Raw genomic sequence first — 57,671 nt, 5'->3', positions numbered from 1 at the left:
GGCATTTTGGCGAAAACAAGGGGAAACGACGTGTTATTGTAGGGGGGAATATTGGAAAAAATAAGGATACCCCTAACGAAGACGCGCTGACTGATTACCTGATCAGTTTCCGCGAATTGTTTACTACTGTCGATTATTTTGTGGTCAATGTTAGTTCACCTAATACGCCCGGTCTGCGCGATTTGCAGGAACGGGAACCACTCACAAAAATCCTGACGGCGCTACAGCAGGAAAATCGTCAGCAATCTCCACCCAAACCGATACTGCTGAAAATTGCACCTGATCTGACCAACGGACAGTTGGACGATATTGTGGGCATTGTGACCGAAACCGGGATTGCGGGTGTGGTGGCCACAAACACAACCATTAGCCGCGACCAACTCCTGACCGATTCGGATACAGTATCTCAACTGGGAGCGGGTGGCGTAAGCGGTCGCCCGTTACGTGATCGGTCAACCGAAGTGATCCGCTATTTACATCAACAATCCGGGGGCGCATTCCCCATTATTGGCGTGGGCGGCATTTCCTCACCCGAAGATGCTCAGGAGAAGTTACGTGCCGGGGCTAGTTTGGTGCAGGTATACACGAGCTTCATCTACGAGGGACCTGGATTGGCCAAACGCATCAATCAGGCACTACTCCGGGATTTGTAAAACTAAGCCTCTTTCTGTGTGTTGTACTGTCACTAAAAAGCAGTGTGTAAAATTCCCGTTGGGTAAAAAGGCGCAATATTTTTCAATTCATCACGCTTATTCATCAAAAAGTGGGAAATTTACCTACCGCTATAGCCTATAACCCTACGCATGGCCCAACCAACCACTTCTCCGCGACAAAATACACTCCGACGTCCGGCTGACCGTAATGAGCCTCGCCCCCGCGTATCGAATGGCAAAACTGCCAGCCCTCCCCGCAGGGATTCGTATAATTGGGGGGCGGCACTCGACCGCTGGTTTACCGACCAACGCTCAACGCTTACATTTGGCGTTTTGCTAATGGGCCTTGCCATAGGGCTACTAGTCGCTTTTGTATCCTACCTGCTCAATGGCTCCGCCGACCAAAGTGTAGTAGGTGCCGCTTTTTCGGCACCATTAGTTGAATCAGCCAGCGAAACCCGTAACTGGGTTGGTCTGGTTGGTGCCTACATTGCCCACGCGTTTGTGTTTCGCTGGTTTGGGGTAGGTGCCCTCGCGTTACCCTTTATTGTTTTTCTGGCTGGTTATAAATTAACCTTCGGAGTCGAGTTGCTACCCCTCAGCCGCACTACCACAGCGTTGTTGTTTATGGCTGTTTGGCTAAGCCTGTTTCTGGGATATATAGTGCTGGTTACCGATTCTGCCGCCACTGCCAGTGTATGGTGCGGGGGTATTGGCTATGAAATCAATGTGACGTTATATAGCCTGTTTGGCTGGGGTAATTTAGCGTTCATTACTTTTTTGCTTTTCTTCTTCATCGTTTACTTTTTCAATATACGGCAGATAAAAATGCCGGACTTATCGCTCCCTACTCGTCCACGGCCCCGCAGTTACAGTGGCAATCCGCTTCAAACGTACGAAGAAAGCGAACTTGAGCCGGATGAGGATAGCGATGAAGATTTGCAGGAGACATCGCCGGAAGCTCATAGCCACGCAGTCGCCAGAACGGCTCCACCTTATCCCGACGATACCATTCCGCCTGATGCGGTGGAGCAGGAGTCCCGGCAGCCTGAAGCAGCAATCAAACCTACTGGCGTTACGCTAACCATCAAAAACAGAGACGCCGTAGCGGATGACCCAATCGATACCGACGAACTTAGTGCCGTACCAGCCCCTACCTTCGAGCCTGACCCATTTGAGGACGACGACCTGGTTTCGGTTCATGGCTTGTACGACCCTACGCTCGACTTACCGCAGTACCAATACCCAACCAATGAGCTGCTGACCGAGTACCAGAACAGCCGTAAGGCGCAGGTGTCTGACGATGAGCTGACAGTCAATAAAGAGCGTATAGAAAGTACACTTCGTAATTTCGGTATTGAAATAGATTCCATTCAGGCATCTATCGGCCCCACAGTTACTCTATATGAGATTGTTCCGGCAAAGGGAGTCCGGATTTCCAAAATAAAGAGCCTGGAAGACGATATTGCCTTAAGTCTGTCGGCCCTTGGTATCCGCATTATTGCCCCCATGCCGGGTATGGGAACCATTGGTATCGAAGTGCCGAATAAGAATCGGGAAATGGTTTCTATGCGGTCAATGATTACGAGCGACATTTTCAGCAACAGCAAATTTGATCTGCCTATTGTACTGGGCAAGACTATCTCGAACGAAATTTACGTAGCCGACCTGGCCAAAATGCCCCACCTGCTTATGGCGGGTGCCACGGGACAGGGTAAATCTGTTGGGTTGAATGTGCTGCTTACTTCGTTGATTTATAAAAAGCACCCTTCGCAACTAAAACTGGTCCTGGTTGACCCGAAAAAGGTTGAATTGACCCTGTTCAATAAACTGGAACGCCATTTTCTGGCTAAACTTCCTGATTCCGAAGAACCGATTATTACGGATACCAAGAAAGTGGTCAATACGCTCAATTCGCTTTGCATTGAGATGGATAACCGCTACAACCTGCTCAAGGACGGGGGATGCCGCAACCTGAAAGAATACAATGCGAAGTTCGTAAAACGCCGGCTCAACCCTGAAAAAGGCCACCGGTTCCTGCCCTACATCGTTCTCATTATCGACGAATTGGCCGACCTGATGATGACGGCCGGAAAGGAAGTAGAACAGCCCATTGCCCGGTTAGCTCAGTTGGCACGAGCTATTGGCATTCATCTGGTTGTGGCTACACAGCGACCTTCGGTAAACGTTATCACCGGTCTGATCAAAGCCAACTTCCCGGCCCGTCTGTCGTTTAAAGTGACATCCAAGATTGACTCACGTACCATCCTTGATACGGGTGGGGCTGAGCAACTAGTGGGCATGGGCGATATGCTGCTGTCCTCAAACTCCGACATCATCCGGCTGCAATGTCCGTTTGTCGATACGAATGAAATCGAAGACCTGTGCGAATTTGTCGGTAACCAGCGCGGATACGACGATGCCTACGCGCTGCCCGAGTTTGTTGGCGATGACGGTGGTCAGAGCGACGACAAAGATGTGGACCTGGACAACCGCGATCCTATGTTTGACGAAGCCGCCCGGCTCATTGTTATTCACCAACAGGGTAGCACTTCGCTTATTCAGCGTAAACTCAAACTCGGTTACAATCGTGCCGGGCGACTAATCGACCAGTTGGAAGCGGCTAAAATCGTCGGTCCGTTTGAAGGGAGTAAAGCCCGGGAAGTACTAGTCCAGGATTTACAGCATCTGGAAGAAATCCTGAAACGATTGAAGGGCGAGTAACCTCTAAGATTCATATCAACCAAAACAATTCAGGCCCGAAACGGATTAAACGTTTCGGGCCTGAATGCTGTCTAATACATATACAAGAGCCTACATTGATCAGTAAAAAAGACAAGAAATGAGAAAATTAGCATGGATACTGGGCCTGACTTTATTTGCTGTACTACCAGCCATGGCGCAAAAAGACAAACGGGCGCAGAATATTTTGGATGCGATGAGCAGTCGCTATAAATCGCTCAACTCCTATCAGGCTGCCTTTACGTACACCAGCGGAGGAGTCGGTGCGAAGGAGTCTTACAAAGGTGATTTAACCGTAAAGGGACAGAAATTTCGGTTAGCAGTAGGTGGTCAGGAAGTATTTACGGACGGCAAGACAACGTCGACCTACCTGAAAGAATCGAACGAGGTCAATATTCAGGATTATGATGCCAGCAGTAACGATGAATTAAATCCTACGCAGATCTACAATATCTACAAGCGTGGCTTCAACTATCGCTTCCTCAAAGAACAGAAACAGGGAGGGCGAACGCTGGAAGTGATTGAATTAACGCCTACTCAAGCGAAAAACTCCATTTCCAAGGTACAGATTTCAGTTGACAAAGCTGACAAATCTATTCGCAACTGGCTGATAACAAATAAGGATGGCAAGAAAACGTCGTACACCATCACCAAATTTACGCCGAATGTAACCATCCCAGATTCTTACTTCGTTTTTGATAATTCGAAGCATCCGGGCGTTGAAGTCGTGGACTTACGCTAGACTTATAGATAGCATACAAAATGGGTCGGCCTTTCCAGTGGTGGAAAGGCCGACCCATTTTGTATGCTATCTGTCTGTGAGGAATCAGTGATTACTCCCGAATCACTTTCAGGGTGAGCGACTGCTGACCCGTGCTCACCCGCAACAGGTACAGGCCACGACCCGGCTGACTGAACCGAACCGACTCCTGCTGATCATCACTGCTCACATCGACCGACCGATTCAACACCGAATGACCACTCACATCACTCAACTCCAGACGAACGGCCTGTCCCTGTGCACCCTCAAGGCGAATCCGGAACTCCTCCGACACCGGGTTGGGAAGTATCGTAGCCTTCAGTTTACTCGTCAACTCCGAACCAGCACCCACCCGCGCACTCGGGCTACAGGCGGCCAGCCAGCCGTAAGAGAAGCTGGTAGACACCCCACTCTGCACCGCCCGCAGCGTAATGACCGGATTGTCGGTGTACAGATCCAGACTGTAGGGACCCGGAGCAGTCGTGGGTAACAACTCATTGACCACCGAGAAACTCACCGGACTACCGTTCAGACCCGCGTACTGAGGGGTGAAACTTACCCGGCGCTGACCCGCCGACAGTACCTGACAACTAATCGTGGTCACACCCGTGATGCTGAACGTACCCGTTGGTGGAGTACCCCCCGCCGGACTGACGGTGATGTTGAAGCTGGTGCTGGCCGACAGACTGCCCGGATCGGTGGCCACCACCGTTACACTGCTCACCCCACTCAGCGAAGGCGTGCCCGAGATGGTCGAAGGAGCCGAGAAACTCAGCCCTGCTGGTAGACCCGAAACCGATAGCGTCAACTGGTTGGGCGTCTCGGCATCGGTGAACACGTTAGCCAGAGACAGCGTGTAGGCCACCCCCACCGTAGCCGACTGGGGCGACACCGGATTGGCCACCGTAGGGGGCGTGTTGGCCGTCGTGCTGCTGCAAACCGCCAGCCAGTTGTAGGCAAAGCTGCTCGAAATCCCACTCTGCACCGCCTGAAGCGTGATGACCGGGTTGTCGGTGTACAGATTCAGACTGTAAGGGCCCGGAGCAGTCGTGGGTAACAACTCACTGACCACCGAGAAGCTCACCGGGGCTCCGTTCAGACCCGCGTACTGCGGAGTGAACGTCAGTCTGCGCTGACCCACCGAAAGCACTTCGCAATTGATGGTCTGCACGCTGGTGATACTAAACGTACCCGTTGGGGGCGGGGGCGTACCGGCCGCCGGACTCACCGTGATATTGAAACTGGTGCTGGCCGACAGACTGCCCGGATCAGTCGCCGTGACGGTCACATTACTTACTCCACTCATCGACGGGGTACCCGAGATGGTCGATGGTGCCACGAAGTTCAGGCCCGCAGGCAGACCCGAGACTGACAGGGACAGACTACTGGGCGTCTCGGCATCGGTAAATACATTAGCCAACGAGAGCGTGTAGCCCAGGCCCACCGTGGCCGACTGAGGAGAAACCGGGTTAGCCACCGTAGGGGGCGTGTTGGCCGTCGTGCTGCTGCAAACCGCCAGCCAGTTGTAGGCAAAGCTGCTGGGTGCCCCACTCTGCACCGCCTGCAGGGTAATGACCGGGTTGTCGGTGTACAGATTCAGGGTATAAGGACCCGGACTAGTGGTGGGTAGCATCTCACTGACCACCGAGAAGCTGATCGGTGCTCCGTTCACACCCGCGTACTGCGGAGTGAAACTTACCCGGCGCTGACCCGCCGAGAGCACCTGGCAACTGATCGTGGTCACGCTGGTGATGCTGAAGACACCAGTCGGCGGTGGCGTACCCCCCGCCGGACTCACCGTCAGGGTGAAGCTGGTGCTGGCACTCAGACTACCCGGGTCGGTGGCCACCACCGTTACACTGCTCACCCCACTCAGCGAAGGCGTACCCGAGATGGTCGAAGGAGCCGTAAAACTCAGTCCCGCGGGCAGGCCCGAAACCGACAGCGTCAGACTGGAGGGCGTCTCGGCATCGGTGAAGACGTTAGCTAAGGAAAGCGTGTAGGCCACGCCGACCGTAGCTGACTGGGGCGAGACCGGGTTGGCCACCGTCGGAGCAGTGTTGACAGGTGGGGCCATATTCACCGTCACGCTGACCGTTCCTGAAATGCTCTGGCTGGTGGGCGAGGTGGCATCCCGGGCCAGCACCGTGAAGGACTGCACCCCGGCCGGCAGGTTGGACACGCTGGCCGGGGTGCCCGAGGGGGTGATGGTGCCCGGTCCCGAGAAGGTATAGCTGTAGGGGGTAGTACCGCCCGATACCGTTGCCGACAGGGTGGTCGTACCACTGGTCAGAATTGTAGTCGGATTAGCCGAAACAACCAGGGACAGCGAGGTGACTACCACTGGCGCCGGACTCACCGTGATGTTGAAGCTAGTACTGGCACTCAGACTACCCGGATCGGTGGCCTTCACCGTCACACTGCTCACCCCACTCAGCGACGGCGTACCCGAGATAGTAGCAGGGGGGCTGAAGCTGAGGCCCGCGGGCAGACCCATTACCGACAGCGTCAAACTAGAGGGCGTCTCGGCATCGGTGAACACACTGGCCAAAGACAGCGTGTAGGCCACACCCACAGTAGCCGACTGGGGCGAAACCGGGTTAGCCACCGTCGGAGCAGTGTTGACAGGGGCCGCTACGGTAGCGTTGAATGTTTTGGTAAATTGGATCGGGTAGCTTTGACCTGCATCTACCGTAAATCGAATAACAACATTTGACGCACTGGCAGTAGCTATCAGGTTAGCAACATTACCTGATCCACTGCTTACGGAAAAAGAAGCAGCATTTGCCCCGACAATGGACCAGGATGTTATGGACGATGTACCTGTATTGAGCGAAAATGAACCCGTGTTAGTAAAAGCTGCTGGTCCACTAACGGTTGGAACGGCCAGATTAGTTGTATTGCCGCTGATACCCGTTGGATCAAGCCAGTTGCTGAGTCGGTTATTATTTGCCCCTCCCCCCGTCCAGGAAGTGAAAAACCGGCCATATTGGTCAGGGGCAGTTGGCGATGAACAGAATGACGATCCGCCTAGTAGTTGACCAATAACCCGACGCGATGTTCCGTCGAATAGGGCGGAACCAGATGATCCCCCTTCCGTTACGCCATTATTCCAGCTCAATTGTAGAAAAGAAGTACCTGAAACAACATTGTAGTTTCCGCCTGGTAAATAAGATACCCCAACCGTTGAAGTCGCTCCTCCAAATGAAATCTTCTTCAAAGAACCATTGGGGTGGTGAATTCCAAACACAGTGCTGGCCAGATTACTACTGCGATCCCAGCCCACAAAGGAAATACTTTCACTTTGTGGTGCTTGGGCGTTCAATTCGATCAGCGTAAAATCAGAAGCCGCACTACCCGCCCGGTACGTAGCTCCGTTCAGCGTTACATACGTATTGTTGTCTGTAGTGGGAGTACAGGTAGCGCTCTGATATTTAAAATAAAAAGTCCACCCAGCCGTTGAGCTGGCCTCATTGGGGTCATTGATCTGGTTTTCATTAAAGTCAGTACAATGGAAGGCCGTCAGGAAAAAAGAGCGAAAACTCTGCCGGGCATCGTTAACGGTGGTACCGGTGCAAAGATAAAGGCCTCCAGCCCCATCGTTGACCAGAATAAGCGCTACGCCATCCGCTTCTGACTGATAGGTCGGGAAACAAACCTGGTTGTTTTCGCAACTACCAGCGGGGCGTAGCCCCCCGAAAGGGCCTCTGGGTTCGTAAAAGTTAGCCACACCCAATAAGTGTAACTGGCTTTGCCCGACCACACTCAGAGGTTCCTGCAACTCAATAATAAGCCGGTCGCCGGTGACGTGACCGCTAGTAAAAGGGGCGTTCGTCGTATTCTGTTGACTGGTAATCGGCCCAATTAGCACGGTTTGCTCGGCATTGTACAGAAAAACACGGGCATTTTCGGCTAGTTGTAAGCGGTCGAAGATAGCACTTAAGCCGCCCGCTTCCGGAGCCAGTACTTCATACTGGTAAATCCGGTAGCCATTACGTTCCATAGTGGTACCCGCCTTTAAAATATCCAGGCTGATGTTTTGCTGAACCGCTACCCGCAACGGACGACCGGTTTTTCGGTATTGCTCATCTTCAGCTCTTAATTGAGCGACATCCAGCCGTGGCAGTTCCGACCGGGAAATACTAGGCCCCTGGGGGCCATATGCACCAAACTGGTTCAAACCTGCATTACCGCCCGATAATATCCGGGTTGTTACCTGCGCCTGCACCGCAAATGACACTATTAATAATGCCAGTACAACTAGTACCCCGGTACTACACCTTCGTAAATGTTTCATCATGTAGACAGTTATGAGTTATAAAATGAATAGGTGAATAATAAGCGTAACCCTAAACAAAAGTCCCTGATATTCAGGAAAAGCTATACAGATTACCCCGGTAAATATCAATTAAAAAAGAGAGGGTGTAACTATTTCCTGCACTTATTTGTCAGGCTTTTTATTAAGCGTAGTAAATACAGGTAATCTGTCATCTGCCAGGGACTTTTTTATTGTGTCATTCCAAGAACTACACATTCTATACGCTGGCAAACTAGTTCCTGATGGCTTTTACTTTTCCAGCGTTTACTCCTGTTTCAGCTATCTGTTACGTTTAATTTTTGTGGTAGATTACATTAAACGAGGTCGGCCTTTCCATCACTGGAAAGGCCGACCCATTTTGTATGCTATCTGTCTGTGAGGAATCAGTGATTACTCCCGAATCACTTTCAGGGTGAGCGACTGCTGACCCGTGCTCACCCGCAACAGGTACAGGCCACGACCCGGTTGACTGAACCGAACCGATTCCTGATGATCATCACTGCTCACATCGACCGACCGATTCACCAGCGAATGACCACTCACATCGCTCAACTCCAGACGCACTGCCTGTCCCTGTGCACCCTCAAGGCGAATCCGGAACTCCTCCGACACCGGGTTGGGAAGTATCGTAGCCCTTAGTTTACTGGTCAACTCCGAACCAACACCCACCCGCGCACTCGGGCTACAGGCGGCCAGCCAGCCGTAAGAGAAGCTGGTAGACACCCCACTCTGCACCGCCCGCAGCGTAATGACCGGATTGTCGGTGTACAGATCCAGACTGTAGGGACCCGGAGCAGTCGTGGGTAACAACTCATTGACCACCGAGAAACTCACCGGACTGCCGTCCACACCCGCGTACTGAGGAGTGAAACTTACCCGACGCTGACCCGCCGAAAGGACCTGGCAACTGACCGTCGTCACACCCGTGATGCTGAAGGTACCCGTAGGTGTACCCCCCGCCGGACTCACCGTCAGGGTGAAGCTGGTGCTGGCCGACAGACTGCCCGGGTCGGTGGCCGTCACCGTCACACTGCTCACCCCACTCAGCGAAGGCGTGCCCGAAATAGTTGCAGGTGGGCTAAAGCTGAGGCCCGCGGGCAAGCCCATTACCGACAGCGTCAACTGGTTGGGCGTCTCGGCATCGGTGAACACGTTAGCCAGAGAGAGCGTGTAGGCCACACCCACCGTGGCCGACTGGGGCGCCACCGGATTGGCCACCGTAGGGGGCGTGTTGGCCGTCGTGCTGCTGCAAACCGCCAGCCAGTTGTAGGCAAAGCTGCTGCCAATCCCACTCTGCACCGCCTGAAGCGTGATGACCGGATTATCCGTGTACAGATTCAGACTGTAAGGGCCCGGAGCAGTCGTGGGTAACAACTCACTGACCACCGAGAAGCTCACCGGGGCTCCGTTCAGACCCGCATACTGCGGAGTGAACGTCAGCCGGCGCTGACCCACCGAAAGCACTTCGCAGCTGATGGTCTGCACGCTGGTGATACTAAACGTACCCGTTGGGGGCGGGGGCGTACCGGCCGCCGGACTCACCGTGATGCTGAAACTGGTGCTGGCCGACAGACTGCCCGGATCAGTCGCCGTGACGGTCACATTACTTACGCCACTCATCGACGGGGTACCCGAGATGGTCGAAGGAGCCACGAAGTTCAGGCCCGCAGGCAGACCCGAGACTGACAGGGACAGACTGCTGGGCGTCTCGGCATCGGTGAACACATTAGCCAAAGACAGCGTGTAGCCCAGGCCCACCGTGGCCGACTGAGGAGAAACCGGGTTAGCCACCGTAGGGGGCGTGTTGCCCGTCGAGGAGCTACAGGCCGTCAGCCAGTTGTAGGCAAAGCTGCTGGGTGCCCCGCTCTGCACCGCCTGCAGGGTAATGACCGGGTTGTCGGTGTACAGATCCAGACTGTAAGGGCCAGGACTGGTGGTGGGTAACAGCTCACTGACCACCGAGAAGCTCACCGGGCTGCCATCCAGACCGGCGTACTGCGGAGTGAAACTTACCCGGCGCTGACCCGCCGAGAGCACCTGGCAACTGATCGTGGTCACGCTGGTGATGCTGAAGACACCCGTCGGCGGTGGCGTACCGGCCGCCGGACTCACCGTCAGGGTGAAGCTGGTGCTGGCACTCAGACTACCCGGGTCGGTGGCGACCACCGTCACACTGCTCACCCCCGACATAGAAGGCGTACCCGAGATGGTCGAAGGAGCCGTAAAACTCAGTCCCGCGGGCAGGCCCGAAACCGACAGTGTCAGACTGGAGGGCGTCTCGGCATCGGTGAAGACGTTAGCCAAAGACAGCGTGTAGGCCACGCCGACCGTAGCCGACTGGGGCGAGACCGGGTTGGCCACCGTGGGGGGCGTGTTGGCGGGTGGGGCGGGGCTGACGGTGATGGTGAAGCTGGTGCTGGCACTCAGACTACCCGGATCGGTGGCTACCACCGTTATACTGCTCACCCCCGACATCGAAGGCGTACCCGAGATAGTGGAAGGAGCCGAGAAACTCAGTCCCGCTGGTAGACCCGAAACCGACAGCGTCAGACTGGAGGGCGTCTCGGCATCGGTGAAGACGTTAGCTAAGGAAAGCGTGTAGGCCACACCCACCGTAGCCGACTGGGGCGAGACCGGGTTAGCCACCGTGGGGGGCGTGTTGGCGGGTGGGGCCATGTTCACCGTCACGCTGACCGTACCCGAAATACTCTGGCTGGTGGGCGAAGTGGCATCCCGGGCCAGCACCGTGAAAGATTGTACCCCGGCCGGCAGGTTGGACACACTGGCCGTGTTACCCGAGGGCGTAATGGTACCCGGTCCCGAAAAGGTATAGCTGTAGGGGGTAGTGCCGCCCGATACCGTGGCCGACAGGGTGGTGGTGCCCGTCGTCAGAATCGTAGTCGGATTGGCTGAAACAACCAGGGACAGCGAGGTAGGCGAAATGGCCAGTAAGGCGCGGTCGGCCTGAATGAAGCCGAAGCCGGTGCCAAAGTCAAAGCCCGTATCGAAACCCACCGTGGACGGATCATCCATGTCCAGGGCTGTCGACTGTAGTGTCGATAAAATGGTGTTGCGGGTAATAGCCGGTACTTTTTGCTTCATCAGAGCCGCCACTGCCGCGGCATGGGGTGCAGCAGCTGACGTACCAAAAAAGTTTGGTTTACCATTTGGTTCGTAATCGCTCCCAAAAAACGTGTTATCACCACCATCAACGGAGGTAATTTCTGGCTTTTGGCGCACTGTACCAATAATGCCATTGATACGCGTACCATTGGTGTTGAACAGGATGGGCGTACCACCCGCCGACGAAAAACCCTCGATAGTGGCAGTAGCTGCGCTATTGAAAACAGGCGTATCGAAGTACGCGGATGCTCCCACGCCAATGGCCCCAGCTGCGTTAGCATGGCCAAACGAGGTGCTGCTCTTGGTATCGTACTCGGGGACGATGGTACGGCTACCGTAGTTCACCCATTTAACCAGGCCCGGATCAGGTCCTGCATACTTGACAATAACAACATTAACATTAAGCGGAGCACCGGTTGTATTGGTGTAGGTACCCGTAATTTCCCACGGATCACCGCCAGCACTTTGATCTCTGGCACTAGAGGCAAGTATTGTCGTGTTTGTACTATTAAGAATCAGGATATCCAGGTCGGTGGTTGCTCCTGTTCCACCACTGACTGATTGATAGGGGTTATCCCATTGAAAAGCAAGGCGAATCCTACCACCTGCCGGAATCGTTATTTGCTGGTAACTATCACCCGTCCCAAAATCATGAGTGGGATAGGTACCGGGATCATAGGCAGGGATGTTGATTGATGCTCCGCTTTTGTAAGCCGCCTGATAAGAAGACCTTGCCTGATTGGCAGCTGCCGAAAAATAAGTTACGCCATTATTGTTTACTACCTGATTAACAGCCTGCGCAACAAGCCCATCCTGAAACATCGGCGCATTCAGGTACCCTACATCATCAACAATAATCTGACAGCCAGCCGTCGTGGCCAGGTTGATAATACCCTGCGCAAATCCGGCTTCCCCGGTAAAAGCCGTGTTGAAAGCCAAAGCGGCTCCAGGGGCTACGTCATAAACAATTTCGGCCATCGCCCGCCCTTCATCAGTTGGCCCGGTACCTGTGTATTCCTCTAATACCTGCACACCGGCAGCGGGTAGGTCATTCGTAGTAATCCCGGCAGCTTGTCCACCCAGACGATTATACGAATCAGAGAGAATACCTACTTTAACGCCGGCTCCCGTAACCCCATAGGTGGTGCGGGCTATGTCAGCTTTCAGCGCTGCATCGCCCTGCGACGTTACCGAACCCGTGTTTGTTTCGGGTTTATAAAAGGAATCGGCGAAACTCAGGGACGATACATTTTTTAGTTCCCCCAGTTTATCGATAGGCAGGTAACCAAATATCTTCCTCTTGTAGGCTACCCCATCAGTTAAACCCAATGCTTTTAGCTGGTTGAGCAGCCCCTCCCCGTCATCATTATTAGCAACGGCCTCGATAGCTATCTTGTCACCAACAAAAACCTGGTTTGTCTCCACCGTCCCTCCGTTAGTCGATACGATCGGCAGTGGCCCGTTGTTCTGCATCACCCGATACAGGTCAGGTGATATTTTGGCCGCTTTAGCCGCCTGCTTGACTGAGACAGGGTTTTGGGCCTGCACCACAAATGAGGACATGAGTAATGTCAATACAAAGACAGCATAGACACCACAACTTCGTAGATTTTTCATCATGACGCGTTAAATGGGTTGGTTAAAAATTTAAGAAATTAAGTGGACCGGGTTCGCTCATAGGCTATCCTTTGCAGGAAACGCCATAAGTAATGGAGCACCAAATGTGTGGCTAAAGCACTAGATTACAGGCAATATACTTAGTACCCGATTGGGGTTTTTATTTAACGGTATGCTTAACTGTACCGACATTAATACGGATCCTGTTCGAAAGCCTTGCTTGAGTTTGATGGCACTGTGCACCCCTTGCGCCTGTGGGCAACAAAAAAGGTTCTTTCTTGGTAGAAAGAACCTTTTTTGTTGCCCATCAAATACTTGCTTCGGTTTACTCCCGAATCACTTTCAGGGTGACCGCCTGCTGACCCGTACTCACCCGCAACAGGTACAGGCCACGACCCGGCTGACTGAACCGAACCGACTCCTGATGATCATCACTGCTCACTTCGACCGACCGATTCAACAGCGAATGACCACTCACATCGCTCAACTCCAGACGCACTGCCTGTCCCTGTGCACCCTCAAGGCGAATCCGGAACTCCTCCGACACCGGATTGGGCAGTATCGTAGCCTTCAGTTTGCTGGTTAACTCCGAACCAGCGCCTACCCGCGCGCTGCCAGGAGTGCCACCATTACAAGCCACCAGCCAGTTGTAGGAGAAGCTCGCTTCACCAGCGGTTCCACTTTGGATAGCTTTCAGGGTAATAACCGGATTGTCGGTATAGACCCGCAGAGAATACGGACCTGGTGCAGTTGTAGGCAGCATTTCGTTAGCCACCGAGAAACTTACCGGCTGACCACTCAGCCCGCTATATTGGGGATTGAATGTTAGTATCCGTGCCCCAGCCGATGCTGCGGGACAGTTCACCGTGGTGACCCCCGTGATAGAAAATGCGCCCGAAGGTGGTGGTGGAGGTGGGGGCGTACTACCGCCACAGGCCACCAGCCAGTTGTAGGAGAAGCTCGCTTCGTCAGCGGTTCCAGTCTGGATAGCTTTCAGGGTAATAACCGGATTATCGGTGTAGACCCGCAACGAGTAAGGACCGGGAGCGGTAGTAGGCGTCAATTCATTCAATACTGAGAAACTTACTGGTTGCCCATTCAGACCGCCATACTGTGGAGTAAACGAAATCATTCTAGATCCAGCCGAAAGCGTCATGCAACTCACCGTAGTAACGCCCGTAATACTAAAAGTGCTCGTAATAGTTTGTAGCGCCTGCAAAGCCCGGTCGGCCTGAATGAAGCCGTAGCCGGTGCCAAAATCAAAGCCCGTGTCGAAGCCCGTAGTAGACGGATCATCCATATCCAGTGCCGTGTTTTCCAGCGTTGACAAAATGGCTGCGGACGTGATGTTTGGTACTTTCTGTTTCATCAAAGCAGCCACAGCCGCAGCGTGAGGAGCGGCTGCCGATGTGCCGAAAAAGTTCGGGAAGGAATCGGTATCCCTATTGGAATCTGACCCAAAGAATGTTGTATTTCCACCGTCAACGCTGGTGATCTCAGGTTTCTGACGCGTAACAGGTGAGCCAAGACGTGCGCCCGAGGTGGTGAAGTAGATAGGCGTACCACCGGCCGACGAAAAACCCTCAACCGTAGCCGTAGAAGCACCATTATAGGCGGGTGTGTTGTAGAACGCAGCCGCTCCTACACTAATACAACGGGTTGAATTGGTATGCCCTACTGCCGTTGAGCTTTTCGTGTCGTATTCGATGGTCGTTGTGACACCATTACCGAAATAGACCCACTTCAACAGACTCGGATTAGGCCCGGCATATTTTGCCAGTACCAGCTCAATTGTAACGTCCGCACCATTGTTCCTTATGCCGATAATTTCTAAAGGATCCCCTCCCAGGTTATCGGAAGCTCCCGAAAGGCTACCATAAAAAGTTCCTCCAATATAGACCAGTATATCCATATCGGTTTGAGCACCAGCCCCACCACTAACGGAGAAGAACGGATCATCCCACTGGAACGAAATAATTGATGTGCGACCACCGCCACGAAGTAAAAAGGATTGACGGATATCGCCACCGCCAAAGTCATGCGCCGATACATAGCCTGTCGGAAGCGTAAGCGGGGCTACCGGGGTTGTTGTCGGGTTATACGCCTTTTGGTATGATGTTCGGGCGTTATTTCCAGCCGATGAGAAGTAAGTAACTCCGCTGTTATTCACCACATCATCAATGGCCTGGGCAACAGGACCATCCTGAAAAAATGGCTCGGCAAAATAACTCACATCATCAGTAATAATCTTGCAACCAGCCGTTGCCAGTGCCCGAATACCCGCAGCAAAATCGAGTTGACTAACAAACGCCGTATAAAAGGCTAATGGAGAACCAGGGGCTACGTCGTGAATTAATTCAGCCATACCGCGTCCCTCATCACTACCGCCACTCGCTGCATCTTTCAGAACCTGCACACCCGCCGGTAAATCGCCCGAAGCAACACCCGCAGCGGCACCGCCCAGGTTATTGTATGAATCCGACAGGATACCTACTTTAACGCCAGTTCCGTCTACACCATACGTTGTACGAGCGACGTATGAACGCAGCGACGTATCACCTTGCGATGTGACTGCACCCACATTGTGAATCGGCTGGTATGACGGACGGGCAAACTTCAGCGTTGATACGTTCTTCAAATCGTCGAGTTTGTCGATGGGCAGATACCCGGATACCCGTTGCTGGGATGCAATTCCCTGACTGAGGCCCAGTGCCTGTAAGGCTTGCAACAGGGCCGTCCCTTCTCCTTCCGAGTTGGCAAACGCATCAATAGCAATTGCATCACCGGAAGTCATGAACAGATTTACCCGTTCCAGTCCGGCGACAGGGGCTTGCTGTCCGACACCACCATTAGTGATAACTGTCAACAGATCGCTGGAAACTTTGGCTTCCCTTGCCCTTTGCTTCACGGCGTCTACGGTTTGCGCCTTGATCGCAAACGGTGCTACCAGTAGAGCCAGCGCAAGCATTGAACCAACTCTAAACCTTCGTAAATTTTTCATCATGGAAATTGAAATGGATTAGTTTGTGATAAAATAAAGAAATATAGTGGCTTCCTTTGTATACAAAAACAATAATGAAAGATTGCTATGCCGTATATCATGTTACCAGTTATGGCGTAAAAGAAAGAAAAATTCAGTATTCTACTAAATAGCCTACTGAATTTCTCACTGAATAACCAATTTTATTTTGCTAACTTATTGATAACCTTACATCTTATTTTGTTTATACCCGTCAAATTTTTTCACCGAAGGCCAGATCCCCCGAATCGCCCAGGCCGGGAACGATGTAAAAATGCTCATTGAGGTAATCATCAATAGCACCCAGCCAAAGATGGCATTGCGGTAGTTGTTGCTGCACATGCCGGATACCTTCCGGGCTGGCAATGATAGCGGCAATATACGTTTGGGACGGAATACCATACCGGAGCAGGGCATGATACACTTTTTCGAGGGAACGGCCCGTTGCCAGCATGGGATCGCAGAGGATTAGCGTTTTACCACTCAAATCAGGGCAGGTTATGTAGTCCATCGCAATTTCGAACTCCTCACTCCCGGCCGCCGATTGTCCGCGATAAGCACCAGCGAAAGCACTCTCCGCTTGGTCGAAGTAATTGGCAAATCCCTGATGAAACGGCAATCCGGCACGCAATATAGTGGCCAGCACCGGCTGCTGACGAATCACCTGCGAACGGCATACCCCAAGCGGAGTTTGTATGTCAATGGAATGATACGGTAATACTTTCGAGATTTCATATGCCATCAGTTCGCCCAGTCGCTCCAGGTTTCGGCGAAACCGGAGCCTATCCTGCTGGATCGATACATTTCGCAGTTCGGCGATGAACTGATTGGCCAGTGAGGGCTGTTGCGAGAAAACAAACATAGTTTGTAGGGGTCTTTCGCCGTAAATTAGCCGCAAGGTTGGCGTATATCCAAACCAAATAACTAATTTGAGCAGTCAATAGCGACTCAACCGCTATAAATAAGCTCAACAGCCAGTAAGTTACATGCGTAGGACCGTTTACGTTCTCTATTTTTTTTTACTCTCGTTATGCGTCCAGGCCCAAAGCCCATTCGTGCCACTCAACGCTGATTATTACCACCTCATCGACCGGCTCGAAATCCGGCAAAATCACTGGGCCGCAGGATTTCATAGTTCCGTGAAGCCCTATAATCGGGAAAGTATTATTCAGTTAGTTGACAGTATAGAGGCCAATCCTGGCCGTAACCTTTCTGACTCCGACTATTTCAATTTCGATTATCTCCGCAACGACAGTTGGGAGTGGGTACCCAACTACGATTCGTTACAGAAAAACCCATTTACCCGTCGTTCAGAAACCCCCTTATCTATCTGGGATAGTGGGAAGCCAATTCTAAAACATTTCTATCAAAAGAAAGCGGATTTCTATAGTTTACAAACTCCGGATTTGGATTTGCACGTTAATCCGGCTGTCTATTTTGGCGTCGGAGCCGACAATACATCTGGTTCGTCGAATGCATTGACCAGTGATCGTCAGCTTTTGTTTGTGAATAGCCGGGGATTGGAGGTCCGGGGCACCATTGGTCGCAAACTGGGCTTTTACACGTTCTTTTCCGATAATCAGGCTATCTATCCCGAATACATACAACAATATGGCCAAACGTATGGCCAAACCAGCGATCAACTGGTTGCGGCTCCGGGCCAGAGTTTTGTAAAACCATTCCGCAACAACGGGGTCGATTACCTGTCGGCAAGGGGATACATTACGTTCAATGCCCTTAAGATTATCAATGTACAGTTTGGACATGACCGCAATTTTTTCGGAAACGGCTTCCGGTCACTCTTCCTGTCGGATAACAGCCCCCCTTCTTTATTTCTGAAACTCTCCACACGCTTAGGGAGCCGGATTCAATATACCAACCTGTTTACGCAGCTACAAAATACCCAGGCCCCCCTGCCGACGGGAGTCAAACTCATTCCGCCTAAGTTTGCGGCTATGCACCATCTAAGCATTAACGTAACCGATAATATCAATCTGGGTGTGTTTGAAGCGGAAGTGTTTAGTCGCGACCGGCTGGACCTTAGCTACCTGAACCCCATTATTTTGTACCGCTATGTAGAGTCTAGTGTGGGCAGTAGTGATAACGCTTTTATCGGGATTGACCTGAAAGCTAATCTTCTGTCGCAGTTTCTGGTGTACACCCAACTCATGCTGGACGAATTTCGACTAAGACCCCTGCTGGCGGGCAAAGGTGACTGGACCAATAAGTTTGCCTTTCAGCTTGGCGGCAAATACATCGATGCGTTCCAGGTTCCCAATCTCGATCTGCAACTCGAATTCAATCTGGCCCGGCCGTACACCTATTCGCACGAAGCATCGCCAACGGTTAGTGCCGGTCAAACCAACTATGCCCATTTCAGCCAGCCATTGGCTCACCCACTGGGCGGTAATTTTGCCGAAGGGCTGGGTATTGTCCGGTATCAGCGAAAGCGGTTATCGGGTAATCTCATTGCCGGTGTTATGATGTACGGCAGTGATCCGTCGGCTGATATTAATTACGGCGGCAACATCCTGAAAGATTATACGTACCGCTTTCGTAACGAAGGGAATTTTATTGGACAGGGGCGCAAGACCGTCGTGACCTACGCTGATTTTCGGGCTTCTTACATGATACGGCACAATATATTTCTGGAAGGCCGTTTCTTGTATCGGTTTCAGGATAGCCAGTACCGCCCGAACAGTTATACCGAACAAGTCGCTAGCTTTGCGCTGCGTTGGAACATGCCGTACCAGAACTGGGTATTTTAACACGCCATTGCTTACCGATTTTCTACTTTACTACGTCATTGATGCTTGATATTATCCGGCAGGAATTAACCGAAGCACAATCGGTTTTGGATACGTTTCTCAACGATCCTGCTCATTTAACCGCCATTGAACAGGCGGCAACGTTAATGGCTGATGCCCTGCGCAATGGCCGAAAAATCATTTCCTGTGGCAACGGGGGCTCCCATTGCGATGCCATGCATTTTGCGGAAGAACTATCAGGCCGTTATCGCGATGACCGCCGTTCGCTGGCAGCCATTGCCATTTCTGATGTCAGTCACCTTTCCTGCGTTAGTAATGACTACGGCTACGATTACGTTTTTTCCCGGTTCATAGAGGGCCTGGGCAGCGAGGGTGATGTGTTACTGGGTCTGAGCACGAGCGGCAATTCGGCCAACGTGATCAAAGCAGTTGAAGCCGCCAGATACAAGGGGATGAACGTGGTTTTATTGACCGGGAAAGACGGCGGAAAGCTGGCTGGTCAGGCCGATGTCGAGATTCGGGTTCCTCACTTTGGCTATGCCGACCGCATTCAGGAGATTCACATTAAAGTGATTCACCTGTTTATTCTGCTAATTGAGAAACAGCTTGTTTGAGAAACACTTAGTAGTCATTTCTGGTCATCAGATAGTCATTCGTGGTCATTAAGTGGTCATGATGCGGAAACAGCAAATGACACTTGACTGACTACTAAGTGACCATCTAATGACAACGAATGACCATCAGTTAACCACTTAGTAACTCCCCCCGGCACCCCCACCCCCGAAGCTTCCCCCGCCAAAACCACCAAACCCTCCCCCACTTCCACCACCGCCACTCCAGCCGCCACCGCCTGAACCTCCCCAGCCAGAGTAGGTCGAGGTTGGAAAAAAGATGGGGCCCCATCCTCCGCCCCGATTGCGGTTGCTGCCCCCCCCTCCGTTATTGCGCCGGGAGAAGATGAAGATAATAATCATGACCCCAAAAACGATAAAGATAACGGGGAAGCCTCCATCCCCCGTATCCGTGTCAGGCTCGGCTTTGTACTCGCCACTGGCCCGCTGAATAATTTCGGTCGTTGCTTTGTCCAGCCCCTGATAGTATTGCTCCTGTTTAAAGGCCGGAACAATTGTATTCGATATAATTCGCTTGGCAATGGCATCCGGAATGGCTCCCTCCAGTCCGTAACCCGTAGCGATATACACTTTACGGGTTTCGGTAGCCCAGGCAAGCACCAGCCCGTTATTTTTACCCTTTTGCCCAATACCCCACTTCCGACCCACCTGAAAAGCAAAATCGCCAATAGGATAAGGTTCAGTCGTTTTAACAATCACAACAACGATTTGCGTTGAGGTTGAGTCATTATAAACCCGGAGTTTCTGTTCCAGTTGCTCCCGGTCAGAACGGGATAGAATACCCACAAAATCATTGACCAGCCGGGGCGGATTTGGCTTATCAGGAATTACGTTCGATGTTCCAGTATCGGTGGCGGAGTCCTGCGCCCACACACCAACTGGCGCAACCAGCAGTAGTGCTACTAGGGCAAGACGGAGGAAACGGACAATTATATGAGGAAAATTAGGTACAGTCACGGCGGTATCAGTCAAACGAAATATCGTCAGCTAGTTCGTTGGTGTCATCGCTGGCGTAAGGAAAATACTGTTTCAACTGCTGCCCGGCCTGTTCTATTCCCCGGCTTAAGCCATCCGCATAGGCTCCCTTTGCAAAATGACTGCGGAGCAGGTTCTTCGTGCTCTCCCAGAAGTCGGCGGGCACTTTCGCATCAATTCCCTTATCACCAACAACGGCAAATTTACGGTCGGCATGAGCGAGGTAGAACAGGACACCGTTTTGATCCTTGGTCTGATGCATCCCCAGGTGGGCAAATACATCAATAGCCCGTTGTACGGGGTCATCCGTAGTACAATGCGCTTCTACATGTACCCGGATTTCGCCCGATGTAGCCTTTTCGGCTTGCCGAATGGATGCTACAATGCGCTGTTGTTCATCGGCAGTGAAGGGATTCATAGGATAATGTAGAATGGGTAATCGGGGCCGCCCGTGCGGGATAATGTGCAATGAACAATGGCGATTCGAAAGCCACCCATTGTTCATCGTACATTATCCATTATTCATTAAAACTGTACAGTTGGCGCACTTTGGGCGGCCTGCGAAGCCTCGAAGAATCCTTTTACGGGGAATCCAAAAATGCCGGCGAAGATATTATTCGGGAAAGAACGAACCGACTGATTATAGGTTTTTACGGCCCCATTGAAGTCATTTCGGGAGACAGAAATTCGATTTTCTGTCCCTTCAAGCTGCGCCTGAAGTTCGGAGAAATTCTGGGTTGCTTTCAGTTGCGGATAAGCCTCCGCTACCGCCAGCAATCGGGACAGTGACCCACTGAGTTGATCCTGGGCAGCCTGAAATTTCTGAATATTTTCAGGCGTTAGCTGGTCGGCAGTCAGATTAATGCTGGTTGCCTTAGAACGAGCCTGAATAACTGCCGTCAGCGTACTCTTCTCAAAGTTAGCCGCTCCCTGTACGGTACGAACAAGATTCGGAATCAGGTCTGACCGGCGCTGGTATTGCGTTTGCACCTGTGCCCATTTTTCCTGCACGTTGGTGTCTTCCTGGACCAGACCGTTATACGAACTACAGCCAAACACGCCCAGAGCCAGGGCGATAACAACTACGATAATTAATGATTTTGACATGGTATAGTAGAGACCAGTGATTAAGATTAGGGGCAAAGTTGGTCAAAACTACTAATTTGTTAGTGTAAAACTACGCCAACGGCGTTTTTACCAATATTAGCTGGCTTCTGTTTTGATAACTGGTAATCGAACAATGGGTTTATCAATTACCTGCCCCCTTAAAACCCGGTCTACTGGCTCCCCTTACACCATGCTGTTGCCAACCAGATCATTCTTAAACGCGTAGGCTACCATGCCGGCCGTATTTTTGGTACCCGTTTTTTCAAGGATACGTAGCCGGTGCCCTTCGACCGTGCGGGGGCTTAAAAAGATTTTTTCGCTGATTTCATTGGTCGAAAGGCCTTCGCAAATTAGCATCAATACTTCTTTTTCCCGTTCTGATAAGAGTACCTTACTGTTATAGAAAGCATTGATGGGCTTATTGACCGTTGTTTTATTGGTCATTTTGCGGAGCATAGCTTTCGATACGAACTCATTCAGATATACCCCTTCATCCATTACCTTACGAACGGCTTTTTCTACTTCGCCGGCTTCGGCATCCTTGAGCAGATAACCGCTAACGCCTTTCTCCAGTAAATGCAGAACCATTCTGTCTTCGTCGTGCATCGTTAACACAACGATCTTAATGAGTGGGTAGTGTTCCCGTAAGTAATCGGCGGTAGCGGTTCCATCCATAACCGGCATTTGAAGGTCGAGCAGTACCACATCGGGCATCTTGCGGGGAATTTTATCGATCAATTCCTGACCATTGCCTGCTTCCAGAATTAGTTCGAAGTCATGAATCTGGCCAACAATGGTGGCCATGCCAACGCGGAATAGTGTATGATCGTCGCAGATGGCTAGTTTAATTTTTCGCATAGAGAAGGAAGAGTTAGGATCAAAACCATAATCGTTAGTCGCAAGTTGCCATTATCCCGCCAACAAATCAACTCATTATTTTTGCAGGCTGTACTTCGTGCAGATGAACCTGCACATGAATTTGGGACCCCCGGCCGGGTGATGAATCGAACGTTACATGGCCATTAACTACGTTCAGTCGACTCTCAATGTTGCGAAGCCCCAGACCAGTCTGCCTGTTCTCCATAACGGCATCGACATCAAATCCAACGCCATCATCCAGTACAGAAAGCCGGACTTCGCTATCGAAATAAACTAGCTGAATCGTTATGTGCCTGGCACGGGCATGGCGGATGGCATTGTTTACCAACTCCTGCGCAATGCGATAAAACATCAACTCCGTAACGGGGAGCAAATGAATGGCCGATTCGCTGTACACTAGCTGCACTTCCGTTTCGGACGTTGTTGCACGTTCGGCAAGTTCTTCCAGAGCGGCCAGCAAACCAAACCGCTCCAGCGTTGTAGGAACCAGGTTCCGGCTGATACGCCGGACATTGGTCATGGTTTCGTCAATCATGGAACGCGTCTTCTGAAACTGTAACCCCAGTTCCATCGTACTACCCAACTGTTTTTCCAGTTGGTTCAGGCTCATTTTGGTAATGGACAGCATGGTGCCGATACCGTCGTGCATGTCTTCGGCGAGCCGTTTTCGTTCTTCTTCCTGGCCCCGGAAAGTGGCCTCCATCAACTGTTGCCGATGCTGCGCCTGTAGCTCTTTGATAGCGAGTTGCTGTTGGGTTTGTTTTTGCTGATAATAAGCGACGAAGATGATAATGAACACGGCCATTATCAATAATACAGCCGTTCCTACGGCAATTGCAAAACCGGCGTTTGTCGACATTATCTCTATTTACAGCCAATCCATGATTAGTAAAGGTCAAAAATAACGGATTGAATGTCAACTGTTTAAGTGAACCATTGAGTAAACGGTAAAGGCGGTACTACTTCAAATAAAATAGACGTAAGAGCAAAGAGGCTAGCTGTTGATATACAATACCTTATAGCTCTTGTCTTACGTCCTTTCAAGTCGGAATAAATTTTACTTTATCCTGTTTTACTGTTTTTTTGTTAAGACAGGTTATCTATTTCATACCTGCAAACCCATATACCAACGGACGACATCAGGCAGAATATGATGTATAAAATTTGATTTAGTCTCCAGAACGGATCAAATTCTTCATTTGAAATAGTATCGCTATACAGGTACGAGCTAAAAAGTGAAAAGAAAAATGTACCGGCCGAATAAATCAACAACCCCGAACTCAGCCAGAACATACTATGGAACAGTATGTTTTTCACCCGTGCTTCAATCAGTATTTTATTAAAATAGAGTAGTACTGTTATCGTTTCAAACAGGCGTTGTGTCGTAAGGCCAACCGTTGAAATAGTACTTTGCCGATAACTGAAAACAATAATGAATGCACTCAGAATAGCAGCGAGTTTTATCCATTTCCCCGTTTCGTTTTTCCGAAAACTGTTCAGGTAAACGGCAGTTATGATTCCTATTTCAAATAGCGGTTGTAGATTTTGAATTGGGTACGTACTCACCCGCGCCATAACCAGCCACAGCGAATAGGTATCACTGATGAAGTACAGGGCAAACAGCAACAAGACAACCTTATAACTTGTTGATAAGCAGTTGAGTAAAGCCAATCCCAGCGCAATTGGGAGAAGACTGAATAAATGAGAAACTAAATTTAAGGGGTATTTTTCAATTAGATGAAAAAGTCTTTCTGTCATGATTTAACACCCTTCCAACTAAGCAGCACACTGTTTAGGACACGTCCACCCATCACCCACTACCATCTCACCCGGATCACCATCATCTTTAAGCCCACCCATACCTGACTGAGCGCCCAAATCTCTCCCCTTTGCATCGACACCTGTTAGCAAAACACGGGGCTTAAATTGTCCTTTACCCACTTCGGCAGGTTTACCATCCTCATCTTCCCACCGGTTGGCATAATGAACACGGACCCCTACACAGCCCGGTTGCTTCAGCAACTGATTCACTCTGTCGAGGCCGAAAAACTCCGAGCGGGTGTATTCTTCTTCTTTTTCACCACAGGCCAATTTACAATTGCGGTAGGTCTCTTTGAGGGATTTGGTTTCTTTAGCAGTAAGAAAACGTCCTGCATTTTCATTAAAAATAGAATCGTTCATGCGCTTAAAAAGAATAATAAAGTAAAAAATATCTAGAATGGATAAAACCGGAAAGCGTAACGAACATACAACAGGAAACGCCAATTGCCATTTTCCCTATAAAATACCAAAACAAGATAACTAACTAACTAACAATATCTTAACTAAGATAAAGAATACAGCAATACGTAGAACTACGTAGTAAAGTGCGCATTTTCGCCTACCCTGATTACAGTAACTAAAAACAGTATTTCTTCTCTTCATCTGCCCTGCTTCAGGCTCTACCTTTGACCCTATAGTTGATACCGCGACTACTGAAGCAGGCATCAATAACGATATTTCTTATAGGTTAGGTCAATAAAAATGCCGGAGCAATTTGCCCCGGCATTTTTTTATCCGTCAATACACCACACACTGATGTAGTCAATTCCTTTTCTTACTTCAGAAGATTTAGCAGGTAAGCACCATAACCACTTTTGACTAATGGTTTTGCAATGGTTGTCAACTGTTCGGCCGTGATGAATTTCATGCGGTAAGCAATCTCTTCCGGACAACCAATTTTCAATCCCTGTCGCTCTTCGATTACGTGTACGAACTGCCCGGCCTGTATCAATGATTCAAAGGTACCCGTATCGAGCCAGGCAGTTCCCCGGTCCAGAACGCCGACTTTTAGTTTACCACGCTCCAGATAGACCCGGTTAATGTCCGTAATTTCCAGTTCACCGCGTGGGGAAGGTTTAATATTTTTAGCAATATCAACTACCTCATTATCGTAGAAATACAGGCCGGGAACGGCGTAATTTGACTTGGGTTTCTCGGGTTTTTCTTCGATGGATAAAACATTAAAATGATCATCGAACTCAACCACGCCGTAGCGCTCAGGATCGTTTACCTGATAGGCATACACTACGCCACCATCCGGATCATTATTGGCCTGAAGCAATTTGGACAGGCCTGAGCCATAGAAAATATTATCACCCAATACCAGTGCGACCTTCTCATTGCCAATAAACTCTTCGCCAATGATAAATGCCTGCGCCAGGCCGTCGGGGCTAGGCTGAACGGCGTACGTAAACTGGCAACCAAAACGCTCACCGTCGCCGAGGAGTTTCTCAAAATGAGGCAGATCGTGCGGAGTCGAAATAATAAGAATCTCCCGGATGCCAGACAGCATCAAAATCGATAGCGGATAATAGATCATCGGCTTATCGTAGACGGGCATCAACTGTTTGGATACCGCGAGCGTAAGCGGATGAAGACGAGTACCGGAGCCTCCGGCCAATATAATCCCTTTCATAGTTTCTGAATGAGTAAATGAATGAATGAGTGTGCGGTAAATAGTCACTCATTCGCCCATTCACAATTATCTATTTGCGTACATGTCCTGATAATAGCCCTGATAGGCACCTGATGTGACGTTATCGAGCCAGGTTTGATTGGCCAGGAACCAGTCAACCGTTTTTTCGAGGCCTTCTTCAAACTGAAGCGATGGCTGCCAACCCAGTTCATTCATAATTTTATGGGCATCAATGGCGTACCGAAGGTCGTGCCCGGCACGATCCGTTACGTAGGTAATTAATTTGGCCGAGGTGCCTTCTTCCCGATTCAGTTTTCGATCCATAATCTGGCACAGCAGGTGTACCAGGTCAAGGTTTTTCCATTCATTGAAACCACCTATGTTGTATGTTTCGCCCAGTTTGCCGGTATGGAAAACGGCATCGATAGCACGGGCATGGTCGACAACATACAGCCAATCCCGTACGTTCTCTCCTTTGCCGTACACGGGCAGTGGTTTATTGGTCTGAATATTATGAATCATTAGCGGAATCAGTTTTTCCGGGAAGTGATTCGGGCCGTAGTTGTTGGAGCAGTTGGATAGTACCACCGGCAACTTATAGGTGTTGCCGTAGGCCCGAACAAAATGATCCGAAGCTGCCTTGGAAGCCGAGTAAGGAGACTGCGGGTCGTAGGCCGTTTCTTCGGTAAAGAAATCTTCCGGATTGTGCAGCGAGCCGTACACCTCATCGGTCGAGACGTGGTAGAACCGCTTGCCCTCGTAGGCTGGCTTTCCGTCGGCATCCTTCCAGCTATTCTTAGCGGTATTGAGCAGGTTTACTGTTCCAACCACGTTGGTCATCACAAACGACATGGGATCGGTAATGGAGCGGTCAACGTGCGATTCGGCGGCCAGGTGGATGACCCCATCGAAGGAAAGTTCGGCAAACATATCCTCCAGAAATTTCGCGTCGGTGATATCCCCTTTCACAAACGTATAGTTTGGCGCGTGTTCAATGTCCGACAGGTTGGCCAGGTTTCCGGCGTAGGTCAATGCATCGAGATTGTAAATCTGGTATTCAGGGTATTTGGTAACGAACAGTCGAACAACGTGCGACCCGATAAACCCGGCCCCACCGGTAATTAATAGTTTCATGATTTATTGTTTCTTATCTACAGTTTTTAGCAATGTGCAATAAGCATACCTGCAAACCTTAAGTCCGCTCACGCTGGCTAATTTTTTGCTGCCATTTCCAGGCATCCCGTAATGATTCGGCCAGCGAACGACGGGCCGTCCATCCCAGCGCCTGGTTGGCTTTTGATACATCGGCATAAACCTGTTCTACATCGCCAGACCGGCGCGGGCCAAGCTGATAGTTTACCGTAACACCTGTTACCTGTTCAAACGTTTTTATGACGTTTAGAACGGTTTCACCCCTGCCAGTGCCAATATTAATCACATCGTAAAGACTCGCAGCTGACTCGTCGATTAGCTTCCGGAGAGCCTCTACGTGTGCATCCGCCAAATCCATCACATCAATATAGTCGCGAATACAGGTTCCATCCGGCGTGTTGTAGTCATCGCCATATACAGTCAGGCTGGACCGAATACCAGCCGCCGTCTGCGTAATGAACGGCACAAGATTTGCGGGAACACCTAATGGCAATTCACCAATTTCGGCAGAAGGGTGTGCCCCAATTGGATTGAAATACCGAAGAGCCAGGGCCTTGATCGGGAGTTTGGCCCGTACTGCATCGCGAATAATGTCTTCGCCAATGGCTTTTGTGTTACCATAAGGTGACTGCGCAGGCAGGCGGGGCGTTTCTTCCGTAACGGGCAACTGCTCCGGCTGGCCATAAACGGTACAGGATGACGAAAACACTAGATTCTGTACGCCGTATTTGGGCATCATTTCCAATAGTAATAACAGCGAGTCCAGGTTATTACGATAGTATTTCAGCGGCTCAGCCACCGACTCACCAACGGCTTTGTAGGCCGCAAAGTGAATAACCCCAACGGGGTTTTCTTTCTGAAAAATATCGGCCATAGCCGCAGCATCATTACAATTGACCGGATAGCAGGTAATTTCCCGATTCAGAATGGCCTTCAGCCCATCGAGTACAGTACGCTCGGAGTTATAGAAATCATCAATTATAACCGGCTCGAAACCAGCCTCAACCAGCGAAACAACCGTGTGGGAGCCGATAAACCCGGCTCCGCCGGTAACCAGAATTTTGGGGGAATTGCCTGTAGGAGTCAAACTGTTTTTTATGAAAATTTTGTTACTACTTTAACCTGGTAAGTCGTACAACCCAACAAAAGTAGTATATTCAGGAGGTTTACGAAAGTAGTATTTATTCTGAGGATAGTCAGCAAAGTAATCTATACGAATGAACGACAACGAGTTGAAAGCCCTTATTTCGCTTCTGGACGACGAAGACCAGGAAGTTGTGGACCACGTCGAGCAGCGAATTCGGCAGATGGGCGGGCAAATGATTCCCCTCCTGGAAACGGAATGGGAAGGAAGCTTTAATCCCGCTCTACAAAAGCGCATTGAAGAGATTATCCACGATCTTCAGTACGAATCTGTTCTTGACCGAATGCGCGACTGGAAGAACGGTGGAGCAATGGACTTGCTGGAAGGGCTGTGGATTGTGGCAACTTATCAGTACCCTGACCTCTCATTACACAAACTCAAACAGGATGTTGAACAGTTGTTCTATGATGTGTGGGTGGACTTCAAAACGGATATGCATCCCGATGAGCAGATAAAGGCGATGAATACGGCTTTTTTCTCGAAGCTGAAGTTCGCGCCCAACACCAAGCATTTCCATTCCCCGGCCAACTCCATGATCAATCAGGTTCTCGAATCGCGCCGGGGCAACCCCATCACCCTTTGTGTACTGTACATGCTCATTGCCAAACGGTTAAACCTACCCGTTTATGGGGTGAATCTGCCAAACCTGTTCGTACTCACCTATAAAAACAATGCAGGGGTTCAGTTTTACATCAATGTATTTAACCGGGGACTTGTCTTCACAACAAAAGACATTGACCAGTATATCGACCAGTTAAACATTAAACGACTGGACACCTTTTATCAGCCTTGCACTAATGCCGACATCGTTCGGCGGGTACTACGCAACTTGACCCTGGCTTTCGAGAAAAATGGTGATACGGAACGGGTTCGCGAGGTAGAACAAATTCTCAACACCGTTCGCGATGATGGCGACGGATTGCCCCTGTCCGACTATACACAACGGTAACGAATCCAGCTTTTACAATAGCCAGCGAAAGAATATGTAGAGCGTAAACGATAACAGCAGCGAAACAGGCAGTGTAAGTATCCAGGCGAGGGCAATGTTACGAACGGTATCAGCCTGGAGGTTTTTGATACCTTTGTTAGCCACCATGGTACCCGCAATGCCCGATGAGAGCACGTGTGTAGTACTAACGGGCAGTTTCAAACCCGAAGCAACGCCAATCATGACTGCGGCTACCAGCTCGGCCGACGCCCCCTGCGCGTACGTCAGGTGTTGCTTACCAATCTTCTCACCTACAGTTACTACAATCCGACGCCAGCCAATCATGGTGCCAAGTCCTAAAGACAGGGCAATCATCAGAATAACCCACAACGGCGCGTAATCCGTAAACCGACGCAACCCTTTCTCTTCGCCCAGGTTTGCGTTCAGCGTGGCCACCTGGCTCGCACTTAAGTTAGCCCCTTCATCCTCCACAATTTTTTTCATATTGCTGTTAATCAGCAATAGGTCACGACGAACTTCCAGCCGCTCCTCGTTTGGAATCTTGTTGTCGACCAAAGGACCATTTACCAGCTTGCTTAGCCCTGCCAGTTCATTTCGAGTCTGCATTAACCGGGTTCGGTTAACCGCCGAAAGCCGGTTTGAATCCAGCGTAGCAATACTCTGCTCAATCCCGCTGATATTGGTTCCTAACAGGCTAGGGTCCAGATCGGTTTTAATAGCAAACTGGTATGGAACAACACCAATTAGGATAAGCATGATTAAGCCGACTCCTTTTTGCCCGTCATTACTGCCGTGGAAGAAACTTACCAGCGAACAGGTTGTAACCAATATAGCCCGAATCCAGGGTGGCGGGGGAGCGTTTTTTTTCGGTTCTTTAAACAGTTGAGTTTTTGTTTCCTCATTCACGAACCGACGAAGTAGAAACATCAAAATAATGGCCAGGCTAAAACCCAGCAGGGGTGACAACAGCAGCGCTTCGCCCGTTTCGATGGCTTTTTCCCAGTTAACGGCCGAACCAGTTGTGTTTTCGGGCATTGTAGCAAAAGCAAGGCCTACTCCCAGAATAGACCCGATCAGTGTATGTGAACTGGAGCTGGGCAGACCAAAATACCAGGTCCCCAGGTTCCAGATAATGGCGCTAATCAACAAGGCCAGTACCATGGCGATGCTATGGTATACATTCTGATCGACCAGTAACTCGACCGGCAGTAGGTTCACGATCCCCATGGCAACCCCGATACCGCCCAGCAAAACCCCCGCAAAATTGCAAATGCCCGACCAGACAACGGCAACGGTTGGTTTCAGCGAATTGGTGTAGATAACGGTAGCAACGGCGTTCGCTGTATCATGAAAACCATTTACAAATTCAAAGGCACAGGCAGCGAAGAGGCTGATGAAGAGAAGGATAAAAACATCCGTTTCTAATCCAAACATGAGAAAGTTGTCTTCTGTAAGTAAGCAAACGGTGGGTCCGTAAGCTGATGATTGCTACAAAAGTACGCCAAACAGCGCAGAGGCATATTACCAAATTGTTAACACACGTAAGGCAGCCGGGCGCACTACTTCTTTCCGGCCAGTTGGCCGCAGGCGGCATCGATATCTTTTCCCCGGCTCCGGCGTACATTAACCGTTACGCCTTTGTTTTCCAGAAATCCAGCAAACTTATCCAGTGTCTGGGGATCTGTATTTTTAAAATTTGCCTCGGCAATGGGGTTGTATTCAATGATATTGATCTTGGCCGGAACGCGTTTTGTAAACTTCCAGAGTTCCTGAGCGTCCTGCAACGTATCGTTGAAGTTGTAGAACAGAATGTATTCGAACGTAATCCGGGTACCGGTTTTTTTATAAAAATACCCCAGCGCATCGCCTAACACGTCCAGCGTATTGCTTTCGTTGATGGGCATAATCTGATCGCGTTTCTGGTCATTGGCCGCGTGTAAGGACAAAGCCAGATTAAACTTCACAGCATCATCGCCCAGTTGCCGAATCATTTTGGCAATACCCGCCGTAGAAACCGTAATTCGCTTCGGCGACATACCCAGGCCATCCGGCGAGGTGATGCGGTCGACGGATTCGAGCACGTTTTTGTAGTTTAACAGCGGCTCCCCCATGCCCATGTATACAATGTTGGAGAGCGGGGCATCATAGTTTTCTTTCGCCTGCCGGTCAATGGCCACTACCTGATCATAAATTTCGGCGGCATCGAGGTTGCGCTTACGGTCCATATAACCCGTCGCGCAGAATTTACAGGTCAGCGAGCAACCCACCTGACTCGATACACAGGCGGTCATACGGTCACCGTGTTCATCGTTTCGCAGTGCCGGAATCAGCACGCCTTCTACCAGATTACCGTCGAACAGCCGGAACGATGATTTGATGGTGCCGTCATTGCTACGCTGTTCTTCAGCAACCGTCAGCGGTCGAATGTCAAAATGAGCATTCAGCAAGTCCCGCGTGGGCAACGACAGGTTCGTCATTTGCTCAAATGACCGGGCCGATTTTTTCCAGAGCCATTCATGCACCTGTTTAGCCCGAAAGCCCTGTTCCCCCTGCTGGGTCAGCCAGTCTTTCAGTTGAGCGGGTGTTGTTTTACGGATATCCTGTTTCATGGTCAAAGAGTGAAAGAGCGTTAGAATGAAAGAGCGTTAGGAATAAAACTGGCCTTTCACTCTATCGCTCTTTCACTCATTATATTTTCTGCCCGCCATTTCTTTCCTTCTTCCAGTCCTTTCGGCACCCATACCGCAGCTTTATCCATGACTTTTGGGGCAATGGGCCGAATATAGGGGTATAAAAAGGCGGTTTCGACCTGGCGGGGCGGCATTTTTACATTCATATAACTCAACAGCCAAAGAATGACACTAATTCCAAACACCCACGTAAAAACACCGACTGCCGCCCCCGCTACACTATCGAACGTACCTAACACCGAGTATTTGAGTGATCGACGGATAGAAAAACCTAACTGATTGATCATCATTACCGTTGGAAAAAAGATGATGGAGAATCCCAGCCACGGAAGGATCCGTCGGGCTACCTCCCGGCTGATATACGGGCTTAATAGCTCGATACCAAACCCCAGAAATTTGAACCCCACAATCATGGCCACCACAAACGCAATGATGCCCACGATTTCTACCAGTAGCCCTTTTCGGTAGCCGTTAAATGCGCCCCAGGCAAGGGGAATCAGCATGAGTAAGTCGAGTGTGTTCAAATTTACAATGAGTGAAAGAGCGAATGAGCGAATGAGTGATTCAGCTTTTCGCTCTTTCACTCATTCGCTCATTCGCTCATTGTAACAACGTCTTCACCATGGCCGAAATGGCTTTCCCATCGGCCTGACCGGCCAATTCCTTCGTTGCAGCCCCCATAACCTTGCCCATGTCGGAGGGAGCCGATGCACCTACGCGGGCCATAATGGCTTGTAGTTTTTCTTTTAACTCTTCTTCCGACAGTTGCTGGGGGAGGTATTTCTCGATAACGGAAATCTCTCCTTCTTCCGTAGCCAGCAGGTCAGGACGGTTTTGCTGCCGATAGATATCGGCCGAGTCCTTTCGCTGCTTCACCGCTTTGGTCAGAATCCGGGTTTCGTCCTCGGGTTTGAGGTCGCCGGTTTGCCCTTCTTTGGTTTCTTCCAGCAGGATCATTGATTTTACGGCCCGGAGTGCCCGTAATTTATCCTGATCTCTAGCCAGCATGGCCTGCTTTATATCCGCGTCGATTTGTTGTTTTAGAGACATAGTTAAAGAACGAAAGAGTGAATGAGTGAATGAGCGATAAAAAACTACTGAACCTTCACTCTTGCTGCAAAGTTACAAAACCAAGAGCGCCAATTAACTCTTTCGCTCTTTCGTACTTTCGCTCTTTACTATACATGACTCGTTTAAGCGTTAACATTAATAAAATTGCGACCCTCCGGAATGCGCGGGGCGGCAACAACCCGAACCTGGTACAGGTTGCCCTCGATTGCGAACGCTTCGGTGCGCAGGGCATTACCGTTCACCCCCGCCCCGACGAGCGGCACATTCGCTATCAGGACGTGCTGGACCTGAGTGAAGTCGTTACGACCGAATTCAATATCGAGGGTAATCCCGACGACCGGTTTATCCAACTCGTGAAGCAGGTAAAGCCTGCGCAAGTGACGCTGGTGCCCGATGCGCCCGATGCCATTACGTCTAATGCAGGCTGGGACACCATTCGCCACGCCGACCACCTGCGGAAACTGATCGACACGTTTAAAGCCGATGGTATCCGCGTTTCTATTTTTGTGGATGCCGACGAACGAATGGTCGATGGCGCGAAAGCGGTTGGTACAGACCGAATTGAGCTGTATACCGAACCATACGCCACTCACTATCCCCAGGGCCGGGAAGCGGCCGTTGCGCCCTTTGTTCGGGCGGCCAAACGAGCCACAGAAATCGGCCTGGGGCTGAATGCCGGCCACGATTTAAGCCTGGAAAATTTACGTTACTTTGCTGAACAGATCCCCCAGCTCGAAGAAGTTTCCATTGGCCATGCACTAATAAGCGACGCCCTTTATCTGGGTCTGGAAAATACCATCCAACTCTATTTACGCTGCCTGAGCATCCAATGATTCATAAACACCCGGTTGAGGAGTTTTTAGACAAAGCCCAAACCCTACCCATTATCGACGTCCGGTCGCCGGGGGAATACCAGCATGCACATATTCCGGGGGCAGTCAGTATTCCCCTGTTCGACAATGACGAGCGGGCGCTGGTGGGTACCAAATATAAAAATGCAGGGAAGGATTCGGCGGTTTTACTTGGGCTTTCTCTGGTAGGGCCAAAGCTGGCCAACTTTGTAAAGCAGTCGAAAAAACTGAACCCGCAGGGAAAAGAAGTGCTGGTTCACTGCTGGCGTGGTGGTATGCGAAGCAGTTCATTTGCCTGGTTGCTGGACACCGCCGGACTCACGGCATCGACGCTGGCAGGCGGCTACAAAGCGTACCGAAACACGGTGCTTTCAGCCTTTACGGAGCCACGTAAGCTGCTTATTCTTGGCGGTAAGACGGGTAGCGGTAAAACCGATATCCTGAAAGAACTGGCCCGGCAGGGTGAACAAATCATTGATCTGGAAGGGCTGGCCAATCATAAAGGCTCGACCTACGGGGCCATCGGTCAGGCAGCCCAACCCGCCACGGAACAGTTTGAAAACCTGGTGCATCAGCAGTTACGTCAGCTCGACCGTACCAAACGCATCTGGCTTGAAGATGAAAGCCGGAGCATCGGTTCGTGCTTTATTCCAATGCCGCTCTGGCATCAGATGCGGGCCGCGCCGGTTGCGTTCATCGATGTAACAAAATCGTGCCGGGTAGAGCGTTTGGTCCATGAATACGCCGGTATCGACCATCAGCTCCTGGTAGATGCCACGGAACGGATTCAGAAACGACTGGGCGGAAAAATAACGAAAGATGCGCTGGATGCTCTGACGCGAAACGATTACGCTACCGTAGCCGACTTAACGCTGGATTATTACGACAAAGCGTATCTGCACGGCCTATCCCAGCGCGATGCCGCTCTGGTTCATCCTATAGAAATTCGGGAAGATAATCCGGCAGAAACTGCCAAACAGTTGATTGCCTGGGCTGACAATTATGCGGCAAAAGGCGTTTTGCGGTAGATTTTTCGAAGTGGCAGAGCCAGTGAACCCATCAGAACGGTAGCCTCAATAGACCGGTAATCGGCATCAAACCATTGGTCAGGCTGTTCAGTGCGGGAGTAAATACGGGCAAACACTTCTTCCTGACTGATAAAAAGAATGTGCTTCAGGGAGGGAATAAGCCGGTACTGATCAAGTTTGTCCGACTGGTCGTACGCTCTGGTGCTTTTCGACAATACCTCTACCACAATTTCCGGATTCTTGATCCGCGCCGTTGATACCCGGCCGCTTGGCAACACAGCAAAATCTGATGGCCCTTTAACGACCGATAAATCGGCGTTGAACTCAGCGGAACCTTCGGCTACACAGATTTTAACGTTACTGCCCAACACCCGATAATCGGGTTGATCGTCGAGAAGATCGACAAACAATGCGCCAAGTTGACTAATTAACTGTTCGTGTAAATCGGTGGCCTGGCTCATCAGAATAATCTCTCCTTCGTAATACTCAATGTTGTAGGGGAGTTGTTCAGCCAGTTCCAGGTACTCCTCCCAGGTTGCCGGAATGCGGAGCATATCGGGGCGGTCCGGCGATACGGTTTCACTATGTTCCTGCAACGTCATCGGGATTTTTAGGGCAACGGCTTCCATATCACACCAGTTTATTTCCACGAAATCATTTCCACGAAATTATTTCTACGAATATACTTATTTCTTTTTGGAGGACTGCATCCGACGGACCACTTCGCGTTTCTGAAAACCGATGTGCCAGACGGCAAATGGAAGGGTGTCTTTGCCAAAACAGGCTTTGCAGATCGGGCTGATCAGCGGAACAACCGCGTTGTACACGTACGATGTATCGTTGATTTTCTGAATATTGGAAATCGGCACCTGTTTCTGCCCGACACTATACCGGTACGCATCCAGAATTTCCCGCTCTTTTGCGTTGAGCGTTTTATTCTGTATATCGGCCGAGCCCAGCAGTCTTATATCAACTTCGTAACTTTTAGCAATGGCTTTGGTACGGGGCAAATTCGCTAACTGGCAAAGTTTGGCCCGCTCTACCGGGTCGGTGGTTTTCTGCAGTTGCGTGGCCAATTCTTTCTGGATAACCATACTGATCTTTCCGCCCAGATTATCAACCGTAGCAATAAGGTCGGCGTTGGTGATGCGCTTGATTTTTGAATCGGCCATCTCCTGCTTCAATTCGGTCGTATAATGCACCCGTTCCGGATTGCAGGATAATAAAAAAGTTGTCAGGAAAAGAATAGGAAGCAGGCAGGGTTTCATAGACAGGAACTCAATAGGAATACATATCGTCATTCAGATAGAAAACCACACCGGCAGCCGCTTGGTTGCAATCAGTCAATACATAATCGAACTGCCGCGATTTTCGTAATTTTGTGTTTCATAATTGTCTATATCGCTGCCACAACGCTGGCAGATAAAGTACTATACTATGCTTGACCAGTTAGAAGCCATTCGCGAACGCTTCAACGAAGTATCTCAGCAAATTGTGCAGCCCGAAGCCGTTTCGGACCAGAAGCGATTCATGAAGCTGAGTAAAGAATATAAAGATCTGGAGAAGATTGTGGCGCAGTACCAGGCCTACATGCAACTACTCGAAGAAATCGAAAACGCCAAACAGATCGTGGCGACCGAAAAGGACGAAGATTTCAGGGATTTAGCCAAAACGGAGCTTGACGAGTTACTGCCCCGCCGGGAAGAACTGGAGGAGCTACTGAAAGAGATGCTGATGCCGAAAGATCCGAACGACAGCAAGAACGTGATTCTCGAAATTCGGGGTGGCACCGGGGGCGATGAAGCCGCTATTTTTGCGGGCGATATTTTCCGGATGTACCAGCGTTTTTGCGAAAAAATGGGCTGGCGCATGTCGCTGGTAGATTTTACAGAAGGCACATCGGGCGGCTATAAGGAGATTATAACCGAGATAGAAGGCGAGGACGTATACGGCAAACTCAAGTTTGAATCGGGTGTTCACCGGGTGCAGCGCGTACCCGCCACCGAAACCCAGGGGCGCATTCATACCTCGGCGGCCAGTGTGGCGGTACTGCCCGAAGCGGAAGAAGTAGACGTTGAAATCAGTATGAACGACATCCGGAAAGATACCTTCTGCTCGTCGGGTGCTGGTGGCCAGTCTGTAAACACGACCTACTCTGCCGTACGATTGACCCACATCCCAACGGGAATGGTAGTGCAGTGCCAGGATGAACGCTCGCAGTTGAAAAACTTTGATAAAGCCCTGACCGTTCTGCGCTCCCGGATCTACGAAATGGAACTTAAAAAGCACAACGAAGCCATTGCCTCCCAACGCAAAACGATGGTTGGTAGTGGCGACCGGTCCGATAAAATCAGGACTTACAACTACCCGCAAAGCCGCGTAACCGACCACCGCATTGGCCTGACTACGCACAACCTCCCCGCCGTCATGGACGGTGACATTGGCGACTTCATCGAGCAACTCCGCATCGCCGAAAACGCCGAACGATTGAAGGAAGGCGCAACGGTATAAGGCACTCTTCTACCAACAAATAGTAACGATGCCGATGACAAAAAATGGGCTGCTAAACACCTGACGGTGTTTGGCAGCCCATTTTTTGTTTAGCTGAGTAATTTCTCAAAACAGTCTGTAACCATTTCCTATTCTCATTCTTCCCTTCCCAGCGATTCACCAGTTTGAGTGCTCCTTCACCGTACCCCGGCCCTGTGTTTGGGTAACGTGCCGGGTTGCCGGCAGTATTATTGTCAGCGAATTGCCTGTACGGGTATTGGCGTAGTCTGCTCCCAGTCGAGCATGGCGTTCATCAATTTGATACTCTCGAAGCGAGGCAGATCGGCGGGGCGAATATCGGCGGGGTGCAGGATACCGTCGGCCAGCAGACGGGCACGCTGCGTACCTTCGAGCAACGGGTGCGCCGGGGTATACCAGCGGTTACCCGCCAATAAGGCTACATTAGCGTAGGAGGTATCCGTTAATAAACCATCACGAACCAGCAGGATGTCATCGGCAGAACCACGCCTGGCAAACAGGTTGTTGATGGCCTGGCGGTCAGCGTATTTATGGCTGTACATTAATCCATTCGCATTCACCAGGGCCAGACTCTGTACGGGCCGGATGTGGTATGGCTCAAATTCAATCGTTTCTATGTCAGGACCGTACGTTACGCGGCACTTGTAGATTTCTGGTGGAAGCAGCCAATTGGGAAGTTTAATAAAGTCTTCGAGTCGGGCGGGGTCATTCATTTGCCAACAGGCCAGCCGGGTACGGTTGAACCGGTCATTGTGCGCCGAAATATGCTGTAATTGTCGGTTTCGGACACAGATCGTTTCCAGGCAGGAGGGCATAGAAATCACGGGATGAACGACGAATTTTCCTGCGAATTTATCGACAAGTCGGCTTCGACGGATACCGGCAGATACACTTTATCGATCATTTCCTGATACTCCGACCAGGCATCGGAACGGGCAGTAATACCGCCACCACTTTTGAAAACGAGCTGCCCCTGCTGATTCTCGATGAACCGGATCATAACACCACTATCCAGATGCTCGCCGTCGAAATACCCGCAAACCCCCGTATAATACCCCCGGTCGTATTGTTCGGCAGTGTGGATCAGTTCGACTGTTTTGGGTTTGGGTGCTCCGCTAATTGACCCGGCGGGTAACAGGCTGGCCAGCAATGTACCGGGCTGGTCGCGCCAGTTGTCGGGTAATAGGGCCGCTATTTCTGAACTCACCTGGAGCAGACCACCCTCATGCGTGTCAATCCGGTCAATGTAGCGGTATCGTTCCACCCACACCTTTTGGGCAATTCGGCTCAGGTCACTCCGAATCAGATCGACAATGGTGGCGTGTTCGGCGGCTTCTTTGGCATCGGCCAGCAGAGTTGCTTCGGCATTCGGAAGACTAGCCTGAATTGTCCCTTTCATCGGGAAACTTGCCAGCCGGTTACCACGAATCTGTACGAACGATTCCGGAGAAAAACACACGAATCGATCAGCCAGCCGAAGTTTATAGCGGGCTGTTGTCCGGACGTATATATCGCCCAGAGTTAGGTTTGTTTCTATGGGCGTCTGCCCCGACAGGTTTACCAGAAACGAATTACCCAGGTGGATGTTCTTCACCACATAGTCGAACCCAACCCGGTATTGCTCAAACGGTGTGGGATACCGGCGAAACCAGAACGGCTCAGGGGAAGCGGGGGCCGGTGTTCCCGAGAAATCAAAGGCAACATCGTGGGCCTTCCATTCGTCCGGGCGTAGGACAAGAGGGCATTTGAGGTCAAAATCCAGGATGAACAAGAACGGCCGCCGTTGCCGTCCATACTCATCCATCTGGTCGGTTGCCTGATCAAAAGTCATGGAAAAACATACCGTTGATTACTACCGATGTGACACGGGTGCATTTGATATAGTTCGACCCTCAATGATTCACCAGTTTGAGTGCCCCTTCGCTGTACCTCGGACCTGTGTTTGGGTAACGGGCCAGTAAGGTCTCGATAGCTTCCTTGTCTGATTCAGAAAGGATTACGTCGACAGCTCCCGCGTTTTCTTCGAGGTATTTCCGTTTTTTAGTTCCGGGGATGGGGATAATGTCGTCACCCTGCGCCAGTACCCAGGCCAGTGCCAGTTGAGCCGCCGTTAGCTGTTTGTCAGCCGCCAGATCGGCAAACGCGCTCGCCAGCAACTGGTTATTATCGCGGTTCTCGTCGTTGTAGCGGGGCAGGGTACGCCGAAAGTCTTTGGTATCCAACTGGGTAACATCGAGCGTGTTGGTGATGAGCCCCCGTGCTAACGGCGAGTATGGCACCAGCGAAATACCCAGTTCACGAATGGTGCCCAGAATTTCCTTTTCTACATCGCGGGTCAGTAACGAATATTCGCTTTGCAGGGCGGCAATCGGGTGAACGGCGTGCGCTTTACGAATGGAGGCCGCTGAGGCTTCGCTCAGGCCGAGGTAACGCACTTTGCCTTCTGTAACCAGATCAGCAATTGCCCCTACCATCTCTTCAACCGGCACATTTGGATCGATGCGGTGGGCGTAATAGAGGTCGATGGTGTCGATTTTCAACCGTTTCAGGCTCTTCTCCACGGCCTGTTTCATCCAGGCGGGCGAGCCATCGAAATAAGTACCCGGTATGCCTCCGATTCCCGCAACATCATCCCGATACCGGAACCCGAACTTGGTGGCAATAAACACCTTGTCCCGATTAGGTACCAGCACCCGCGAAACCAGTTCTTCGTTGACACCATTCGCGTACATATCGGCCGTGTCCCAGAAATTGATACCCAGGTCCAGTGCCTTATGTAAGGTGGCGATGCTTTCCGTATCATCGGGCGTACCGTAGCCGTGGCTCATGCCCATACAGCCCAGCCCAATAGCGGATAATTGTTCGCCCGTGTTACCCAGCGTTCTATTTTTCATATCGTTTTGTTTTTTGGAGATAAAGAAAGAATTTTCATACTTGTGCCGTTTGCTTCCCGACCGTATCAATCAGGGTCGACAGAACCGTTTGCAGCGCCTGTTTTAAAACCGGGTCAGTTACCCGCCCATCGGCGTCCATACGCTGCCGAACGAAGGGAACAATCAGTGATGCCTGTTCGGGTTGTTGTGCCATCAGCACCTCCATGGTATGCGACAAGGCCGTGTGCGCCCGCGAGCCACCCATATCGGAAGGACCAGCACTGAGAACGCCCACAGGTTTATGGACGAACTCGCCCGATGAAGCCACCCAGTCGAGCATATTTTTCAGAACGCCCGGCATACTATGAATGTATTCGGGTGTACAGATGATAACCGCGTCGGCCTCCCGAAGTTGCGTGCGAAGGTCGGTTACGGCTTCCGGGGCTGGGTCAACATCTCGTTCGGGGCTAAAGTGGGGCAGACTGTCGAGGCTGCCAGAGCGGATAACGGTAACAGAGGAGGGGGCCAATTCTGCAATGGCCTCCAGCAACAAGGTATTGGTTGATGCTGCCCGCAAACTGCCGGATATGGTAAGAATACGCATTGGATACCGGGTTGTTAATTACCGCAACACCTTCGTTATCTCGTTTAGTTTCTCCATCTTCTGGACAAAATCGCCTTTGAGCTGATTGCGGATGGATGTCAGGTTATCGAGGGTTTCCTGTAAACTGTCGGGCAGAATTTCTTCCAGCACCTCCCGAAACCGCTTGGCAAAGGTGGGGGATTTACCATTGGTCGAGATGGCAATTTTAAGGTCGCCCTTCTTCACGACCGAACTCAGGTAAAAATCGCACAAATCGGGGGTATCGGCTACGTTGACCAGGATACGGTGCGCTTTACAATCAAGCTGCACCTGTTTGTTGACAGCCTTATCGTTAGTACCCGCAATGACCAGGTCTTTATCCGACAGATAGATAGAATGATAAGGCTCCTGAACAAGCTGAATTTTAGGATTCTGTTGGGCCAGCTCCCGGATTTCATCCCGAATGTCGGGCGCCACCAGGGTGATACGGGCGGCCGGAGCATTACCAAGCAGGGCAGTAAGTTTTTCCAGACCGACGTACCCACCACCTACAATGAGCGTGTGCAGATTCTCCGCCTTAACGAAAATGGGGAAGAGCGTATTCATAAAAAAAGCCGGTCAGTTAGTGAGTTTGTGGGAATGAATACAAAAGTAATCTACCACTACATAAACTCACTAACTGACCGACTCGTTCAGGTCGACAAACTGACGTTGTTAAAACTTCAACCCGACGTTGACACTGAGTATCCTGCGCTGGGAGTTAACAATGCCTTCAACTGGCTCTTTCAGAATATCCTGGAAACCATAATGGTACACAGCCGACAGGAATAGAGGCCCTTCATCGAAGCCCAGACTGGCCAACCCGTTGATGGTAGTAGAAGCCAGATTACTTTGCCAGATACCTGCTGATTTGTGGAGTTTGTTTAGCAATGTTTTGGCCAACATCAGCCCCTGCTCACCGGGTAGTTCGGACAGACTCCTGTGCGTGTTTTGGGCTCCCGAACCCATTACGTCAAAGGCATCCCAGGTTGACTCACTGATAAACGGGCCCGCCCGTGCGGTGGTGAAGCTGTTGATAGTCACAATCCGGGATGCGCTCCTGCATACGTTCGATTGGGGCCGACCGCGCCGTTCGATTTACTTTCGTGAAAGAGTCCTTTAGGGACAATTTATGCTTTCAGGAGGTTGTTTTTACGGTCACAGACGAAGTGGCTCTGGCAGCGACAGGCGGAGGTGTCGCGTTTTTTTACTGACTGGGAGTCCCATCAGACCAAGTTAAGGCAGAGCAGTTTATCTGACAAAGTAGAACCCGGATGGCTATTTTAAATCATTTATCTAACTAATTGGTATACAAAGCAGTACGTGTGCGGATGGTTCAATAAATTATTGACCGTTGGTACATAAGTAAGGACGTTTATTCCCCGGAGTTAATTAGTATTACCCGCTACTCGAATCATCGTAATACTAAACGTTCAGGATATGAATAATACAAATACGATCCGTTCACTTGGTTGGTTATTAGGCTTGATGCTGTTCTTCTCCTGGACCTTACATGCGGAGGGCAACCCACGGGGAATCGACACTGGCCATGTGGTTCAGTCTAGTGAGTTCTTCAAGCTACTAACTCCAGTCGACGCCCCCCCCATCAGCCTGACGGCCACGGTGGGCGTACCCTTTTCCGCTTCATTGCCCAGGACGTTGCCTATCCCACCGGGGTCCTCCACTTACACCATCGGTGTGACGGGGCTGCCCGCCAACGGACTGAGCCTGGTGGGCTCCGATCCAGGCTTCATTGTGGGTACTCCGCTGAACTCGGGAGTGATGAATCTGACCGTGGTTGAAACCTTTGTGGCCAGCCAGACCATCAACAACGCAACCACCTGGCGAGCCTACACCATTACGGTCGATCCACCGCGCCCCCCCATCAGCCTGACGACCACGGTGGGCGTGCCCTTTTCCGCTTCATTGCCCAGGACGTTGCCTATCCCACCGGGGTCCTCCACTTACACCATCGGTGTGACGGGGCTGCCCGCCAACGGACTGAGTCGAACAGGTGCCGATCCAGGCTTCATTGTGGGTACTCCGCTGAACTCGGGGGTGATGAACCTGACCGTGGTCGAAACCTTTACGGCCAGTCAGCCCGTCAACAACGCAACCACCTGGCGAGCCTACACCATTACGGTCGATCCACCGCGCCCCCCCATCAGCCTGACGGCCACTGCTGGCGTGCCCTTTTCCGCTTCATTGCCCAGAACGTTGCCTATCCCACCGGGGTCCTCCACTTACACCATCGGTGTGACGGGGCTGCCCGCCAACGGACTGAGTCGAACAGGTGCCGATCCAGGCTTCATTGTAGGTACTCCGCTGAACTCGGGGGTGATGAACCTGACCGTGGTNGAAACCTTTACGGCCAGTCAGCCCGTCAACAACGCAACCACCTGGCGAGCCTACACCATTACGGTCAGCTCTTCTACCCCAACCGCACCCTTCAGTATCACAGGAGTGACAACGGTGAGTTGTGCGACTGTAACGGTCGGTGAGCGTATGCTGACCTTCACCCCCCAGTATACAGACGTAACCGGTCAACCCATTAGTTTCTCGGTCGTCAACGAGATGCTGCCTACCACCAGCCCTGGTCCTTACACCCTGCGTTTGTACACTGACAACCCCACTATTACACTAAAGGCCATCCAGACTGGCAGTCCCGGCGAGGCTAGTTTCAACTACAACTGGCTGGCTGTTTGTGGGGGAGGTTCACCGCCACCACCGCCTACCGGCACGTTTTCTATCACGGGCGTCACTACGGTGAGTTGTGCTACCGTTACAGCCGGTGAGCGCCAACTGACGTTTACCCCACGGTACGCGGGTCTGAACGGGCAACCCGTGAGTTTCTCGGTGGTTAATGAGATGCTACCCACCACCAGCCCCGGTCCTTACACCCTGCGGCTCTATACTGACAACCCCACTATCAACCTGAGGGCTACCCAGACCGGCACGCCCAGTGAAGCCAGTTTTACCTACAACTGGCTGGGCGTATGTAACGGGGGAGGTGCTCCCCGTCTGGGTGTGAGCCCGGAACCCACGGCTGAACTACGGGTGAAGTTACTGGGCAATCCCGTACGTGAGGCCATCGAGGTGGAAGTGACGGGTGGTGAAAACAGGCCGCTACACCTGTCCTTGACGGATATGATGGGCCGCGTCGTTGGCGAAAGTCGAACGGAGCGGGCAAGTGCCAGCGAGACCTATCGGTTTGATGTATCGACCCTACCCCCAGGTACTCTCTTGCTGAGGACCAGCACCCAGGGCCAAACGAAAGTGGTGCGGGTGTTGAAGACTGAATAATCTACCCGGTCTACTTCAGGATGTACTGCCAAAACCCGAATCGTTACGATTCGGGTTTTGGCAGTAGGGATACAAGCACGCTATAGGTATATCTGGTGGTGTCTCTAATTGAGGTTTTTTACTAACTGGCCCTCATTAGCGTGCAGTAGCCGAACGATTCGGCAAAGAGACAAAAGCTTTCTGGTCATAGCTGCCTAAAGTCAAATTGAGACACTATCTAAAATTTCAATCCCACATTGACACTGAGTATCCTGCGCTGGGAATTGACAATCCCTTCGACCGGTTCTTTCAGGATATCCTGGAAACCATAATGGTATACGGCCGACAGGAAAAGAGGTCCTGCATCGAAGCCCAGACTGGCCAACCCGTTGATGGTAGTAGAAGCCAGATTGCTTTGCTTGATAGCATTGGGAGCCGACGTGTTTAGATCATTGACAATTTTCAGTGGAGCAGCCAGTTCTGCCCCTAACTGGAACCGAACGGCCGATACACCCCGATCAGACTCAACCAGCTTGAAACCAATGTACACGGGCACATGGATGTATTGCTGGTTTACGTTGGAGGTAATGCTGTTGTACGAAATAACGGTTGAACTGGCGGGTAATGCCGTGGTGCTGCTAGCAGTCGAAATGTCGGAACTGGAAGTGAGGTATTCAGCCCCTATCTGACCATAAACCCGGCCACCACCCCGGAAAAAGAGACCCAACTGATAGCCTAACCGACCGCTCAGCGCATTTCCCTGCGTGTCTTCACCGGCAAAACGGGTTACGTTCGCGCCACCGTAGATACCAAACGCAAAATTCTGGTAATTATCCCGGCGCTCCTGTCGCTTCTCACTTTCTACGGACCGCATGCCATCGTCATATCCCTTGTCATACGCCTGACTCAGATCGCGCTCATCGTAGGTATTTCTGTATCGGTCGCCCGCATCCATCCGGCTTTCGTAACGATTATCATACGCCCGGCTGTTATTATCGCGCATGTTATAATTCCGACGCTGGTCAATAACCTCATCCCTACGCTGGTTTTCACGTCTTTCCTGCGCCTGCCGGTCATCGCGTTCATCCTGCATTCGTTCCTGCCGAAAATCCCGCTGGTTATTATACCGTTCGCGCTGATCTTCGTAACTGCGGTTAGAGTTCTGATTACGGTCGTCGTATGAATTTTGCTGGCCGTATACGAGACCCGTACCACAAAGGAATGCCAGTAATAAAGTTGTTTTCATTGAATTTTTCATAATAGTACAGTTGAGTAAAGAATCACTACATTTTAAAACTGCCATCCGGTTTGGAATGTTTGAGAAAAGAAAGGATACTACGCCCGAAAAGGCATTCCCTTCCGGGAAGCCACATTACAACGTAGCTTCCCGGAAGGGAAAGATAATCAGTCATTTACTCTTATGTATAAATCAAACGTACACTTGTTTAGCCAGTGCTTGTGTATTCAATAAACGACACGGCTTATTTATAGATAGCCAGTGCTTCGAACGTAGCGGGTACTGTTTTTGGCGCGCTGGAATTGGAGTTCAATTCACTTTGCGGGTAAATGAACCGCCAGGGAAGCTGCGTGCCGGTGTTCGGTGTCAGTTTGATGCCTACCGCTTCGGTACGGGTCCGGCGTTCGTCGTTCCAGCCGATGTGCTGACCGTAGAACGAAACGTAGCGCTCCTGCAAAATTTCCCGTAACAGGGCGTTATCGGCCGTAATACCATCAGCATTTTCGATACCACCAGCCGCAAAATCAGCCGCTACGTATGGCTCGTATTTGTAAGCCCCCGCGGTCAGATAAGCTGCGTTGATATTGCCGCCCGTATTCAACCATGACCGGTACGTATTCAGGTGCCCAAGCGCCATTGCGAAACCTTTTCCCGAACGCAAAGCCGACTCGGCCAGTGTCAATATATTTTCCTGATACGTAATGAGAGGGAAACTAGCCGTTTGGGCGAAAAATCCCGTCGTACCCGTTGTATTCGGCTCAATTTTGCCGGGTGTGTTAACCCCATTCTCCAGGTAGTAAAACTTATACCGGGCCGTTTCGATGGTTTTTGTATTCCCCCGGTACTTTGCCCCTGCCGGGTTTAACAAACCAACGTTGTACGCGCCAACCGCATTTATGTCCCCGGTCCGGGTGCTGGCCAGAAAGGAGAAATAGGAATTCTGGTTTACACTGGCGGTGTTGCCGTGGGGAGCCAATAATGAATTGGCGTACACGTTCACACCGGTTTGGGCAGCAGTGTAGGCAGCATCGTACTGTTTCAGGTCGGTTAGTAACCGGGCTTTCAGGGTGTAGGCGACCTGCGTCCATTTGATTGCATCGCCCGCAAAGTGAATATCTTCGCTTGTAACGGTGCCCACTCCCGATTTCAGATCGGCGATAGCATCATCCAGCAAAGCGAGGAGTTTTGTGTACACCATTGCCTGGGGTTCAAACGCTGGATTGGGATATTTGGCAATGTCCCCTGCCTGATCGAAGGGGATGTCGCCCCACAACTCCGTACCTGTAGCCAGCGCATTAGCCCGCAGCACTTTAGCAATACCAACCGTTTTGCGGTTTCCGAGGGCTGTTGCCTGCTCAATGGCAAGCAGCGCATTGGCATTCGTAGCCTGATACACCAGGTTCCAGTCGGCGTCATACACACCGGCAGTCACGTTGTAATTATAGTAGTCCAGCCATTGCCGGTCAGAACCGGAGGCATAGCCATCCCAGATAGTTGTCAGACGACTGGCCATTCCTTCCTGCGTGGCCATGTTGGCAATCTCGGTACCCGTCAGCAACAGGCTGGCGGTCGATTTGGTTGGATTGTTCGGGTCTACGTTCAGGTTCTCAACAATAGAGGTGCAGGAGACTACCTGAAGACCAAACAAAAAGACAAAAACTGATCTATATATTCGTTTCATAGTGGCGGCTTCGTCGTGAGAATTAGTAATTGATTTTTACGCTGAAAAGCAGCGACTTTGTGTTGGGACTGTTGAAGTAATCCTGTCCGCGCGAGTTGCTGGCTCCGTTAAGGGCCGTTTCCGGATCAATACCAACCATTTTGGTCCATAACACCGGGTTACGCCCCGTTACGGTTACGTCGATAGACTGTAGTTTGGTTTTCTTCCGGAATGCGGGTGAACTGAACGAGTACCCGGCCGAAATCTCGCGGATGCGCGTCCAGCTGGCGTCGGTAATGAACTGCTCGACCAGTGTGCTGAACCCTCCCCCGATGGACGTATAATACGACTGATCGAGCAACACGGGCCCCGAGCCAAAGTCTTGGATATTACCCCGAACGGTACTGCCCGCAGCGATTGTTTTACCCGCGTAATTCCTGAGGTCCTGCGTCAAGGTCACTTCGTTACCCACATCGGCATGGGTGCCAAAGTTGTAGAGAACTCCTCGTGTGCCGTTGTAGAAATCGCCCCCCTGGAAGGTCTCAAAAAGGACGTTTAGGGTTAGTTTTTTGTAGGAAAGATTAGTACCGAAACCACCGCGATAATCGGGGTTCGGGTCACCGATAACGCCAAACTGAGACGCAACCTGTGGGAAACCATTGGCATTGAGATTGAGCGAACCGTCGTCTTTGCGAAGATAGGTACCTCCGTACAGAGATGACATGGCGTAACCAACTTTAGCCACAGTACTGGCCGTACTGCTGAAACCACCGAGGGTAATGATATCGGTTCCGGCCAGATTGGTCACCCGGTTAATATTCCGGCTTACGTTACCAAAAATGTTCCAGTTAAACCCGTTCTTGTTCAGTAGGTTGAAGTTCAATTCCAGTTCCAGACCTTTGTTCGTCATCGAACCGGCATTGGTGTATTTCGAGGTGTACCCCGTCGAGCCAGCCGCAGCCACGTTCAGCAACAGATTGGTAATCTCGTTCTGGTAATACGTGAAGCCAGCCGTTAGACGGTTGTTCAGAAAGCGCAGGTCGGTGCCCAGTTCCCACTCCGTTTTCCGTTCGGGTTGCAGAAAAGGGTCACCCTGGGTCGAGTTACGAACATACGCCCCATTACCATACCCTGAGCCACTAAGCGGGTTGGCCCAGCTGCTAAACGAAGCGGTTACGTAGGTAGTCGTATTCCTGTATGCATCAGGCTGTACCCCGACGGTACCGTAAGAAGCCCGCAACTTACCGAATGACAGGATTGGGTTGTCCCGAAAAAGAGGTAGTTGCGTAAACTGCCAGGCCACATCGCCCGATGGGTAATAGAACGTCGATTTTGTCTGGCTACCGAAGGTAGAACCTGCTTCTGCCGCCAGGGAAGCATTGACGTACAACTGATTGTAAAAACCTACATTCAGGGTTGAATACAAACGGGCCATCCGGCGGTGCGTGCTGGTCCGGTAAGGTGCATCGTTCGATGTCAGCGAGTTACCGAAGTTGGCGGGCGCATCCGGAATGATGAAGTTGTTCATGGTGCCCCCCAGGTTAAGGTATTTCCGGTCGTTGATGTTGAAACCCACAATCAACGTGCTGGTGATATTCTTGCCGAAGTCCTTAAAGGCGCGGCCAATAACGTCGCCGTTCATCTCCGATTCCTGGAAAATTGCTTCCTCAAAACTTCCCAGACCACTGTTTATAGCCGAATTGACGGGATAGTTCGTGATGCGGTGATCCGTATTGGCATCGAGACCGCCACGCACCGTTATATCGAACCAGCTGCCCGGCGTAATCAGCAGTTCCGAACTCATAATAAAACGGTCCACCTCCGAAAAGTTAGTCAGCTCATTAATGGCCCACAATGGATCATTATAGATTGGGTTAGCCAGAGCGCCTAGGTAGTTCCGGTACGAACGCTGGCGGTTGGGAATGGCACTGGCCGTTGGCGATGAAAAGTAATTTCCGATGTACGATCGGCTGTCAAAATCAGGGGCCGAGCGGAGCATTCCGATGTAAAGACCGTTCACGCTGTTACTGCGCTGAATCCGGTTCGATGTTGTTCGGGCGTAGGTCGCATTGGTCGATGATTTGATCACATCATTGAAGCGACGTTCGGAGTTGAAACGGAGCGTTGTCCGGTTATAATCGCTTTGCCCGTTTATAATCCCTTTCTGCCGCAGATCACCCACGCTCAGGTAAAAATTCCCTTTTTCGTTGCCGCCACTAACCGACAGGTTATTATCGATATAAGTACCTGTCCGGAAAACCGCGTCCTTGCGCTCTTCCTGAAACGTCTGCTTCGAGTTTTTCGTAATAATTGGGTAGAATGTATTCCCGTTATACGCTTCAAAACGGGCACCATTCATATTAACTACATCATCGCCACCGGCCCGGTTCGCGATTTTATCACCCCATGAATTGGCGCTGGTTGGGTTATATACCCCATCGGAACCCTGCCCGTAGCTGCTTTGCAGGGGGTGCAGCAAATTAGGCTTATCGAACGAAACAGTCGAGCTGTACGAGATATTGACTTTATCCGTATTAGCCCCTTTCTTAGTCGTAATCACAATTACCCCGTTGGCCGCCCGCGACCCCCACAAAGCCGCAGCCGAAGCCCCTTTCAGCACTTGCAGGGAGGCAATGTCTTCGGGGTTTATATCGTTCAAACGGGATTGTTGCGTTACCCCGGCCACTCCGCTACCCAGGGTCGAGTTACTGATGGGGATACCATCCACAATAACCAGCGGCTGGGTAGAACCAGTAATAGTATTCTGCCCCCGAATCTGGATGTACGAACCGGCACCGGGGTCACCGGCAGAACGTGTAATCTGAACGCCGGCGGCTTTTCCTGACATACCGTTTATAACCCCCGTTTCGCCCGAACGAACAATGTCTTTTGCCTCAATCTTCGAGGCCGTTGCCCCCCGTTTATCGGCATTCTCCTTAAAACCCAGCGCACTAATAATGACTTCGTCCAATGACGTTTCATCGTGTTGCAAACGGACTGTAATGGAACTCTGATTACCAATAGGTACTTCGGCGGTTTTCATGCCAATGAAGGAGTAAATCAATACGCCGTTTTTCAGCAGATTATCGGGAACGGATAGTGTGTAGGCCCCTTCGGCATTGGTCGATGCGCCGATATTGGTGCCCTTTATCACCACGTTTACACCGGGAACTCCGCCGTTGTCGTCGCCGGAGGTAACAATTCCTTTAATGACCCGGCTCTGCGCAATGAGCTGCGCGGGTCCACAAAGCGCTAAAAACAAGACAAGTAGTAAACTTCTTTTTCGCATCTCACTTTACGATTAGGTTTATAAACAGGAAAAAATGCAGGGGTAACACAACAACCAGTCAGTCATTGTAGTAATGGGCACACAGAGCAGGTATGGACAGGTGAGGAAAGCGAATGGAATAGACAATAACAAATTGACTATCAACAGAATAACCTCTGATTTTCTTACAAAAAAGCGGTATTAAAACTTGAGAAAGGTGTGTAGAAATTCCTGATGAACGAGTCACGAATAGACCAGTGATCAGTTGGTCTATGGTAAGAAAGGGTACGCTGAGCCAGTCAATTTTTAATTCAAATATAATCTACCTGACAATAGACAGCAATAGCTTTATTCTGCTAATAATCACTTTTACCAATAAAAGACTACTAATAATTTCTATATTTAAAATTTAATTTTAAATTCTTTATAAAATTCCAAATTAAATATGTTCGTTGCTATGAAATAATAAGTATTTTCCCTGTAGTAACTGCCCGATTCAGTAAATCCATATCCAGTTTGCCCGGAAAAGAAGAGAAACAGGATGGGAATTTTATCGTTCTGGTGGCATGAAGCAGAAATTGTAATCGGGTTATCAGCCAGAGAAGTGTCATTTTAATGGAAGGCAGAATCTGAAAATAGTAATTTCGGTTACTGATAGTCAAAAAACAGACTGTCCGTCCATGAACAGTCTATGTCCGTTAGCGGACAGTCTATTTTGCCTGGAAAAATCCAGATCACTAACAATGAGCCTATTGAAAAACATGGTACATTACTTGTGCCTACATGTATTGAGTGACTGTAAGAACAGGAAAGAAATTCAGGTTCATGCAACCTTCATTCGTCAAACAGCATCCTTACGGTATAAACAAACGACCACTATGAAACGCAACCAGTTTCTACTGACCCTTTTGAGCGCAGGAACCATCGCGCTGACCTCCTTTGCGCCTGACCGCAACGACGACCAGACACCGTACCAAACCAAAACATTTTCGGGCAACATCAAAGCGGTGCGGGCCGAAACATCAGGCGGTAGCCTGACCATAGAAGGCGGTACCGATATGAATGCTAAAGTAGAAATGTACGTGCGGGGCAACAACGGAAACAGCAACCTCGACAAAGCCGAGATTCAGGAAAGGTTGAAAGACTACGACATCAGCATTGTGCAGGAAGGCAGTACCATTGTTGCCACGGCCAAACGACGCAATAACAACAATGACTGGAAACGGTCACTCAGCATTGGTTTCAAATTCTACACACCACGCAATGTATCGACCGACCTCCGTACATCGGGTGGCAGCATCAGTCTGGCCAGGCTGACTGGCCCGCAGAAATTTCGTACGAGTGGCGGCAGCCTGAACATGAGCGATATCAACGGTGATATTAACGGACAAACCTCCGGTGGAAGCATCCACCTCGACCGTTGTAAAATAACCGGAACCTCGGACCGTATCGACCTGCAAACGTCAGGGGGTAGCATCGAAGCTAAATCCTCATCGGGCACGATGCGTTTGCATACCTCCGGCGGCAGCATCCGGCTCACCGACCTACGCGGTACTATCGATGCCCAAACCAGCGGAGGCAGCGTAAACGGCAGCGATATTGAGGGCGATTTGAAAGCCGGTACATCAGGCGGGTCGGTGCGGCTGGCCAACGTATCGGGGAGTATCGATGCCAGCACCAGCGCGGGTAGTGTCGATGTAAGTATTACCAAACTAGATGGCCCCGTTCGGCTGGTTACCAGCGCGGGTAATATAAACGTAAAAATGCCACTCAACAAAGGTATTAGCCTGAATTTAAGCGGTAACCGCATCAAAATCCCGCTCAACAACTTCAGTGGAGATACGGAGAAAGACCACATCAAAGGCACGCTGAATGGCGGTGGCGTGGCAGTAACGCTCTCGGCCAACAGCGGCAACGTGTATGTGAATCAGTAGAAACGGGTTCAGAAAGAAGGTACCTGATACGCAACCCGCAGCGGTGTGCATTATCAGGTACCTTCTTATTTTTTCTCCTGCCCTTGCATCAAAAAGCAAGGTTTCAACGTATAAAGGATGGTGGTCTATCTATTTTTTTTGTAGTTTACGCCCCTTACATTCCTTATCGCTGAATTGACAAAATTAACTGGCTATGAAAAAGTATCTATATGTAATCTGCCTGGTGGCGGCTTTTGGCGGAGTAGTTTCCTGCTCAAAAAACAATGATCCAGCTCCTACGCCGGTAGTGGTGGGAAAATGGGCGTCTGACTATATTCTGGCCAGTGGCTTTGTCGCTCCCTATGCAACGAACAACGGATTGAAACTAAATCCGCTTGCGTATGGTATCAATGACAATTTCGACATAAAGGCCGATAAGACTTTTATAGTAACAGATCGCTCTGGTGTTCAGATTCAAACTTATCCTGGAACTTGGGACTACACAGAGCCGACATTGAATCTGAAATATGATAATGGTAGTTCGGAAACGCTGACTTACACTGCGCCTACATCGACGAGTACAGTTGCTCAATTATCCTACCCTGTACAGGCTGTATCGGACACGTTGACAAATCCAACGACAAAGCTTAAAGAAGTGGTTAAATTTAATTTACAACTCTTCTACACTAAGCAGTAGTAAGTCGTTTCCAAAATATACAAAGGCCGATGTCTATGCATCGGCCTTTTTTTGTGCCTTCCAATTGTTTGGCAACGTATCAACCTACTGTGAAACCATCCCCAACATACCGTTCGATAAACCAGCAACAAAATAAGCATTATCAATAATATACCAACATTCATTTGGTAAATACAATTATAGACTCCTACTAAATTTTGCTATAATATCAATTAGCAGAATAAATTGTAAGCGCTTTCGAAAGAAAGGCGCTTTTTTGTAATGATTAATCAGTACTTTCACAAAACCTTAGGTGTTAAGGAGTTATCTTTGGTATTCTATCATTTAATCCTTAATAAATCCAAAAAATATCATGTCATCACAACTAAATCGCCGGGACTGGCTAAGGGCCAGTGGTCTTCTTACGGCAGGTTTCGGTTTAAGTCGGTTTACATCCGCAGAAGCGGCTACCCCTACTGCCCCACTCGTCTCGGGCTTTACCAATGAGTTCGCTTTTGCTGATGATCCTTTCGACAAAATGTCGAAACTTCGGGCGCGGTTATTGGCCAACGAGAATCCACTCGGTATCTCGGCCAATGCCAAAGAAGCCCTGATAAAAGCAACAGAATTGGGTAACCGATACGCCTGGACGGAGTTCGGGCAATTGAAAACGCTGATTGCTACCGACGATATGGTGAAGCCGGAAAACATCATGCTGTCGCCTGGTTCGTCGGATATACTGATGGCTGCCGCCGATTACTTTTCCCAGCGGAGCGGCACCATCCTGACCAGCGCTATGACCTATGATGACCTGCTACAGCGGGCCACAAAGTTTGGTGCTAAAGTGAAGGCCCTGCCGATGACCAAGGACTACAAATTTGATCTTAACGCGATAAAAGCCAGCCTCACTCCCGACGTGAAGCTGGTGTACATCGTCAATCCCAATAACCCAACCGGTACCATCCTGCCAACAGCCGAACTGGAAGCCTTCTGCCGCGAGGTAGCGCCAAAAGTACCAGTCTTCATTGACGAAGCTTACATTGATTTCTACGAACCCGCTGACCGCCCAAAACTGGGAAAACTCGTAGCGGAAGGACTAAATGTTATTCTGGCCCGCACGTTCTCCAAAATTCACGGATTCGCCGGACTTCGTCTGGGCTATGCCATCGCTCAGCCCGATATACTCAAAACGCTGCACGCATACACCAACGCCGAATTCGCGGTGAGTATTACGACCCTGATGGCCGGCATTGCCAGCTATAAAGACATCGACTGGCAAAACCATTGCCGGGCCGAAAACGCCAAAGCCCGCAATTATACGACCAAGGCCCTCACCGACCTGGGCTACGAGGTAATTCCATCAGCCACAAACTTCATGCTGTTTCCGATTCGCATGAAAACCAAGACCTTCGAAGGGCAAATGTTTGCCCAGGGAATCGGTATCCAAACCCGTGACTTCAACGGACAACCCTACTGCCGGGTCAGCATCGGCACGATGGACGAAATGGCCATTTTTGTGGATGGATTTAAGAAGGTGGTTGGATAGGTTAATATTAGGAGTGAGGAGCCATCCGGTTAATCTTTGTTACAACCGGATGGCTCCTCGCTCCTCACCGCACCGGCGGCCCGGTCCTAAAAAAATATGACTCGAAGAGACTTTATCAACGCTACCAGTGCCAGTTATGCCAGTTTGCTAGCCTGGGGAATGGTACAGCCCGCGTCCGCATCAGCCCTGAATTTACCCTCAAACGGGAAGGGAGCCGATGGCAAAGGTCGGAAGGTAATTATTCTGGGCGCTGGTTTGGCCGGTATGACAACGGCTTACGAACTCGGAAAACTGGGCTACGATTGCACCGTTCTGGAAGCCCGCTCCCGCTCGGGTGGCCGCGTCTGGACCATACGGGGGGGAACCAAAGAAACAGAATTGAACGGGGGTACGGCCCAAACCTGCTCGTTTGGCGATGGGTTGTATTTCAATGGTGGAGCAGCCCGCATTCCGCACCACCATCAGTTAACCCTGCAATACTGCCGTGAGCTGGGTGTTTCGCTGGAGATGTTCAACGGCAATAACGAAGCCGCCTATTTGTACAACAACCGTCCTGCCGATGCCACCGGTACGGATACGATGGCGAATCGGCGGGTCCGTATCAAAGAGTACCACAACGACATGCGCGGCTACACCGCCGAACTGCTCGCCAAATCCCTCGACCAATCTGCTCTGGACCAGCAACTCACCAAAGAGGATATCGAAAAACTGGTCGATTTTCTGAAAAATGAGGGCGACCTCAATACAGCTCATCTTTACAAAGGCACGAACCGGCGGGGCTACAAATCCAAAGCCGAGCCGGGTGCGGGAACCATGCCGGGTGAGGTAACCGACCCCTTTGGGCTGACGGATTTACTCCGGTCGGGGTTTATGCAGCCCGTTTTTTACAACGTCGGGGATTACATCTACGAGCAGCAAACCACGCTCATGCAGCCCGTGGGTGGAATGGACGCCATCCCTAAAGCACTGGAGAAAAAACTAACCGGAAAAATTATTTTCAACGCCCCCGTGTCGGAACTCCGCAAGACCGAAAACGGCGTTCGTGTAGTATATCAACTGGCCGGTAAACCCGTTGAGCTAACGGGTGAATTCTGCGTGTGTACGTTACCGCTCCCCATGCTCAAAAACCTCGAATCCGACCTGTCCGGAACGGTGAAGCGGGCCGCGGACTTTGTGCCTTATATTAAAACGGGAAAAATTGGCCTGCAATTCAAACGGCGGTTCTGGGAAGAAGACGACTGGATTTACGGGGGCATTTCCCGTACCAACATGGACATCAACCAGATATGGTATCCGTCGTTCGGTTTTCAGGGTAAAAAAGGGGTGTTGATTGGGTACTACAACTTCTACAGCCGGGCCGAAGCCGTGGGTAGTTTACCCGTAGCGGAACGGGAGAAGCTGGCACTAACGCAGGGAGCAAAAATTCACGCGCAATACCCGGCCGAATTTGAGAATTCGTTTTCACTGGCCTGGCACCGCATTCCCTACACGGGTGGCGGCTGGGCTACCTACGATGATAGTACCCGCAAAAAATACTACCCGGCCCTGCTGGAGCCAGACGACAACATTTACTTTGCCGGTGAGCATACCACATACCTGACCGCCTGGATGGCGGGTGCTTTCACCTCCGCCCACCGTACCGTAGAAGCCATTCACGCCCGTGTGGGTGAATACACCAAGAAATAAGTTTTTTACGATGCCCGGCACGCCGGACGCCATAACAAATAACCCCATGAGAAATAACCTGCTACCGTTCCTGATTTTCCTTTGCTGTGCCGTTACCACACAGTTACTCAGCCAGCGCGTTTGGGCCGAAACAACGCCATCACAAAAAGCTATACTAGCCAGATACACGACCGACGCCGATCCTGCTGGCATGACGCTCGAACAACTAAAAGCGATTAAAGCCATAAAGATTGCCAACCTCGACAAAGACACCTATTTCAAGGCGGATGGGTTTATTCTGGATCGCTACGAAGAACGTCCGGCTTATGTGTTTAACTACACCGACGGTATTACCCGAAAAATTTACCTGTACAAAATCTTCTCGGCTGAAAACACGAAGGAACTCGGCCTGCTGGCGATATACAAAAACGAGAAGTCGGGAGAGATAAAACCCTTTGTTATTCCCGGTGCCTCCGCCGACCGCAAAGCGTGGGATGCCTACATCGATGACCTTAAGTACGTGGGAGAAAAAGAGCCAGGACTGATGTCGACCCTCACCTTCGTGCTTTCGCGCGAGATGGCCGGACTGTTATCGGGTGGCGCGGGTAAATCGGATGAAGGTGGAGCCAAGAAAAAAGAAGAATACAACTTCTGCTTTGCCCCGGATGCCCCCGTGACGATGACCGATGGATCCTCGAAAAAGATCAGCAGCCTTGCGGTAGGTGATGTAGTGCTGGGCTACAGTGCTCAAACCAGAACGTTTATGCCTACTACCGTCGTAAAAGTAGACCAGCATACCAACCGTGATTTCCAGCTGACGGGTGTGTGGCTCAGTGCCGTCAATGAACTCACCGCCGACACACGCACGGCACTCACAGCACCAACGCTACTGGAAGCCACTGCTAACCACCCCGTACTGACGGCCACGGGCCGCAAAGCACTCGGCGATGTGAAGGCCGGTGATGTCTTGTATCACTACGAACGGGGAACGAATCAGGTGGTTGCTTATAGGGTAGTACAACTTGAGCAGAAAACCCGCTCGGTAAAAATAGTCTATAACCTGACCACCGAATCAGGCGCTTATCTGGTAGGGGAAACCGTTGTCTTGGACAAGTAATTTTCAGTCAGGCTACTCTATAAAAAGCAGTACGGCGGCTTTCAACCCATCCGGGTAGCCACCGTACTGCTTTTTTGATAGGGTGCAATTCAAATTGTCGCAACCATGTCGTAGCTTAGGGCATGCCTGACGAACACTCCCTGCCCTTCACCGAAGAAGAATATGTGGCTTTGGCCCGCCAGAAATATAGCGAACTCAAAGCCCTCAGAAGTAAGCCTACCTTCTATGACTACGAGAAGTCATTTGAGGAGATTTGGCTCGACTTGGGGCGACAAGTCCTGGAAAAGAGTCTGAGTCAGGTACCGACTGATCGTCGTAAAAAAAAAGATGAAAACACGCTTTGGACCC

44 protein-coding genes and 1 pseudogene (1 of these 45 running past the window's edge) are annotated in these 57,671 nt (G+C 50.7%); 16 read left to right on the top strand and 29 right to left on the bottom strand.

The window, feature by feature from the left end; translation table 11 throughout:
• The 3 genes from B157_RS0130905 to lolA1 form a co-directional block, all read left to right on the top strand.
• On the top strand, window positions 1–653 hold the 3' portion of the coding sequence (locus B157_RS0130905) for a quinone-dependent dihydroorotate dehydrogenase (RefSeq protein WP_020607171.1). The gene continues 397 nt to the left of window position 1, outside the view; 653 of the gene's 1,050 nt are visible here — the last part of the coding sequence; the start codon falls outside the window, past its left edge; its stop codon occupies window positions 651–653.
• Between the two features lie 150 nt (window positions 654–803).
• On the top strand, window positions 804–3,377 hold the full coding sequence (locus B157_RS0130900; protein ID WP_026309084.1) for an FtsK/SpoIIIE family DNA translocase: 2,574 nt from the start codon (window positions 804–806) through the stop codon (window positions 3,375–3,377).
• Window positions 3,378–3,495: 118 nt separating this feature from the next.
• The gene (lolA1, locus tag B157_RS0130895; protein WP_020607169.1) at window positions 3,496–4,137 is read left to right on the top strand and encodes an outer membrane lipoprotein periplasmic chaperone LolA1; all 642 of its coding nucleotides are present in this window, start codon (window positions 3,496–3,498) and stop codon (window positions 4,135–4,137) included.
• 91 nt (window positions 4,138–4,228) lie between these two features.
• On the opposite strand, the gene B157_RS37835 is transcribed toward lolA1, so the two are convergent.
• The 4 genes from B157_RS37835 to upp form a co-directional block, all read right to left on the bottom strand.
• Window positions 4,229–8,455 (bottom strand): putative Ig domain-containing protein, encoded by a 4,227-nt coding sequence (locus tag B157_RS37835; protein ID WP_084761894.1) that lies wholly within the window; start codon window positions 8,453–8,455, stop codon window positions 4,229–4,231.
• A 408-nt stretch (window positions 8,456–8,863) separates the two neighbouring features.
• A complete protein-coding gene (locus tag B157_RS37025) occupies window positions 8,864–13,216 on the bottom strand; it encodes a putative Ig domain-containing protein (protein WP_084761893.1) in 4,353 nt (1,450 codons plus the stop codon).
• A gap of 322 nt (window positions 13,217–13,538) precedes the next feature.
• Window positions 13,539–16,181: a S8 family serine peptidase gene (locus tag B157_RS0130875; protein ID WP_020607166.1), complete on the bottom strand. Its 2,643-nt coding sequence runs from the start codon at window positions 16,179–16,181 to the stop codon at window positions 13,539–13,541.
• Window positions 16,182–16,446: 265 nt separating this feature from the next.
• Window positions 16,447–17,094, bottom strand: a complete 648-nt coding sequence (upp, locus tag B157_RS0130870) for a uracil phosphoribosyltransferase (RefSeq protein WP_020607165.1) — start codon at window positions 17,092–17,094, stop codon at window positions 16,447–16,449.
• Between the two features lie 124 nt (window positions 17,095–17,218).
• Here upp and B157_RS0130865 point away from each other — a divergent pair, with 124 nt between their 5' ends.
• On the top strand, window positions 17,219–19,000 hold the full coding sequence (locus tag B157_RS0130865) for a hypothetical protein (protein ID WP_020607164.1): 1,782 nt from the start codon (window positions 17,219–17,221) through the stop codon (window positions 18,998–19,000).
• A 41-nt stretch (window positions 19,001–19,041) separates the two neighbouring features.
• Window positions 19,042–19,614, top strand: coding sequence for a D-sedoheptulose 7-phosphate isomerase (lpcA, locus tag B157_RS0130860; RefSeq protein WP_020607163.1), 573 nt, complete (start codon window positions 19,042–19,044; stop codon window positions 19,612–19,614).
• 138 nt (window positions 19,615–19,752) lie between these two features.
• On the opposite strand, the gene B157_RS0130855 is transcribed toward lpcA, so the two are convergent.
• The 10 genes from B157_RS0130855 to galE all read right to left on the bottom strand — a co-directional run bounded on the left by B157_RS0130855 (window position 19,753) and on the right by galE (window position 28,289).
• Entirely contained in the window at window positions 19,753–20,604 is an 852-nt protein-coding gene (locus B157_RS0130855) for a TPM domain-containing protein (protein WP_020607162.1), read from the bottom strand.
• On the bottom strand, window positions 20,597–21,025 hold the full coding sequence (locus B157_RS0130850) for a TPM domain-containing protein (protein WP_020607161.1): 429 nt from the start codon (window positions 21,023–21,025) through the stop codon (window positions 20,597–20,599). Before B157_RS0130850 ends, B157_RS0130855 begins: the two co-directional genes overlap by 8 nt.
• Window positions 21,026–21,132: 107 nt before the next feature.
• Entirely contained in the window at window positions 21,133–21,714 is a 582-nt protein-coding gene (locus tag B157_RS0130845) for a LemA family protein (protein WP_020607160.1), read from the bottom strand.
• 183 nt (window positions 21,715–21,897) lie between these two features.
• A complete protein-coding gene (locus tag B157_RS0130840; protein WP_020607159.1) occupies window positions 21,898–22,572 on the bottom strand; it encodes a response regulator transcription factor in 675 nt (224 codons plus the stop codon).
• Window positions 22,573–22,639: 67 nt separating this feature from the next.
• On the bottom strand, window positions 22,640–23,452 hold the full coding sequence (locus B157_RS0130835; protein WP_020607158.1) for a sensor histidine kinase: 813 nt from the start codon (window positions 23,450–23,452) through the stop codon (window positions 22,640–22,642).
• A gap of 227 nt (window positions 23,453–23,679) precedes the next feature.
• The gene (locus tag B157_RS0130830; protein ID WP_245565366.1) at window positions 23,680–24,264 is read right to left on the bottom strand and encodes a hypothetical protein; all 585 of its coding nucleotides are present in this window, start codon (window positions 24,262–24,264) and stop codon (window positions 23,680–23,682) included.
• A 105-nt stretch (window positions 24,265–24,369) separates the two neighbouring features.
• Window positions 24,370–24,774 (bottom strand): hypothetical protein, encoded by a 405-nt coding sequence (locus B157_RS0130825; protein WP_020607156.1) that lies wholly within the window; start codon window positions 24,772–24,774, stop codon window positions 24,370–24,372.
• Between the two features lie 415 nt (window positions 24,775–25,189).
• Window positions 25,190–26,050 carry a glucose-1-phosphate thymidylyltransferase RfbA gene (rfbA, locus tag B157_RS0130820; protein ID WP_026309083.1) on the bottom strand — a complete coding sequence of 287 codons (861 nt, stop codon included), beginning with the start codon at window positions 26,048–26,050 and terminating at the stop codon, window positions 25,190–25,192.
• Window positions 26,051–26,116: 66 nt separating this feature from the next.
• Complete coding sequence (gene rfbB, locus B157_RS0130815) at window positions 26,117–27,184, bottom strand: dTDP-glucose 4,6-dehydratase (protein ID WP_020607154.1); 1,068 nt, start codon at window positions 27,182–27,184, stop codon at window positions 26,117–26,119.
• Window positions 27,185–27,242: 58 nt separating this feature from the next.
• Window positions 27,243–28,289: a UDP-glucose 4-epimerase GalE gene (galE, locus tag B157_RS0130810; protein WP_020607153.1), complete on the bottom strand. Its 1,047-nt coding sequence runs from the start codon at window positions 28,287–28,289 to the stop codon at window positions 27,243–27,245.
• A 130-nt stretch (window positions 28,290–28,419) separates the two neighbouring features.
• On the opposite strand from galE, the gene B157_RS0130805 reads away from it, so the two are divergent.
• Window positions 28,420–29,295 (top strand): transglutaminase-like domain-containing protein, encoded by an 876-nt coding sequence (locus tag B157_RS0130805; RefSeq protein ID WP_020607152.1) that lies wholly within the window; start codon window positions 28,420–28,422, stop codon window positions 29,293–29,295.
• A gap of 12 nt (window positions 29,296–29,307) precedes the next feature.
• On the opposite strand, the gene B157_RS0130800 is transcribed toward B157_RS0130805, so the two are convergent.
• From B157_RS0130800 to B157_RS0130785, 4 genes are all read right to left on the bottom strand, one after another.
• On the bottom strand, window positions 29,308–30,729 hold the full coding sequence (locus tag B157_RS0130800) for an inorganic phosphate transporter (RefSeq protein ID WP_020607151.1): 1,422 nt from the start codon (window positions 30,727–30,729) through the stop codon (window positions 29,308–29,310).
• 125 nt (window positions 30,730–30,854) lie between these two features.
• A complete protein-coding gene (gene rlmN / locus B157_RS0130795; protein ID WP_020607150.1) occupies window positions 30,855–31,904 on the bottom strand; it encodes a dual-specificity RNA methyltransferase RlmN in 1,050 nt (349 codons plus the stop codon).
• Window positions 31,905–31,960: 56 nt separating this feature from the next.
• Window positions 31,961–32,488: a CvpA family protein gene (locus B157_RS0130790; RefSeq protein WP_020607149.1), complete on the bottom strand. Its 528-nt coding sequence runs from the start codon at window positions 32,486–32,488 to the stop codon at window positions 31,961–31,963.
• Between the two features lie 97 nt (window positions 32,489–32,585).
• On the bottom strand, window positions 32,586–33,035 hold the full coding sequence (locus B157_RS0130785) for a GatB/YqeY domain-containing protein (RefSeq protein WP_026309081.1): 450 nt from the start codon (window positions 33,033–33,035) through the stop codon (window positions 32,586–32,588).
• A 134-nt stretch (window positions 33,036–33,169) separates the two neighbouring features.
• Between B157_RS0130785 and B157_RS0130780 the strand changes: the two genes are divergently transcribed.
• A complete protein-coding gene (locus tag B157_RS0130780; RefSeq protein WP_020607147.1) occupies window positions 33,170–33,889 on the top strand; it encodes a pyridoxine 5'-phosphate synthase in 720 nt (239 codons plus the stop codon).
• A complete protein-coding gene (gene mnmH, locus B157_RS0130775) occupies window positions 33,886–34,935 on the top strand; it encodes a tRNA 2-selenouridine(34) synthase MnmH (protein WP_020607146.1) in 1,050 nt (349 codons plus the stop codon). The genes B157_RS0130780 and mnmH overlap by 4 nt, the downstream gene beginning before the upstream one ends.
• On the opposite strand, the gene B157_RS0130770 is transcribed toward mnmH, so the two are convergent.
• A complete protein-coding gene (locus tag B157_RS0130770) occupies window positions 34,908–35,564 on the bottom strand; it encodes a Uma2 family endonuclease (protein WP_020607145.1) in 657 nt (218 codons plus the stop codon). The two genes, mnmH and B157_RS0130770, sit on opposite strands and share 28 nt — an antisense overlap.
• 57 nt (window positions 35,565–35,621) lie before the next feature.
• On the bottom strand, window positions 35,622–36,203 hold the full coding sequence (locus tag B157_RS0130765; RefSeq protein WP_245565365.1) for a hypothetical protein: 582 nt from the start codon (window positions 36,201–36,203) through the stop codon (window positions 35,622–35,624).
• Window positions 36,204–36,372: 169 nt separating this feature from the next.
• Here B157_RS0130765 and prfA point away from each other — a divergent pair, with 169 nt between their 5' ends.
• The gene (gene prfA / locus B157_RS0130760) at window positions 36,373–37,446 is read left to right on the top strand and encodes a peptide chain release factor 1 (RefSeq protein ID WP_020607143.1); all 1,074 of its coding nucleotides are present in this window, start codon (window positions 36,373–36,375) and stop codon (window positions 37,444–37,446) included.
• Window positions 37,447–37,679: 233 nt separating this feature from the next.
• Here the strand turns inward: prfA and B157_RS0130755 are convergent, their stop codons facing one another.
• The 6 genes from B157_RS0130755 to B157_RS39970 all read right to left on the bottom strand — a co-directional run bounded on the left by B157_RS0130755 (window position 37,680) and on the right by B157_RS39970 (window position 42,003).
• The gene (locus tag B157_RS0130755) at window positions 37,680–38,279 is read right to left on the bottom strand and encodes an aminotransferase class IV (protein WP_020607142.1); all 600 of its coding nucleotides are present in this window, start codon (window positions 38,277–38,279) and stop codon (window positions 37,680–37,682) included.
• A gap of 5 nt (window positions 38,280–38,284) precedes the next feature.
• Complete coding sequence (locus B157_RS0130750) at window positions 38,285–39,295, bottom strand: aminodeoxychorismate synthase component I (RefSeq protein ID WP_020607141.1); 1,011 nt, start codon at window positions 39,293–39,295, stop codon at window positions 38,285–38,287.
• A gap of 61 nt (window positions 39,296–39,356) precedes the next feature.
• On the bottom strand, window positions 39,357–40,358 hold the full coding sequence (locus B157_RS0130745; RefSeq protein ID WP_020607140.1) for an aldo/keto reductase: 1,002 nt from the start codon (window positions 40,356–40,358) through the stop codon (window positions 39,357–39,359).
• 34 nt (window positions 40,359–40,392) lie between these two features.
• Complete coding sequence (locus B157_RS0130740; RefSeq protein ID WP_020607139.1) at window positions 40,393–40,941, bottom strand: NADPH-dependent FMN reductase; 549 nt, start codon at window positions 40,939–40,941, stop codon at window positions 40,393–40,395.
• Between the two features lie 18 nt (window positions 40,942–40,959).
• Window positions 40,960–41,526, bottom strand: a complete 567-nt coding sequence (locus B157_RS0130735) for a precorrin-2 dehydrogenase/sirohydrochlorin ferrochelatase family protein (protein WP_020607138.1) — start codon at window positions 41,524–41,526, stop codon at window positions 40,960–40,962.
• A 108-nt stretch (window positions 41,527–41,634) separates the two neighbouring features.
• The gene (locus B157_RS39970; RefSeq protein WP_020607137.1) at window positions 41,635–42,003 is read right to left on the bottom strand and encodes a hypothetical protein; all 369 of its coding nucleotides are present in this window, start codon (window positions 42,001–42,003) and stop codon (window positions 41,635–41,637) included.
• A 444-nt stretch (window positions 42,004–42,447) separates the two neighbouring features.
• Between B157_RS39970 and B157_RS39965 the strand changes: the two genes are divergently transcribed.
• The gene (locus B157_RS39965) at window positions 42,448–44,262 is read left to right on the top strand and encodes a T9SS type A sorting domain-containing protein (protein ID WP_020607136.1); all 1,815 of its coding nucleotides are present in this window, start codon (window positions 42,448–42,450) and stop codon (window positions 44,260–44,262) included.
• 217 nt (window positions 44,263–44,479) lie between these two features.
• Here the strand turns inward: B157_RS39965 and B157_RS0130720 are convergent, their stop codons facing one another.
• The 3 genes from B157_RS0130720 to B157_RS0130710 all read right to left on the bottom strand — a co-directional run bounded on the left by B157_RS0130720 (window position 44,480) and on the right by B157_RS0130710 (window position 50,427).
• Entirely contained in the window at window positions 44,480–45,499 is a 1,020-nt protein-coding gene (locus tag B157_RS0130720) for an outer membrane beta-barrel protein (RefSeq protein WP_020607135.1), read from the bottom strand.
• Between the two features lie 223 nt (window positions 45,500–45,722).
• Window positions 45,723–47,159, bottom strand: coding sequence for a SusD/RagB family nutrient-binding outer membrane lipoprotein (locus B157_RS0130715; RefSeq protein WP_020607134.1), 1,437 nt, complete (start codon window positions 47,157–47,159; stop codon window positions 45,723–45,725).
• Between the two features lie 22 nt (window positions 47,160–47,181).
• Window positions 47,182–50,427 carry a SusC/RagA family TonB-linked outer membrane protein gene (locus B157_RS0130710; protein WP_026309079.1) on the bottom strand — a complete coding sequence of 1,082 codons (3,246 nt, stop codon included), beginning with the start codon at window positions 50,425–50,427 and terminating at the stop codon, window positions 47,182–47,184.
• Between the two features lie 857 nt (window positions 50,428–51,284).
• Between B157_RS0130710 and B157_RS0130705 the strand changes: the two genes are divergently transcribed.
• The 6 genes and pseudogenes from B157_RS0130705 to B157_RS0130680 form a co-directional block, all read left to right on the top strand.
• Window positions 51,285–52,340: a DUF4097 family beta strand repeat-containing protein gene (locus tag B157_RS0130705; protein WP_020607132.1), complete on the top strand. Its 1,056-nt coding sequence runs from the start codon at window positions 51,285–51,287 to the stop codon at window positions 52,338–52,340.
• A 193-nt stretch (window positions 52,341–52,533) separates the two neighbouring features.
• Window positions 52,534–53,016 carry a hypothetical protein gene (locus B157_RS0130700; RefSeq protein WP_020607131.1) on the top strand — a complete coding sequence of 161 codons (483 nt, stop codon included), beginning with the start codon at window positions 52,534–52,536 and terminating at the stop codon, window positions 53,014–53,016.
• A 352-nt stretch (window positions 53,017–53,368) separates the two neighbouring features.
• Window positions 53,369–54,541 carry a pyridoxal phosphate-dependent aminotransferase gene (locus tag B157_RS0130695; RefSeq protein ID WP_020607130.1) on the top strand — a complete coding sequence of 391 codons (1,173 nt, stop codon included), beginning with the start codon at window positions 53,369–53,371 and terminating at the stop codon, window positions 54,539–54,541.
• 96 nt (window positions 54,542–54,637) lie between these two features.
• On the top strand, window positions 54,638–56,227 hold the full coding sequence (locus tag B157_RS0130690; protein ID WP_020607129.1) for a flavin monoamine oxidase family protein: 1,590 nt from the start codon (window positions 54,638–54,640) through the stop codon (window positions 56,225–56,227).
• 46 nt (window positions 56,228–56,273) lie between these two features.
• A complete protein-coding gene (locus B157_RS0130685) occupies window positions 56,274–57,323 on the top strand; it encodes a Hint domain-containing protein (RefSeq protein WP_026309078.1) in 1,050 nt (349 codons plus the stop codon).
• Between the two features lie 122 nt (window positions 57,324–57,445).
• A pseudogene (locus tag B157_RS0130680) lies at window positions 57,446–57,671 on the top strand (hypothetical protein); the annotation flags it as partial.

The organism is Spirosoma spitsbergense DSM 19989 (genome assembly GCF_000374085.1).
Classification (GTDB): domain Bacteria; phylum Bacteroidota; class Bacteroidia; order Cytophagales; family Spirosomataceae; genus Spirosoma; species Spirosoma spitsbergense.
This window is presented reverse-complemented; position numbering and strand designations above follow the sequence as displayed.

Coding starts and splice junctions, on each gene's coding strand:
- B157_RS0130770 (WP_020607145.1), bottom strand. CDS start 35,564: ATGGAAGCCGTTGCCCTAAAAATCCCGATGACGTTGCAGGAACATAGT.
- lolA1 (WP_020607169.1), top strand. CDS start 3,496: ATGAGAAAATTAGCATGGATACTGGGCCTGACTTTATTTGCTGTACTA.
- B157_RS0130780 (WP_020607147.1), top strand. CDS start 33,170: ATGACTCGTTTAAGCGTTAACATTAATAAAATTGCGACCCTCCGGAAT.
- B157_RS37025 (WP_084761893.1), bottom strand. CDS start 13,216: ATGATGAAAAATCTACGAAGTTGTGGTGTCTATGCTGTCTTTGTATTG.
- B157_RS0130840 (WP_020607159.1), bottom strand. CDS start 22,572: ATGCGAAAAATTAAACTAGCCATCTGCGACGATCATACACTATTCCGC.
- B157_RS0130735 (WP_020607138.1), bottom strand. CDS start 41,526: ATGAATACGCTCTTCCCCATTTTCGTTAAGGCGGAGAATCTGCACACG.
- B157_RS0130845 (WP_020607160.1), bottom strand. CDS start 21,714: ATGTCAAAATCATTAATTATCGTAGTTGTTATCGCCCTGGCTCTGGGC.
- B157_RS0130805 (WP_020607152.1), top strand. CDS start 28,420: ATGAACGACAACGAGTTGAAAGCCCTTATTTCGCTTCTGGACGACGAA.
- B157_RS0130710 (WP_026309079.1), bottom strand. CDS start 50,427: ATGCGAAAAAGAAGTTTACTACTTGTCTTGTTTTTAGCGCTTTGTGGA.
- B157_RS0130685 (WP_026309078.1), top strand. CDS start 56,274: ATGAGAAATAACCTGCTACCGTTCCTGATTTTCCTTTGCTGTGCCGTT.
- B157_RS0130790 (WP_020607149.1), bottom strand. CDS start 32,488: ATGCTGATTCCCCTTGCCTGGGGCGCATTTAACGGCTACCGAAAAGGG.
- B157_RS0130900 (WP_026309084.1), top strand. CDS start 804: ATGGCCCAACCAACCACTTCTCCGCGACAAAATACACTCCGACGTCCG.
- B157_RS0130865 (WP_020607164.1), top strand. CDS start 17,219: ATGCGTAGGACCGTTTACGTTCTCTATTTTTTTTTACTCTCGTTATGC.
- B157_RS0130740 (WP_020607139.1), bottom strand. CDS start 40,941: ATGCGTATTCTTACCATATCCGGCAGTTTGCGGGCAGCATCAACCAAT.
- B157_RS0130875 (WP_020607166.1), bottom strand. CDS start 16,181: ATGCTTGCGCTGGCTCTACTGGTAGCACCGTTTGCGATCAAGGCGCAA.
- B157_RS0130690 (WP_020607129.1), top strand. CDS start 54,638: ATGACTCGAAGAGACTTTATCAACGCTACCAGTGCCAGTTATGCCAGT.
- B157_RS37835 (WP_084761894.1), bottom strand. CDS start 8,455: ATGATGAAACATTTACGAAGGTGTAGTACCGGGGTACTAGTTGTACTG.
- mnmH (WP_020607146.1), top strand. CDS start 33,886: ATGATTCATAAACACCCGGTTGAGGAGTTTTTAGACAAAGCCCAAACC.
- B157_RS0130765 (WP_245565365.1), bottom strand. CDS start 36,203: ATGAAACCCTGCCTGCTTCCTATTCTTTTCCTGACAACTTTTTTATTA.
- B157_RS0130825 (WP_020607156.1), bottom strand. CDS start 24,774: ATGAACGATTCTATTTTTAATGAAAATGCAGGACGTTTTCTTACTGCT.
- B157_RS0130745 (WP_020607140.1), bottom strand. CDS start 40,358: ATGAAAAATAGAACGCTGGGTAACACGGGCGAACAATTATCCGCTATT.
- B157_RS0130850 (WP_020607161.1), bottom strand. CDS start 21,025: ATGAATCCCTTCACTGCCGATGAACAACAGCGCATTGTAGCATCCATT.
- B157_RS0130835 (WP_020607158.1), bottom strand. CDS start 23,452: ATGTCGACAAACGCCGGTTTTGCAATTGCCGTAGGAACGGCTGTATTA.
- B157_RS0130755 (WP_020607142.1), bottom strand. CDS start 38,279: ATGCCCTCCTGCCTGGAAACGATCTGTGTCCGAAACCGACAATTACAG.
- B157_RS0130750 (WP_020607141.1), bottom strand. CDS start 39,295: ATGACTTTTGATCAGGCAACCGACCAGATGGATGAGTATGGACGGCAA.
- B157_RS0130800 (WP_020607151.1), bottom strand. CDS start 30,729: ATGTTTGGATTAGAAACGGATGTTTTTATCCTTCTCTTCATCAGCCTC.
- B157_RS0130700 (WP_020607131.1), top strand. CDS start 52,534: ATGAAAAAGTATCTATATGTAATCTGCCTGGTGGCGGCTTTTGGCGGA.
- upp (WP_020607165.1), bottom strand. CDS start 17,094: ATGTTTGTTTTCTCGCAACAGCCCTCACTGGCCAATCAGTTCATCGCC.
- lpcA (WP_020607163.1), top strand. CDS start 19,042: ATGCTTGATATTATCCGGCAGGAATTAACCGAAGCACAATCGGTTTTG.
- rlmN (WP_020607150.1), bottom strand. CDS start 31,904: ATGAAACAGGATATCCGTAAAACAACACCCGCTCAACTGAAAGACTGG.
- rfbB (WP_020607154.1), bottom strand. CDS start 27,184: ATGAAACTATTAATTACCGGTGGGGCCGGGTTTATCGGGTCGCACGTT.
- B157_RS0130695 (WP_020607130.1), top strand. CDS start 53,369: ATGTCATCACAACTAAATCGCCGGGACTGGCTAAGGGCCAGTGGTCTT.
- B157_RS0130720 (WP_020607135.1), bottom strand. CDS start 45,499: ATGAAAAATTCAATGAAAACAACTTTATTACTGGCATTCCTTTGTGGT.
- rfbA (WP_026309083.1), bottom strand. CDS start 26,050: ATGAAAGGGATTATATTGGCCGGAGGCTCCGGTACTCGTCTTCATCCG.
- B157_RS0130785 (WP_026309081.1), bottom strand. CDS start 33,035: ATGTCTCTAAAACAACAAATCGACGCGGATATAAAGCAGGCCATGCTG.
- B157_RS0130715 (WP_020607134.1), bottom strand. CDS start 47,159: ATGAAACGAATATATAGATCAGTTTTTGTCTTTTTGTTTGGTCTTCAG.
- B157_RS0130705 (WP_020607132.1), top strand. CDS start 51,285: ATGAAACGCAACCAGTTTCTACTGACCCTTTTGAGCGCAGGAACCATC.
- prfA (WP_020607143.1), top strand. CDS start 36,373: ATGCTTGACCAGTTAGAAGCCATTCGCGAACGCTTCAACGAAGTATCT.